Consider the following 57671-nt stretch of genomic DNA (forward strand, 5'->3'; position numbering starts at 1 on the left):
ACAAGAAATTTAATATTTAAAATCAATTAATTAAATTGATAGTTATAACGATAATTGTTGATAATTTTAATTTTACAATGGAAGGTTAAATAATTACTAAATATATACTTTGTCAATTTCATTGATGGGTTATATGGTATTTTTTTCTGAATTATTTCTATTAACTTAAACAAATCATCTTATTCAAAAAAATCAGATAATTCTGAACACTAAAAATCAACTATTCTCTCACAAACTTATCCACAGAATCTGTGGATAACACCAAGTCAAATCAAATATAATACATAAAAATCAATAACTTAAACACAAGTCAAGTATCTTTAATAAGAAAGTTAGCTGCAATTTAATACATCAAAAAAAAGATGGGGATTGAGTGTTCAATCAATGTTCGATTGGAAAGAAAAACAAATACGAAATTAGAATGCGCTATACAAATGAGAAAGGATTCTCTCTAACTGATAGTACTCAGTTAGAGAGAACATAAATTAGCAGCTGTGTGACATTAAGAATTGAATATCTTGACCCTGTTCATAATACACAGGCTCATTATCATAACTAAACAGCTTAAGTTTCTTACCATTTGCCGCATGATAGCTCAATTTACCATCAAGCAAATGCAGCCAAGTTCCTTCTGGAATACCAATAACTGGCTCATGTTGGTTAATTTCTAGAAACTCTTGAATACGCTCATCACGCGTTTCACCCATATGACCTTCAACACTCGCTTCTAGATAGTGAGGGTTAATCTGGAATGGGACAAAGTTTAGAGAAGAGAGTACAGCGGCTGTCACAATTGGCATGTCATTAGTGGTGCGAATTGTTGGACAACAAATATTGGTTCCAGCACTCCAACCGATATACGGCTTACCATCAAGCAAGACCGCTTTACGTAAAGGACCTACAAGCCCCAAATCATGCAATGTTTTGTTTAAAACCCAAGTGTTTCCGCCACTGACTAAAATACCATCAGCCTCTTCAATGGCTTTCACAGGATCTTGCGCTTGGTGTAAACCAATCACTTCACAATCAAGGCCAAAGCTATTAAAACTATCTTGAACTGCTGCTACACGATCATCGTGACTAGAACGAATCACCGCGTATGGGATAAGCACTAATTTTTTTGCCCCGGTACGTTTGATTTGTTCAATAACTGCAGATTGAGCAAATTCCATAATGTTTGTATTGCCAGCAATTTTGCCGTTACTTAACAATAAAATATCCATCTATAATTCCCATTTTGCTACGGTAATTTCACTATATGCTCAACAACATATAGTCATAACGTGAACCATCATCATGATATTTTGAGAAATTACTGCATCTTAGGTCACAAATTCTTACCTCTCGCTTTTTTATCAGATATTTTGACTGAAATTTCTGCAATCGCCTCTTATAAACTGCGCTTAAGAGTAACCTTACCCAAGAAGATATCGTTAACAACTTATCATTGTTGTTTGAATTATGTAAAAAACAGACAAAATAAGCGTAAGGATATGAGCAAATGACTCTGAATCATAAAAAACCCTACCCGAGAGGAGTTGTTATAACGGCCACAAAATCAGATAATATTCAGATCTTGATTTTAATATGTGTATAAGCCGGTATGACTGAATACCTTTTATTACTCGTGGGTACTGTGTTGGTTAACAACTTTGTACTCGTAAAATTCTTAGGCTTATGTCCATTTATGGGCGTATCTAAGAAATTAGAAACAGCAATCGGTATGGGGTTAGCGACAACATTTGTACTAACTCTTGCTTCAGTGTGTGCATATTTAGTGGAAACTTATCTACTAGAACCATTAGGTTTAGAATACCTTCGAACACTAAGCTTTATTTTAGTGATTGCGGTGGTGGTTCAGTTCACTGAAATGGTGGTACACAAAACTAGCCCTACTCTCTATCGTCTGCTTGGCATTTTCTTACCATTAATTACGACAAACTGTGCCGTTCTTGGCGTTGCATTGCTGAATGTAAATGAACACCACAACTTCATTGAGTCTGTTATTTATGGTTTTGGTGCTGCAGTTGGCTTCTCTCTTGTGCTGGTTCTGTTTGCTTCTATGCGTGAACGTATTGCCGCGGCTGATGTTCCTATGCCTTTCAAGGGTGCATCAATTGCTATGATTACCGCAGGTTTGATGTCTCTTGCCTTTATGGGCTTTACCGGATTGGTGAAATTGTAAGATGAGTGGAATTTTAATTGCCGTTATCGCTATTGCTATTCTTGCTGCCATCTTCGGCCTCATATTAGGCTTTGCTTCTATCCGCTTTAAAGTAGAAGCCGATCCTATCGTAGAACAGATTGATGCGATTTTACCGCAAACACAATGTGGTCAATGTGGTTATCCAGGTTGTCGCCCTTACGCAGAAGCCGTAGCTAACGGTGAAGCTATTAATAAGTGTACTCCTGGTGGTCAAGCAACCGTTGAAAAACTGGCTGACTTAATGGGAGTTGAAGCTGATGCTCCTGCACAAGAGGAAGAACCTCTAAAATCAGTTGCTTTTATCCATGAAGATATGTGTATCGGCTGTACTAAGTGCATTCAAGCCTGTCCTGTTGACGCTATCGTAGGTGGAACTAAAGCTATTCATACGGTTATTAAAGATGAGTGTACAGGCTGTAAACTTTGTGTCGCACCTTGCCCTACTGACTGTATTGAGATGATTACCGTTGAAGAAACACCCGATACTTGGAAATGGAACTTAAATCAGATCCCTGTGGTGAATATTCCCGTCGAATCCGAGGCAGACAAGGCTAACTGATCATGCAATCAATTATCGAACAAATAAAACATGGCAAGCTTTGGGATTTTCATGGTGGTATCCATCCTGCAGAAAATAAAGCGCAATCAAGCCAAGCTCCAATCGCCTTTGCTGGAATTCCCCACGAGATTGTTCTGCCATTAAAACAACATATTGGCACTAAAGGCGATATCATCGTCAATGTTGGTGATTATGTCTATAAAGGTCAACCACTCACACAAGGCGATATCGCAATGTGTGTGCCAATTCATGCTTCAACTTCAGGCACAATTACTGCCATTGAAGAGCGCACAACAGCACACCCATCAGGTCTGAGTGATCTCTGCATTGTAATCAAACCTGATGGTAAAGATACGTGGTTTGATTTACACCCTGTTGCGGATTATGAATTAGAAAACAGTGAAGATCTGATAAATATCATTCGCTTAAATGGTATTGCAGGTTTAGGTGGCGCAGGCTTCCCTACCGCTCGTAAGTTACAAGGTGGTTTAGGCCAAGTTGATATTCTAATTATTAATGCGGCCGAATGTGAGCCTTATATTACTGCAGATGATCGCTTGATGCAGGATTATGCGGAAGAGGTTATCGAAGGCGTTCGCATTCTTCGCCATATTGTTAAACCACAATTGACCATTATCGGAATTGAAGATAATAAACCTGACGCGATCAAAGCGCTCGAACAACACGTTCATGATGATGATAATATTCTTATTCGTGTTGTCCCAACTAAATATCCATCAGGCAGCTCTAAGCAATTAGTTAAAATTTTAACTGGCCGCGAAGTACCATCGGGTTCTCGTTCAACGTCTGTTGGCGTTATTATGCAGAATATCGGTACAGCCTTTGCTATTAAGCGCGCGATTGTCAATGGAGAACCCTTGATTGAACGTGTAGTCACACTCACTGGCGATGCTTTTAGTCAACGTGGTAACTATTTTACCCGCTTAGGTACCCCTGTTTCCTACTTACTTGATACTTATGGTTATAAAGCAGATAAGAAATATCCTCGTGTCATTATTGGTGGTTCTTTAATGGGCTTTACATTGCCTCACCCTGAAGTGCCAATAACTAAAATCACGAACTGTATTTTAACTCCTAGCCGTAAAGAACTGCCACTTCATACTCATGAAATGGCATGTATTCGCTGCTCATCATGTTCCGATGTCTGCCCTTCATCATTGCTACCTCAACAACTACAGTGGTATGCAAAAGATAAAGACTACGACAAGTGTGGAGAGTACAACCTATCTGATTGTATTGAATGTGGTGCTTGTGCTTATGTCTGTCCTAGTGAGATCCCTCTGGTTCAATATTATCGCCAAGCAAAAGCTGAGATTTGGGCTCGAAAACAAGACGAAATCAATGCAGAACGTGCACGCCAACGTTTTGAAGCCAAACAAGCTCGCATGGAACGAGATAAAGCAGAACGGGAAAATCGCTTTAAGAAAGCAGCGGACGATCGCCGCCAGGAGATGGCATCAACCGGTGGTAATGATGCAGTAGCCGCGGCTATAGCCCGAGTTAAAGCGAAACAAGCGGCTAAGAGTGAGGTTAATGAACCAAAACCAGCAGTCGCTGCCGCAATTGCTCGAGCAAAAGCGAAGCAAACGGCATCAGCACAAGCAGGAAACGAGACTCCTGATAATAGCGAAATGGCAAAACTTCGTGAAGAACGCAAACGTCAGGCAAGAGAGCGTAAAGCTGCGCAGGCTGAAAATAAGCAGACAGATGCTTCCACTGTAGATGAAAAACAATCTGCAGTTGCCGCAGCTGTAGCTCGAGCTAAAGCTCGGAAAGCAGCCCAGCAACAGACGCAAAATGAGAAAACGGAAGTAGATACTCACGCAACTAGTACTGAAAGCGATCCGAAAAAAGCTGCGGTTGCCGCAGCAGTAGCTCGCGCTAAAGCTCGGAAAGCCGCTCAGCAACAGGCGCAAAATGAGAAAACTGAAGTAGATACTCACGCAACTAGTACTGAAAGCGATCCCAAAAAAGCCGCGGTTGCCGCAGCAGTAGCTCGAGCTAAAGCTCGGAAAGCAGCCCAGCAACAGACGCAAAATGAGAAAACGGAAGTAGATACTCACGCAACTAGTACTGAAAGCGATCCCAAAAAAGCCGCGGTTGCCGCAGCAGTAGCTCGCGCTAAAGCTCGGAAAGCCGCTCAGCAACAGGCTCAAAATGAGACAACTGAAGTAGATACTCACACAGCTAGTACTGAAAGCGAACCGAAAAAAGCCGCAGTTGCCGCAGCAGTAGCTCGCGCTAAAGCACGAAAAGCTGCTCAGCAACAGGCGCAAAATGAGACAACTGAAGTAGATACTCACACAGCTAGTACTGAAAGCGATCCTAAAAAAGCCGCGGTTGCCGCAGCTGTGGCTCGCGCTAAAGCTCGTAAAGCTGCTCAACAAACAGCAAAAGAACAACAAAATGAGGAATGTTAGCCGTGTTTAATATTGCTAGCTCACCACACGCGCATAGTCGAAAAAGCACAAGTGCTATCATGCGAACCGTAATTCTTTGTGCTGCTTTTGGTATTGCAGCACAAACCTACTTCTTTGGTATCGGAACGCTCATTCAAGTACTGCTGGCCTCAACGGTTTCAGTACTTGCTGAAGCTTGTGTACTCAAACTTCGTAAGCGCCCTATTGTTCCTTATCTAAGAGATAATTCGGCACTACTTACTGGCGTATTAATTGGTATTTCGATTCCACCACTTGCACCATGGTGGTTAACGGTTATTGGGGTGATTTTTGCTATTGTCATCGCTAAGCATCTTTATGGCGGTTTAGGTCAAAACCTATTTAACCCAGCCATGGTTGCTTATGTGGTACTGCTAATTTCGTTCCCAGTACAAATGACGACTTGGTTGCCGCCCTCATCTCTGAGTGCGAATCCGACCTCAATGCTAGATAGTATCATGGCCATCTTTACTGGGTTTACACAAGATGGTTACAGTGTTCAACAACTTCGTCTATCGATCGATGGCGTAACGATGGCAACACCTCTTGATACTTTTAAAACTTCACTCACGACAGGTATGCATGCTGTCGATATTATGGCTAAACCTGTTTATGACTCTTTTGCAGGTATTGGTTGGGAGTGGGTAAACCTTGGATTCTTATTAGGTGGTCTTATTCTACTTAAGATGCGAATAATTCAATGGTATATCCCGGTTAGCATGCTGCTAGGTCTTTTTATTGCAAGTAGCATTGGCTATGTGGTTGATCCAGCCCAACATGCTTCACCACTGATTCATATGTTCTCTGGTGCAACCATGTTAGGAGCTTTCTTTATTGCGACTGACCCTATCACAGCATCGACAACAGTCAAAGGCCGCTTAATTTTTGGTGCATTCATTGGTGTTATGACATACCTCATTCGAACTCATGGTGGTTTCCCTGATGGTGTCGCATTCAGTGTACTGCTCGCAAATATGTGTGTTCCTCTGATCGACTATTACACTCGACCTCGTACTTACGGCCACACTCGATAGGAAGTAATATGTTTCAAGCAATGAAGAAAAATGGTGGCATCTTGGCACTCTTTGCCCTGCTTGCTACAGGTTTAGTGGCCATTACTCACCTTCTCACTGAAGGGCGTATCGCTAAACAACAAGAAATCGAACTCATGGATATCTTGAACCAAGTTGTTCCAGCTCAAAGCCATGATAATGTTCTTTATAAAAGCTGTACTTTGGTCAAAGATTTGCCTCGATTAGGTACGAATGATGCAGAGCCTGCTTATATTGCAACTAAGGATGGGAAACCTGTGGGTATTGCTATCCAAGCGATCGCACCTGATGGTTATAGTGGCGCAATTAAACTGATTGTAGGTTTAAATATGGATGGCGTCGTTACAGGTGTCCGTGTTCTACAGCAAAATGAAACACCTGGATTAGGCGATAAAATCGAAACGTCAGTCAGTAATTGGATCTACAGTTTTAACGGCAAAAAAGTAAAAGGTGAAAATGACCCTGCTTGGCACGTTCGTAAAGATGGTGGCGAGTTTGATCAGTTTACAGGAGCAACCATCACCCCACGAGCTGTGGTTAAATCGGTGAAGAATGTGTCGCTGTTTTGGGATCAAAATAAAGAAAAGATCCTTAACCAGCCACTAAATTGTTCAGGAGAGTAATAATGTCAACGAATACTGAACTGATGAAAAATGGCCTATGGTATAACAACCCAACTGTTGTTCAACTGCTGGGGTTGTGTCCATTATTAGCCGTTTCTGCAACCGTAACTAACGCGCTTGGTTTAGGCCTAGCAACCACTATGGTATTAGTCGGATCCAACCTTATTGTCTCTTTGATTCGTAACGTGGTTCCTTCCGAGATCCGTATTCCTGTCTTTGTGATGATCATTGCCGCATTAGTAACGTGTGTTCAGCTTCTTATGAATGCCTATACCTACGGATTGTATAAATCATTAGGTATTTTCATCGCTCTTATCGTTACCAACTGTATCATTATTGGTCGTGCAGAATCTTTTGCATCTAAGAATAAGCCTCTACCTGCAGTACTCGATGGCCTATGGATGGGTTTAGGTATGACATCTGCTCTTGTCATTCTAGGTGCCATGCGAGAATTGCTCAGTAAAGGTACATTATTTGATGGCGCAGATCGTCTACTGGGCAGTTGGGCATCATCGCTACGAATTGAAGTGTTTCACTACGACAATGGCTTTTTACTTGCGATGCTACCACCAGGGGCTTTCTTTGGTGTTGGCTTAATGATCGCGCTGAAGAACGTCATAGATAAAAAGCAGCAAGATAAAAAAAATGCGGTAGAGCAACAAGCTAAAGCCGTATCAACACCAGAATAAAGATAAAGGTGTCGCATTACGGCTAATAATAACCCGTAATAGCGACACCACCATTTCGCTTGGAAGCAAAGTCATGAATAATCAAAAGAGAGTTCAAATTCTCGAGCGTCTTCGCGCTGAAAATCCACATCCACAAACCGAACTTAACTGGTCAACACCTTTCGAGTTACTCATTGCCGTATTGCTCTCGGCACAAGCAACCGATGTGAGTGTCAATAAAGCAATCGATAAGCTTTATCCTATTGCGAATACTCCGCAAGCTATCTTTGATTTGGGTGTTGATGGCCTAAAAACCTACATTAAGACTATTGGGCTCTTTAATACGAAAGCCGAGAATGTGATAAAAACATGTCGCATTTTATTAGATCAACACAATGGTGAAGTACCCGAAGATCGCCAAGCTTTAGAGGCACTTCCTGGTGTCGGGCGAAAAACAGCTAACGTTGTCCTTAATACCGCTTTCGGTTGGCCAACCATTGCCGTTGATACGCATATTTTTCGAGTTTGTAATCGGACAAAGTTTGCCGAAGGTAAAAATGTTGATCAGGTAGAACAAAAACTCTTAAAAGTGGTGCCTGCCGAATTTAAAGTGGATGTCCACCACTGGCTGATTCTCCACGGCCGTTACACTTGTATCGCCCGTAAACCACGCTGTGGCAGCTGTATTATCGAAGATCTTTGTGAATATAAAGAGAAAGTTTATCCCGATGAAGGTAAATAATCCTTGATACTCAAAACGTTTCAATGCTAGACAATATCACGCAACACTTAAGTAAGCCCTTATTTATAAATCAAAAAGTAAGGGCTTTTTTACAAACTGCGTCCTAAAGAGATCACGACTCGGCGATTTAAATTACGGCCAATAGGTGTATTGTTGTCGGCTATTTCTCGTCTCTCACCAAAGGCTTGTACTTTAATTCGATCTGGTGGTAATCCTAAAGAAATAAAGTATTCATGAAGCTTATTCGCACGACGTTCAGATAAGTCTTGGTTTTCATTTTTGGTCCCAAAAGAGTCGGTATATGTTGCCACCAGCACCAAATCAACATCTTTTGCAGCACGGACAAAATCAGCAATTTGCATCAATCGCTTTCGTGATAGTTCATTCAGTTCTTCACTATCATTGTCATAGTGCAAAATAGTGAAGGATATGTCATCAAAACTATAAGGAAGGAGTTGATTTAAACACTGATTAAACTCTTGATAAGGCTTTTGAAATGCAACTGCAGATAAACCGACATCGATATAACGATTACTATGATACCAATCTCGATAACTGAAAGTAGGATTTCGCCCTCGTTCCAATTCAGATAGCATAGTCCACGCTGTTTTTCCGCCAACATAACCATTAAATTGCTTAAAGAATTTCAGCTTTAACATTCGTTGAGCAGCATCGCCAGGCATCCAACGAGCAGGCATTGAAACCAAATTCACATTGGCTGTTTTACCCGTTGAGCGAAACAAATCGATCTCAAAATCCAGATTAATTTTTTTCCCCGCTTTAGAGACAAATTGCGCCAAGCCATAGCCTGGAATTTGATGAACTAACTGGCATTCAAGTTGGGTATTGGTTTTTAACTGCCACTGAGACTGGGACGGTTTAGCCAAATACTGAGTTACGGCAAAACTTGGTAATGGTAAAAACAAGCCGCAGCATAAGAGACAACGACTTATTATTGTTAACTGTTTTTGATGCCAAGCCATAACGCTCACTGTATTTATTTACCGAGAATTCCCTACTCTTATCGGCCAAACAAATAAGAACTTTAATGATTAATATACACTCATACTTACCATTGATTTCATGCCGCCAATTCGCATCTTAGAGTAGTTTGGGTATAATCAGGGATCCATTTATCTACATAAATTGTGTCATGAGCCAAAATAACGAATTCAATAGCCTTAAAAGCCGCTTTCGTGGGTATTTCCCTGTTGTTATCGATGTTGAAACAGCAGGATTTAATGCTCAAACCGATGCCTTATTAGAGATTTGTGCTGTCACACTAAAAATGGATGACGATGGCTGGCTACATCCAGCAACCACACTCCATTTTCATGTAACGCCATTTGAAGGGGCAATTCTGCATAAAGAAGCGCTTGAATTTAATGGTATCCGTGACCCTTTTAGTCCTCTTCGTGGCGCTGTCTCAGAAGACACTGCGTTAAAAGAAATCTTTAAACAAATTCGTAAAGAGCAGAAAAATGCTGACTGTTCTCGTGCCATCATGGTTGCACATAATGCGAATTTCGATCACAGCTTTGTGATGGCCGCCGCAGAACGGGCAAAATTAAAACGCAATCCGTTTCATCCATTTGCCACTTTTGATACCGCAGCGTTAAGCGGCTTAGCCCTAGGTCAAACCGTATTAGCGAAAGCATGCCAGACAGCCAATATTCCTTTTGATAATAAAGAGGCTCATTCAGCATTATATGACACAGAACGTACTGCTGAACTATTTTGCAAAATTGTTAACAAATGGAAGGCGTTAGGCGGCTGGCCTCTTGTTGATGATGAAACAGAAGAAAATCAAAACGATTAAAATATCAACAATCTAGAATCTAATTCTATTTCTATTTCTAAGGCTCGAATTTATCGGGCTTTTTTTTCGTCAAAATATTAGAAAACTCCCATCAAACACACGTTTTAAACATAAAAACGAATAAAGCTTGTGCGAATAACATGAGCTTTATCAATATAAGGTTACAACAAGTTAACATTCCCTCTCGCAATACTTATACTAAGTAGATTAGGCAGATAACTAAAATTCTGGCTAAAAAAAACAATAATGATCTCTTCATGGAAGATCTAAACAAGAAGCTAAATAAATATAAGAGAGGCAGTTTCATGTCTATAAAAAAACGCTATATCAGCTTAGCGATTGCCAGTTTATTATCATCGCAATCCTATGCCGCAGGTTTTCAGGTATCAGAGCACTCGGCATCAGGATTAGGGCGTGCATTTGCTGGTGAAGCCGCTATCGCTGACGATGCTTCAGTGATCGGCCGAAACCCAGCTGCCATGACTCACTTTAAGCAAGCTGAATTTTCTGGCGCACTCAGTGTTATTAATCCTTCAATTGATATTTATGACCATACTTGGGATCAAGGCGCAGAAGATGTTGCACCTATCGCTTTTGTCCCTGCCGGTTATTATGTTCATCCAGTGAATGATCAACTCGCTGTAGGTTTAGCCATGTTCTCAAACTACGGCGTAACAACAGACTACCCAACTGACTTTAATGCTGGCTCACTAGCGGGAAAAACTTCTCTTCTCACTGTTAATCTAAACCCTAGTGTTGCCTATAAACTCACTCCACAATTAAGTATTGGTGGTGGTGTTAGCCTTGTTTATGGCAAAGCGGAACTCAATCGCCATCTAGGTAGTTTATCTATCGCCGTTCCAGATTCTAATCCAAGTGATAAGACAATTAGTATGGAAGGTGATACATGGGCTTGGGGTTGGAACATCGGTGCTTTCTACGAACTTAATGAGAATAACCGTTTTGGCCTAAGCTATCGTTCTCAAGTAGATTTAGATTTTGACGGTGATTTCACCGATTATCTAGGCGCCATTACAGGTAAACCTAATAATACCATTACCGGTAGCTTATCTGTTCCACTTCCAGCTATAGCTGAATTCTCAGGCTTCCATCAACTGAATAAACAGTGGGCTATTCATTACAGCTTACAATGGACTCAGTACAGTAAATTTAAAGAGTTGCGTGCAACCAGTTCTGAATGTAAACCTGGCTATAATGGCCAATCAGGCGTCTGTTTATTAAAAGAAGAAGACTACGACGATACATATCGTTGGGCAATTGGTACAACTTATACACTAAATCCATTATGGACTTTACGTGCTGGCTTTGCTTTTGATGAGCAGGCAGGTAAACCAACACTGAGTATTCCTGATACTGATCGCTACTGGTACTCAGCGGGTGCGACTTACCACTACAATCAACATCTGTCATTTGATGCTGGTTTCTCATTTATTTACAGCTCTAAAGCAACCTTTACCGAAGATAGCAGTACTTTCACGTCTAAAGGTAAAGCTTACCTTGCTGCCGTTCAAGCTAACTATAAGTTCTAAGTGAATTAATGAGGAATACTACAATGAAAAAACACTATTTAGCCTTAATTATCGCAGCAAGCTTAGGACTGACAGCGTGTGGTGGTGACAGTAAAACTACAGGAACACCAACAGTAAATCCGGACATTGCTGATAGCTTAAAAGCTGAAACCAAAGTTAATTTTGATATTATATCTAACCCAACAGCTCCTATCATTGTCATGCCAACTTATCTGGCAATGGATCAACAAGATGGTACCTTAAGTGTTGAAAGTAGTGCAGTCGATCCCACTAACTTAGGAGATCCTCTCGTTGCTATGGGTGAAACCGACGGTTGGAGTACCAGTCAACCAATTCAAATTAGCTTTACTGGTAACCCACTTGACCCAACAACGGGCAGTGACAGCTTCCATCTTATCAAATCAGGCGATCCAACCAATCTAGCCGATACAACACAACCAACAGAGCTGGTTGCAGATGTTGATTATAAGGTAATGATTTCAGGTGATACTTTAACAGCAATCTTACTTAAGCCGTTAGATCCTGCAAGTAACTATATGTTTGCAGTTACTAACGATCTACTTGATAGTAAAGGTAATCCTGTAGGTATGAGTAACTCTTATGCCGCAATAAAGGCAACAACACCACCGCCATCAAGTGCCTTGCTGCCAGCACAAGCGATTACTCATGCCACTGAAAATGAATTTGCTCAAGTTGGTGTTGATAAATCTAAGATCATATTTTCGTCATGGTTTACAACTGCATCGGTTGGTGATGTATTGTTTGCAGCAAAATCAGCTACCGCTCTTGCAATACAAAATGGTGCGGAGAGTGTTTGGAAAGGTACTGCAAAAGCAGAAGATATCACGCCATCACAGCTTAGCTCTCTGTTTAAAATAGGTTCACCAACTAAAGCTGGAAAAACTGTTGAAGGTAAAGGTGAAATTTATAAAGGTAATATAACCCTACCTTACTATCTTGATATTCGTCCGGATCATTTTTTAACCACACCTTGGCAAAGTGGTATGCCAAGCTTGGCTAAAATCCAATATGTACTGACTCATGGTAACGATGCTGATAAACAGGCCGTTCAACAACAATTAAATGATCTTGGTGTCGATCCTCAAGATCTGGCAGTTGTTGCAACCGATCCAAAAGCACAAGTTCGTGTGTTAAGCGCCTTAACTGGAGCAAAAATAACACTGGCAGACGGAAAACAACTGGATCCACAACGAATCATTACTCGTTACAGCCCAGTACCAGAGCTTAAATCTGTGCAAACATTTGAGTATACTCTGGTACTACCAACCAAAGCGGAATGCCAACAACCGCTCACAAATGCAGTTACTATTTATCAACATGGTGTAACAAGCAGCAAAGAAACGTTGACCAAATCCGCTCTTGCAGATCAATTAATTGGTGACCAATGTCGAGCAATTTTTGCCATCAATCACCCTCTGCATGGCGACCGTGGTGTTGCTGGTCAAAACGCAGCAACAAATCCATCCATGTATCTAAACCTTGCATCCCTAACCGTTGCTCGCGACAACTTGCGCCAAAGTGTAACGGATGTGATAAACCTTAGAGCATCCATTGGTAAAATCTTTGCTCAAATGGCCCAAGCTCCAGAGTCCATTGCAAGTTTAGGGGTGTTAAAGCGATTAAACCCTACTGTAGGCGTTAATTTTGTTGGTCACTCATTAGGGGCGATTACTGGTGTTGATGTAGCTAATATTGCAAACCGCTCTATTGGCAATGAAGTTGCAGATCAAACTTTCTTTAATATCGATGCCGTGGCTCTTGCAAACCCAGGTGCTGAAATTCCTTATCTGCTACTGAACTCACAAGGCTTTAGTCCTCTGATCAAAGGCAGCATTGTTGCAAGTGTCGATAAACAGTTTGCTGCGCAATGTGGTAACACTAATTTAGGCATTTGCTATGCGGTGTATCAAAATAAACTCATCAATGACGGGACTCCAGAATCACTAGCAACACTACAAGCACTTTATGCTTCATTTAATCAGTTTGCCTTTGCGGCACAGACGGTAATGGATACGGTTGACCCAATCAATCACTCTGCATTTGTACCTAAAGAGCTGCCGGTTTATTTAGCACAGGTGAAAAATGATCTGGTTATCCCTAACTACACACCGTTAGGACAAACGGTGGCAGGCACAGATATCCCAGTACCATACTCACCATTTACAGGCACCACTCCGCTATTAAAAACATTGGCACTCACTCCAACCACGGTATCCATTAAGGACTCGATTGTAAGAAATGCTGCTCTATTTAATGCAGGAGTCCACTCTTCACTCCTAGACCCTAAGCCGAGTGAAGCAGTTACTGCAGAAATGCAATCAGAGGTACATTCCTTTATCAGCAGCAATGGTAAAGAACTCACTATCAGCGATAACTCTGTTCTAGAGAGTCAACCATAAAGAGCTCTAGATAAAGCATCAAACAAAAAGGCTAGCACTCGCTAGCCTTTGTTTTATCTCAATATCAAACAATAACCGAAATATTATAGATCTTCGGTATGTTCCGACAGATACTTCGCTACCCCTTCAGGAGATGCGTTCATACCTTCTTTCCCCTTCTCCCATTGAGCTGGGCATACTTCACCATGTTTTTCATGGAATTGAAGCGCATCCACCATACGTAGCATTTCATCAATGTTACGACCAAGAGGCAGGTCATTAATTACCTGATGACGTACCACACCTTCTTTATCGATCAAGAAAGAACCGCGGAACGCCACACCCGCTTCTGGATGCTCAACATCATAAGCTTGGCAAATTTCATGTTTAGTATCAGCAATTAACGGGTACTGTACTGGGCCAATACCACCATCTTCTACTGCTGTATTACGCCAAGCGTTATGAGAAAATTGAGAGTCGATCGATACGCCAATAACTTCAACGCCTTTTTCTTTAAAATCGTTATAACGCTTATCAAAAGCAATAAGTTCGGATGGACAAACAAAAGTGAAATCGAGTGGATAGAAGAACACAACAGCAGGTTTACCCTGAATATGTTGAGCAAGATTAAAACTATCAACGATTTCGCCATTGCCTAAAACAGCAGCAGCGGTAAAGTCAGGGGCAGGACGACCTACTAAAACACCCATAGTTAACTCCATTAACTGAATTGATGATATTTACAACTAACTTATTGTTATAAAAAACAATACCACTTCAAAATAGTACAAAGAAATCACGATTACAAATAAACAAAGTCAATAAAACTCAGTTCAAAACATAATTTTTCCTCGACATCAGAAAAAATTTAAGCAAACTGGATTCATTGGCTGCATTTTGACTGCCATAAAATAAAAAATACCGTGATTATTGCCGCAATTTGGCATAGTCAATCGGGTATATATCACAAATGACCCAACACAACGGATGGATCGAATACTTATGAACCCAGTAGTTATTGCGGTCTGCGTCATGCTGGTGCTTGCATTATTGCGAGTCAATGTCGTAGTAGCGCTTACATTCAGTGCCATTGTGGGAGGCCTGATTGGCGGCTTGTCCCTCACTGATGCGGTTACTGCTTTCCAAAATGGACTTGGTGGCGGTGCAACAACAGCACTTAGTTATGCCATGCTTGGTACTTTTGCTGTTGCTATTTCACATTCTGGTATTACCGATGTTCTTGCGCAAAAAGTTATCAAACGTATCAGTGGTCATGAGAATGCCGCTGCTGCTACCGGAGTAAAATACAGCGTTTTAACCATTTTGCTTCTTTTAGCCATTTCTTCGCAGAATGCTATTCCGGTACATATCGCCTTTATTCCAATTGTTATCCCGCCGCTACTACACGTATTTGCGAAACTAAAATTGGATCGCCGCTTAATTGCTTGTGTATTAACGTTTGGCTTAGTAACTCCATATATGGTGCTGCCAATCGGCTTTGGTGGTATTTTTCTAAATAATATTCTGCTAAAAAACCTGCATGATAACGGCCTTGATGTGGCAGCAAACCAAGTGCCTATCGCGATGCTACTTCCAGCTATGGGTATGGTCACCGGTTTACTGATTGCGGTCTTTTTCAGTTACCGCAAACCTCGTGAATACTCTGAGGCCAAAATTTTAGCCAATGAGCCAGAACATAAAACGATCAATATGAAGCACGTTTATGTTGCTATAGCCGCTATTTTGGCTGCACTTGGCGCACAAATTTACAGCTCATCAATGATTATTGGTGGTCTAGTTGGCTTTATGGTCTTTACGGTAACCGGCGTAATTAAATACAAAGAGACCCATGATGTGTTCACTAAAGGTGTACATATGATGGCAATGATTGGCTTTATTATGATTGCCGCGGCAGGCTTTGCTTCTGTAATGAAAGCAACCGGAGGTGTGGAAAGCCTAGTAAACTCACTGGAAGCGATTATTGGTAATAACAAGCCGTTAGCATCTCTACTTATGCTTGTTGTTGGCTTACTGGTCACTATGGGAATTGGTTCTTCATTTTCTACGATTCCAATTCTAGCAACCATTTATGTGCCTTTATGCTTGTCTTTCGGTTTCTCACCAATGGCAACAATTGCGATCGTAGGTACTGCTGCCGCTCTTGGTGATGCAGGCTCTCCAGCCTCTGATTCCACATTAGGTCCAACATCAGGTCTTAATGCTGATGGTCAACACGAGCATATTTGGGAAACCGTAGTGCCAACCTTTATTCACTACAATCTACCACTGATTGCTGCCGGCTGGATTGCTTCGATGATCCTATAATCATCAAAAAATCCATCCATTTACCCTTGCTAAACCGCACCATTTTTGTTGCGGTTTTTTATTATCCCCTCTCTTGCTGGAAGGATTATTTAAGCGCATGATAATAAAGATAGAGCATCATTAAGGGTTATTGAACGTATGAAAGAGTATCAGCCGATTGCTTGTCAACGTTACGATTACATTGAAATTGCTTGTATGCATCACTATCAACTCACGGTTGAATTACTCGATGGGACGGTTATACAAGGGCAGGCAATCGATACAAAAATAGAGAATAAACAAGAATTTTTATTACTTGATGTGTCATCAAAAAAAGAAGATTCCATCATACAAGTACGATTGGATCACATCCATCAATTAACAGTGACAACACCTAACCCTCAGTTTACTCATGTCACTATTGTGGAAAAGAATGAGTAAAGAAAGCACGCTTAAAAAGAGTAAATACTGCTAAGTTCTATCTTATCCCCAATAAAAAATGCCGCTAAACAGCAAAGTTTAGCGGCATCGATTCTTCTAGCTAGATGCTACTTATTCTGCATCACGACGAGCAGCAGCTTCTTTAATTAATGGCTGAAGTTCGCCTTTTTGGAACATCTCAATGATGATGTCACAACCACCGATTAATTCACCTTCAACCCATAGTTGAGGGAATGTAGGCCATTGTGCATAAATTGGTAGCTCAGCACGAATGTCTGGGTTTTGTAGAATATCTACGTAAGCGAATTTTTCACCGCATGACATTAGAGCTTGTGCCGCTTGAGATGAAAAACCACAGCTTGGTAGCTTAGGTGAACCTTTCATGTATAGCAGGATTGAGTTTTCTGCGATTTGCTGCTTAATTTTGTCGATGGTTTCCATAGCTTCCTCTTACGACGTTTATTTCTTTTTAAACATCCATTCTACTTGCTATTTAGATAGAAAAAAACGCTTATTATTTTTATGGTTTTTATTTAAGCGATCTCTATCTATTTAAAGCCTCACCACAGACAACCTTGTACGAAGCATTATGCTCAATGCATCATACTAATTTAAAGAAATTTGTTCTCACCCCTTTTAATAAAGAAAAAACTTGCTAAAATAAAAACATCGATTACAGTCAGGTTGTTATCAACATAAGGAACTGAGAAAGAGTTGCTTATTTGGTGAAATAGTACTACAAGTAGTGAGGTCATCTGACTGAATACTTGGATGTACAAAAACTTGAGTGTTGTGCCTATCTAAACATCGATACCCTATTTTGTTATTAGTGTATTTTATTGTTTAAATAGGTATCGCAAGTCAGTATCAAAAGAATAACGTGAGCCTTGATGCTCATGTACAGCAATGTCCGAGGGACTACCCTCTTATAAAATGGAGAATTGAGCAATGGCATTCGAACTACCAGCTCTACCGTACGCTAAAGACGCACTAGAACCACACATCTCAGCAGAAACTATTGAGTATCACTACGGTAAGCACCACAACACTTATGTGGTTAAGCTAAACGGTCTAGTTGAAGGCACTGACCTTGCTGACAAATCTCTAGAAGAGATCATCAAATCTTCAGCTGGTGGCGTATTCAACAACGCAGCTCAAGTATGGAACCACACTTTCTACTGGCACTGTCTAAGCCCTAATGCTGGCGGTGAACCAACAGGTGAAGTTGCTGAAGCAATCAACAAAGCATTCGGCTCTTTCGAAGCATTTAAAGCTCAGTTTACAGATTCTGCAGTTAATAACTTCGGTTCTGGTTGGACTTGGCTAGTAAAAAATACAGATGGCACACTAGCTATCATGAACACGTCAAATGCAGGTTGCCCAATTGTAGAAGAAGGTATCACACCACTTCTTACTGTTGATGTATGGGAACACGCGTACTACATCGACTACCGCAACCTACGTCCAACATACATGGATGCGTTCTGGGCACTAGTTAACTGGGATTTCGTTGCTAAAAACCTAGCAGCATAATTACCCAGTACTGCCGAATAATGAGTTAAAATAATTGGCTCAAACGAAAAAATAACGCCAGAGTTTATGCTCTGGCGTTTTTTTGTTTCATTTACTATTCGGCATTAATAACTCTAGTATCACTAGCTGTTGGCTAGGTCGTTTTGACTAAGTTTTTTGAACGAAACGGCTTTAACCTAAGTATTTTCAAAACTAAGCTTTCTCAGCCAAGATAATTCGCAACGTACGACGAAGTGGTTCGGCAGCGCCCCATAACAATTGATCCCCCACAGTGAATGCATTTAAAAAATCATCCCCCATGGCAAGCTTACGCAAACGGCCAACAGGAACAGACAGTGTACCCGTCACTTTTGCTGGGCTTAACTCTTGAACGGTAGCCTCACGCTCATTTGGTATGACTTTAACCCAGTCATTATGAGAAGCAATAATTTGCTCAATTTCATCCAACGGTACATTTTGCTTTAACTTGATGGTAAGAGCTTGGCTATGGCAGCGCATTGCCCCGATACGAACACATGTACCATCAATTGGAATAGGGTTACTATCCAGACCTAAAATCTTATTGGTCTCAACCGAGCCTTTCCACTCTTCTTTGCTCTGTCCGTTATCTCGCTTAACATCAATCCAAGGAATCAAAGATCCAGCCAACGGCGCACCAAACTCTTGGGTTGGGAAATTATTAGAGCGCAATGTATCTGCAACTTTACGGTCAATATCTAAAATAGACGAAGCAGGATTAGCTAACTCACTAAGAACTGAATCATTCACAACCCCCATTTGAGCAATGAGCTCTCTCATATTTTTCGCACCAGCACCTGATGCCGCTTGGTACGTTTGTGATGTCATCCACTCAACAAGGCCTGCTTGATATAAACCACCAACAGCCATCAACATTAAGCTAACAGTACAGTTACCACCAACAAAGGTATTAGTGCCAGAATGAATTCCTTGCTTAATCTGTTCAAAGTTCACAGGATCTAAACTGATAATTGAATCAGATTGCATTCGAAGCGTAGAGGCTGCATCAATCCAATACCCTTTCCACCCAGCTTGGCGCAATGCTGGGTATACTTTTTCAGTGTAGCTACCACCTTGACAAGTAATAATCGCATCAAGCTGTTTTAAACTATCTATATTGAAAGCATCTTGTAGAAGTCCAGCCTCTTTGCCCAAATTGGGAGCGGGAATACCCACTTGTGAAGTCGAATAGAAAACGGGCTCAATATGAGCAAAATCGCCTTCTTCAACCATACGTTGCATCAGCACAGATCCCACCATGCCACGCCAACCCACTAAACCTACTTTCATCATTCTTTTGGCTCTCCCTGCTTTTTACACAAATATTGTCCATCTATAGAGATTTAATAGAAGAAAAACAAGAATTTTTTTATTAACATTCACCAGTAGTGCAACACAGTAGCACATCAATTACACCAAAAAACACAATTTTAATTAACATTTCTCTTTTTAATGCCTTGTGTGACAAATACACAAGTTACGTGCTATAGCAAAATATTTACAACCAAAAACAGCCAAAAAACCACAACAAACCATTAAATTTAACATACAAGATCAAAGTAATTACTTAAGTAATGTTCTATTAAACAAATAGTGAATTTTGAAAAATAACTTTGACCCTGTTAATCTCCCCTGCCGCTCAAATGTAGCGGATATATTTTTCTTTACTACCCTGTATGGTTTTACTCTCTAAAAATGGGTTCCTATTCAGGATTTGTAACAGAAAAAAACCTTTATATAAAAAGTATAAATGACCAATAAAAAAGCCATTTATGCCGATAAATTAGCCATTAAGTTTGGCTTTTATAAGCAATTTGATCGCGGAGCAGATTAAGCTCACAGAAAGTGACACTCTTTATTTCATGAACAGTTTCATTTGATACAGTAGCGCCACATTAAGAATTGCTCACACTTTTTTACATAATCGATTTATTTTTGATTAGACACACTTTGGGACATCTCCCTTGTAAACAGGTTTGAAGAACAAGGTAATACGCATGGATAAAAAACAAGTAAGGCTACCATCACTGTTACAAGTGACCATTGCTCTGGGTATCTTCCTAGCGCTGGCATTTTCTTTTACTGCAAAGTTAAACCTACCGATTCAGCTCGCCCTTTATATCGGTTGGTTTGTCATCATGGCGCTGGGCTTAAAGCTAGGTCATGACTACAAATCATTAGAAAAAGCAGCAACAAAAGGTATCTCAAATGGTTTAGGGGCCGTACTTATTCTACTGGCAGTGGGTGCACTTGTGGGCACTTGGATTGCTGGTGGTATCGTTCCAACCATTATCTACTACGGCTTAAAAGCAATTCACCCGTCAATTTTCCTATTAGCGACTATGATTATCTGTTCGCTAACTGCATTGGCAACCGGCACATCTTGGGGTGCAGCAGGTACAGCTGGTATTGCAATGATGGGTATTGGTCAAGGCTTAGGTATTCCACCAGCGATGACTGCAGGTGCGGTTCTTTCAGGTTGTTACTTTGGCGATAAGATGTCTCCACTGTCTGACTCTGTTATTCTGGCCTCTTCTATGTCCAATGTTGAAATCGTTGAACACATTAAAGGCATGCTACCTATTGCGCTTATCAGTTACATCATTACCGGTGTTTTATTTACCTTAGTGGGCTATCACTACTCAGGTAATGTTGATATGTCACAAGTACAATCTGTTATTGAAGCAATGGATAAGCAATTTGTTATTACCCCATTGTCCTTTGTTCCTGTAGTGATCGTTCTTGTACTGCTTGCGATGCGTTTGCCATCTTTTCCTGTGATCTCATTGGGCTCACTATTGGGTATCGTATGGGCAATCATGGTGCAAGATATGGATCCATTGGCAGCATTCAATACCGCTTGGGCCCCATTCTCTATCCAGTCAGGTGTTGAGTTTATTGATTCGATTCTAAACCGCGGTGGTATGGAATCTATGCTAGGCTCAGTCGCGGTTATCGTATTTGGTCTTGGCTTTGGTGGTTTGCTTGATAAAGTGGGCGTACTGCAAACTATCGCTCATTTGTTTGAGAAACGTGTTAACTCAGCAGGTAGCCTATCCGTATCAACCATTGCAACCGCATTTTTAGGTAACGTATTTGGCTCTGCTATGTATGTGTCTCTAATTCTTACCCCAAAAATCTGTGCGAAAAACTACGACCGCTTAGGTTATCAACGTAAGAACCTATCTCGTAACGCTGAATTTGGTGGCACACTAACTTCAGGTATGGTGCCTTGGAGTGATAACGGTATCTACATGGCGAGTATTTTAGGTGTCGCAACCTTCTCGTACGCACCATTTATGTGGTTAAGCTTTGTTTGTATCATTGTGACCATTGTCTCATCTTATATGGGCTGGTTTGTTGATCGCTGTCCACCAGCCTCAGCAGAGCAACTAGCAAAAGACGATGAAGAAGAAATGCTAGCAGTTGAAAAGCTAACTTCTTAATGGTGACGATCTGATATCCCAATATAGTAAGAGCACTCCTGTGAGTGCTCTTTTTTTATCTGGAATTTACTTTTCCCATCGTATGACTTATTACGTTATCCATCCTCTAACCGTAACACTCCATATTTTGATTTATTCCAAATTAAAATAATTTACTGCTAGATATCCGCAGTATCATTGCACCCCACCCTTGAACGGGAAAAAACAATTCCTCAACAGTTAGCAAATCAGCCCGTAACAAATAAATAAGCCATTGATTTTTAATAACTAAAACCAAGCAGATAAAATCGGTTAAATATTTAGTTTTTTATTCAAATATGAACAACAAAGAAAGATCTGGTTCACAAATAAAAATATAAATTCCATTTTTGCCACTCTCAAGTAGCACACTTTGACCCCAGTCAATTTTTTCCCGCCATTTTTAATGACAATGCATTTATTTCCCAAAGCCGATAAAACTTTCCATCTCTGGCTGTTAACAACATTTCATATGGCATCGGCACCGTTTTTACTATTTTATTTTTTGATTCCCAAGGAGTTATTCCTATGAGCAATACCACGGAGCAAGGACGCAAAGTGACGATTGGCAGCTACATTGCCCTCGCCTTTGCTGTGATTTTCTTTTCTGGCTTTATGCAATCAAACCAATGGTACGGTGTATTTGACTTCACTACGCTAAATGGTTCTTTCGGCAGTGTTGTTTACTCAGTAAATGAAACCGCTGATGGTATTCAAACAGCCACAACATCACTGCGTGGTAAAGGTGGTAGCGGTGCTCGTGATGGCTTCCTATTTGCCCTAACGCTTATCCCTACCGTAATGTTTGCTCTTGGTATGATTAACGTTCTAGAGCACTACGGCGCATTGGATGCTGCTCGTAAACTGCTTACACCACTGCTTCGTCCTCTAATGGGAATCCCAGGTAACTCAGGTCTGGCTCTTATCGCCTCGCTTCAAAGTACCGATGCAGGTGCTGCAATGACGCGTCAGCTTAAAGATGAAGGTCACCTAACCAAACGTGAAACCGATGTCTTTACTATGTTCCAGTTCTCAGCCGGTGCCACTATCGTAAACTTCTTCTCTTCAGGTGCTGTGCTATTTACTCTGACTTACGCCTCTGGTGAGTTAGCCGTAACCTCTTCGATTGGCCTAGCGGTTGCCGTTATGTTTGTGTTTAAGTTTGTTGGTGCCAACCTTTTCCGCATCTACCTAAACATCACAGAAGGCAAAGAAGATAAATCAAACAGCAACACACCAGCACCAAAAGAGGAGACTGCATAATGACTACTGCTAAAAAACCTATGGTTACCGACATTTTTGTTGAAGGTGCAAAAAAAGGCTGGGTTATCGCAACAACCTCAACGGTGCCAAACGTTCTTATGGCCTTCGTTATCATCAAAGCGCTACAAATTACCGGAGCTCTTGATGCAATGGGCGCAATTTTCTCACCTGTAATGGCAATTTTTGGCCTACCAGGTGAAGCCGCCGCTGTTCTTATCGGTGCCTGGATGTCAATGGGTGGTGCTGTAGGTGTGGTTATTACCCTATTTGACCAAGGGATCCTCAACGGTCAACACATTGCTATCTTGGCTCCTGCTATCTACCTAATGGGCTCTCAGGTGCAGTACATGGGTCGAATCATGGGTCCAATTGGAACAGAAGGTCGTTATATTCCAGTGATGATTGCAATCTCTGTTCTAAACGCCTTTGCCGCCATGTTTGTAATGAACATTCTGGTTTAAAACCAAGCTTTCCCCCTTGCAGGCTATAGCAGCAAATATAGCCTGCTCATTGGTTCACAATTTCTGATTTAATGGAGCTTTCAATGAGCTTTTCTCTTGAACAATATTTAGAAGAACTACGCCCTCTTATCAATGTTGATTGCGGAACATTAACGAAAGAAGGTATTGAAGTCATTGCCAATCAAATGGCAGAGAAATACCAAACCCTTGGTTGGAACGTAAAACGTGTAGATTGTGGTGCCGCAGGTACAGGTTTGGAAGTTCGTAACAAGCCAGAAGCCGATCACATTGATGTAATGCTCATAGGTCACATGGATACTGTTTTCCCTGTTGGTACAGCAGCAGCGCGTCCAATGACTACAGATGCAGAAAAAGCGTATGGTCCTGGTGTTTCTGATATGAAATCTGGCCTACTTAATATTGTTTACGCTATTCGTACTTTAGATCCAACAGTGCTAGAGAAGCTGTCTATCTGTGTGTGCATGAACCCAGATGAAGAGATCGGTTCTTTGCATTCAGAGACGTGGCTAAAAAGTGTTGCCGCCTCTGCAAAACATGTTTTGGTTGCTGAAGCCGCTCGCGCTGATGGATCACTGGTTAAAGCCCGTAAAGGTATGGCGCGCTACCGTTTAACGTTCAATGGTAAAGCCGCACACGCAGGTAATGAGCCAGAAAAAGGCCGCAGTGCAATTACTGAAATGGCAAACTGGATTTTAGCGATCAACCAGCTAACAAACTTTGAAACTGGTACTACATTCAACGTGGGTATCGTAAAAGGCGGTGCTGGTGCGAACATCGTGCCTGACCTTGCTGAAGCAGTTGTTGATGTCCGTTTCTGGGATAACGAAGAATACGCACAAGCTGATAGCCATATTCGCGCTTTAGCGGATACACCATTTGTTGATGGCGTTAGCATTACTTTAGATCGTGAAGCGCACAAACCGTCAATGGTGCCATCAACTCAAACAGAAGCTCTTATGACATTGGTTGAGCAATCAGGTCAGGAAGAAGGCATTAATATTACATGGCAAGCTGTTGGTGGTGGCTCAGACGCTAACCTAACAGCAGTTCTTGGTATCCCAACTCTGGATGGCCTAGGCCCAATTGGTGCAGGCTTCCACAGTGCTGATGAGTACCTAGTTTTAGATTCTATTGAGCCTCGTATTCGCCTACTACAGAATGTTCTTGGTAAGATTGCCAAGCAGTAATGAGTGTTAACAAATACTGATTAACATGTCATAAAAAAAGCGAGTTGATACACAGTGTCAGCTCGTTTTTCTTTATCTAGCCTATGACTTTCCTTTCCCTCATTGTTATCAAAAACAGCACTTCTACTCCTAAAAGATTAAATTGCAGATAAAATACCACTTTAATTTCTCGAAATTGATCGGGATCAATGTGTTTGACCATACAGTGTCGTTATCCTTAACGAATATTAATATGCATTATAAATACAAGTTAAGGAATGCAAGCAATGTCGAACCTAGCAATGTTCTGCCATCAGTGCTCAATGGCACAAACAGGTGGTTGTGGTAGTACCGGAAAAACTCAAGGTACTTGTGGTAAAGATGAAAACCTATCTCGCTTACAAGATATTATGATCTTCGGCCTAAAAGGACTGTCTGCTTACCGTACTCATGCCAATGATCTGGGTGCTAATACAAAATCTGTCGATGATGTAATTGCAGAAACTCTGTACTTTACCCTAACTAATGTTAACTTCAGCTTTGACCAACACATTGCTCAGTTAATGAAAATTGGTGGTGCAGGTAGCGAAATGATGTCGATCTTAGGTGAAGCGCATCATGCTCGTCTGGGTGTGCCAACGCCGGTTTGTGTGCCACAAAACCAAGCCGAAGGTAAAGGTATTCTGGTGACAGGTCATGATCTGGATCTACTAGAACGTCTACTTATCGCAACCGAAGGTACTGGCATTAATGTGTACACGCACTCAGAGATGCTACCCGCTCACGGTTACCCAGAACTGCGTAAATACAGCCATTTAAAAGGTAACGTAGGTAAAGCTTGGTTCGATCAAAAGCAACTTTTCCAAAAGTGGAATGGCACCATTATTGTAACGACAAACTGTATTGTCCCACCAACAGGTCGTGCTGATTATGCTGATCGCCTTTATAGCTACGGTATTGTCGGTATTGACGGATGTCGTGAACTTGCTGACGACTTTGCGCCATTGATCGAGCATACCTTAAGTTTGCCTGATATTGATGGTTTTGAGAGCACTGAAACCTTAATGACAGGTCACAACTATAAGACCATTTTAGGTTTAGCTCCGCAGATTTTAGAAGCGGTTAACGCAGGTAAAATCAAGCAGTTCTTTGTTGTTGCTGGCTGTGACAAACCAGGTAAACCGAATGATTACTTCCGCGAATTAGCGCTTTCAATTCCAGAAGATTGCATTATTTTAACGTCGTCATGCGGCAAGTTCCGCTTTAATGACCACGACTTTGGTGTTGTTCCAGGAACTGAAATTCCACGTTATCTCGACCTTGGCCAGTGTAATGACAGTTATGGTGCAGTCATGATTGCTCTTGCTTTAGGTGATGCTATGGGTGTACCTGTAAATGAACTGCCTGTGAATATTGTGCTGTCTTGGATGGAACAAAAAGCAGTATTGATTCTGTTGGCTCTGTTTAACTTAGGTATTCAAAATATCTACCTAGGTCCAAACCCACCAGAATTTGTTAATGAAGCTATTTTTGAGTTTTTACAACAGAACTTCAATCTTCATCTAACCGGTGATGCGAAAACAGATCTGGCAACCATGCTAAACGGCCAAATCGAGACCGCGGCAGTTTAATCGCGCTAATCATCAATCTAGTCTGAATCTAGATCATAAATAGGCAGTATGACTCAATACTGCCTAATCGACTCAAACGGTTCAATCTAATCAACAGGGTTAAATCGTTTGAGCCATATCCTTTTTTCTCTTCAACAGTGCATGTTCGCTGGGGTTGATTATGTCTATACAAATCCAACAACACACCTCTACTCAATATCACACCATGGACGGAAATGAAGCGGTTGCTCATGTGGCTTACCGCTGTAATGAAGTGATTGGGATCTATCCAATTACCCCATCTTCACCAATGTCGGAACAGTGTGAAGTATGGGAAAGCCAAGGAAAAACCAATCTTTGGGGACAAGTACCCACCGTTATTGAAATGCAGTCTGAAGCCGGCGCAGCAGGTGCCGTTCATGGCGCATTGATGGCAGGCTCACTTGCGACAACGTTTACTTCATCACAAGGGTTATTACTTAAAATTCCTAACATGTACAAAATTGCAGGTGAGCTAACACCTTTTGTTATGCATGTTGCTGCCCGAACCCTTGCTACTCATGCCCTTTCGATCTTTGGCGATCACTCTGATGTGATGGCCGTTCGACAAACTGGCTTTGCTATGTTGAGCTCAGAGTCGGTACAACAAGCGCACGACTTTGCCCTAATTAGCCAAGCCGCTACCTTGAAAAGTCGAATTCCTTTTGTCCACTTTTTTGATGGTTTCCGCACCTCTCACGAGATCAATAAGATCGTAACGATTGATGATGCGATCATCGACCAGATGATTGATCAACAAGAGGTCGATGCGTTCCACCAGAGAGGATTAACTCCTGATAATCCAACCATTCGAGGAACGGCACAAAATCCTGACACCTTTTTCCAAGCACGAGAAGCCAGTAATCTCTTTTATGATGCGTGCCCTAATATTGTGGCAGATACAATGGCTCAATTTGCTCAATTAACGGGCCGTAGCTACAAACTGTTTGATTATTACGGTCATCCAGATGCAACAGATATTACCGTTGTGATGGGATCGGCAAATGCAACCTTGACCCAAGCGGTTGATGAACTGCTAGCTCTTGGAAAAAAAGTTGGTGTGATTTCCGTCCATCTTTATCGCCCATTCTCTCTTGAACATTTTGTCGATGTATTACCACAAAGTGTTACGCGTATTGCGGTATTAGATCGAACAAAAGAGCCTGGAGCAATTGGTGATCCGCTTTATCTTGATGTGGTCGCAACCTTACAACAAGCCTTGCAACAACAAAAAATCGCACAAATGCCGATGATTGTGGGTGGTCGTTACGGCTTATCATCTAAAGAATTTACCCCAAATCATGCCAAAGGGATTTATCAAGCTCTTGCAGAAAATCAGCTTATACCATCCTTTACCATTGGTATTTGTGATGATGTGACTCATCGTTCTATTTCCTATCCAAGCCAAGCGATTTCAGAACCCAAGACACGTATTCGTGCTCTATTTTATGGTTTAGGCTCAGATGGAACCGTTAGTGCTAATAAAAATACTTTAAAGATTATTGGTGAAAATACAGAGTTACATTCTCAAGGCTACTTTGTCTACGATTCAAAAAAATCTGGCGGAGTAACGATTTCGCACCTGCGCTTTGATCACCAGCCGATTGAAGCACCGTATTTAATTGATCAAGCTGAATTTATTGCCTGCCATCAGTTCGAATTTATTCAGAAGTTGGATATGGTTGAACAGGCTGCACATGGGGCAACAGTGCTGATCAATAGCCCTTATGATAATGAACAGATTTGGGATCATCTCCCACAAGAAGTTCAACAGATCATCATAGAACGACAACTTAAACTTTATGTAATTAATGCCGTCACTATTGCACGTCAAGCGGGATTGAATAATCGTCTTAATACGGTAATGCAAACCGCCTTTTTTGCCCTTAGCCAATTGATGCCTGTTAATGACGCCATTGAACACCTTAAACAAGCAATAGAAAAGAGCTACAGCAAACGAGGTCCAAGTATTGTTGCAGCTAACCATAATGCGGTTGATGCAACTTTAGCGAACTTACAGCAGGTATGTATTCCAGATCAGGTAACCAGTACGACAACGCGTCCAGCGATTGTCTCTGAGCATGCTCCTGACTTAGTTCAAAAAGTAACAGCCGTTATGCTGGCAGGTAAAGGGGATCAATTGCCAGTTAGCGCATTTCCTGTCGATGGACATTGGCCTACCGCAACCAGTCAATGGGAAAAACGTAATATTGCCCATGAAATTCCAGTATGGGAGCAAGACCTCTGTACTCAATGTAATATCTGTACCTTAGTGTGCCCTCACTCTGCCATTCGCGCTAAAGCTGTGGATGAAGCTGAACTGATTAACGCACCTTGTGATTTTAAAACAGTTGATTACAAACAGCGTGACTTCAAAGGTAAGCAATACACATTACAAGTCTCCCCTCAAGATTGTACGGGTTGTAATCTCTGCACCACAGCATGTCCAGCCGTTGACCCCAACAACAGCGAACGCAAAGCCATTAATATGATGGCAAAAGCAGAAGTATTAGCAGCACAAACAGAAAATTACGAGTTCTTCAATCAGCTACCAGAGCTTGAGCGTATTGATATTAAACGTATTGATGCCCGTAGCAGTCAGTTATTGCAGCCTCTATTTGAATATTCTGGTGCTTGTTCTGGTTGTGGAGAAACCTCTTATATCAAGCTACTAACCCAGCTATTTGGCGATCGAATGCTAATAGCAAACGCAACTGGCTGTTCATCCATCTATGGTGGTAACTTACCGACAACCCCATATACCACGGATGGACATGGCCGAGGACCTGCATGGGCAAACTCTCTATTTGAAGATAATGCTGAATTTGGTCTGGGTATGCGTCTTGCGGTTAACAGTCGCCGAGATCATGCGCTTTACCTCCTAGAACAAGCCAAAGACATGTTACCAACCGATCTGGTCGATGCTTTACAAACCAACGCCATGTTAGGTGATGAAAACTCAGTTGTTCGTCAGCGTGAACATATTGCCGATCTCCGCTCTCGTCTTGATTACTCACATCAAGCCTTAATTGAATGTGCTGATGATTTAGTCGCGAAAAGCACTTGGATTGTCGGCGGAGATGGCTGGGCTTATGACATTGGTTTTGGCGGATTAGAGCATGTTCTTGCCACCAACAACAATGTCAATGTCTTGGTGATGGACACTCAAGGCTATTCCAACACGGGTGGTCAGCAATCCAAAGCAACCCCAACAGGAGCGGTAGCCAAATTTGCCACAAATGGTAAAAGCGCAAACAGTAAAGATATCGCAATTAATATCATGATGCTGGGTAATGTGTATGTCGCCAAAATTGCACTTGGCGCCAATATGAACCAGGCACTTAAAGCGATCCAAGAAGCAGAAGCCTATCCTGGTCCATCTTTAGTGATTGCTTACTCACCTTGTATTACTCATGGCTTTGATATGTCTCAAGGGGTAACCCATCAACAGTTAATGGTAGAAACAGGATTGTGGCCACTATTTCGTTTTGACCCTCGCCGCTGTGATAAAGGACGAGCCGCGCTACAACTTGATAGCAAAGCACCAAAACGTGATGTGAGAGAACTGATCGATAGAGAGAGCCGCTTTACCCAAATTAAGCGTAAAAATCCTGCGCAATATGAAGCAAATCTAGAACAACTTCGTCAACAGGTGAGTCATAAACACACCTTGTTACAGCAACTATTAGAGTGGAAATAAGGACACAATATATGAATATCGGTATTTTCTTTGGTAGTGATTCAGGTCAAACAGAAGCAGTTGCAAACCTTATTGCCAATAAACTCAACCTAACCGCACAAGATATCCAAGATTGTGATGACACCAGTTTCGATGACTATGATCTACTGATTCTAGGTACACCTACTGTTAACTATGGCGAAATGCAGCCCGATTGGGATTACTTTGTTCCAACACTAGAAGATATGGATTTAGCGGGTAAGAAAGTTGCACTATTTGGTCTAGGCGATCAAGTGGATTATCCTGACAGTTTCCAAGATGCCATGGGCGATTTAGCCGAATTGATCGAACAAGCAGGCGGTGAGTTAGTTGGCTTTACCTCAACTGAAAGCTATCAGTTCAATGATTCTCGCGCCCAACGCGGTGAGCAGTTTGTTGGGTTAGCCCTTGATACCGATCGCCAATCAGAGCTTACAGAAGCGCGTATTGATGCATGGTTAAAGCAATTACAGCTAGCATAAACAATTAAAAAAGGTCGGTATAAAGCAGATTCAGATTACCGACACTTTAAATACACAAAAGGCCACCTGGTTTAATAATCATTAAATCTAGGTAGCCTTTGTGCCTTTCTGAATCTTAAACAAAATAACTCAGTAAAAAATGTCTAATAAAACGCGCTAAGTTATTTTGGCTGTTTCGTTGCGGCCGTCGCATAAATGCGAACCACGACTACAATCGATTTTATAACGAACAGCACGTAGCGGATGACGCCACAGAAAACGTGGATATGACCATTTGATCACATGCAGCATCTGTAACCTTTTAGCTGGTTGATAGCAGGGACTAATACACTGCGCACAACTTGGCTTTTCACCTCCTAACCGGCATCCAGCAACTCGGTTTTCTACATACTCGATAAGACTTTCACATTCAGGACAAACAATTGCCCCGCGATGCAACGTTTTACAATATAGGCGAATCATCGCTTTCACTGTGTTCAGTTCACGTTGCGAACGAACTGAATGATTATTGAGAACTATCATAGTGCGGGCTATTATCCGCCGCTTAAGCTTAAAAAACTTGATTAAAGTCAATTTTCACCAATCGATATAGCTTTGTGCTATAAATAACCAACACTACCCAATGAAAACACCAGTCAAAATAAATTAAAGCGGCAATAACAGATTAAAAATCCAATTTTATATCTAACATACGATTTTACGCCTATTTTCAAGTTAACTTTGAATATATAACTCCAACTTAGTGGCAAATAAACGATACAAAAAAAGCCACTTGGCGTTAAACCAAATGGCTTCAATAAGTTAGAGCAAAAAGAAAAGCTTAGTTGTCGTTATTTAGACGTCGATTTAGCTGATCTTTTAAGTTTGGAGGCGTACCTTTAATCGTTAAAGTATCGGTTTCTGGATCGTAGAAAATACGCTCACCCAGTAACATCGCATCAAAGTTAATGGTTAAACCACCGCCAGAACCAACAAACTTGGTTAATTTACGCATCGAAGTACGATCAGCTGGGAAGCTCTCTTCTAGCTCATAACCTTGTTGTGAAGTAAACGAGTAGAAATCAGTTCCTTCATCTGTTGTTGGTAGCTCACCAGAAAGTTCTTTAATCGTGACCTCATCGCCCGATTGGAGTTGACCATTACAATAGTCATAAACTTGTTTACGATATTGCTGCTTCTCTTCTTTATCTAAGCGAGAATCGTTACAAAAATCTTCTACCGCTTGCATTAAGACTTGGTTTTGTTCTTTAACATCCAAACCCACTTCAGCTTGCATAAAGTCTAAAAAGAAATCGGCAATCTTACGTCCGACACGACCTTTAATAAATGTTAAGTAACGCTTAGATTCAGGGTCACTTGCTAAGGCAGAGAGGTCAATACGTGCCACAATATCCATCTTGCTCACATCTAGATAATCGGTCGAGCTAATATCTAATTGCTCTGTGACTTTCATACTGTGAACTGTCGGTAGAAGACCAATAAACAGATATTCTGTAGCCAATGATTGATATTGCGTCATCACCAAAGTACCCGCTTCAGCAAATGGGTATTTGATTAATTCGTTTTTAAGACGCTCAGCAGATTGGTTAGAAAATGTAAGAAAGTTCATCTCACCATTGCGATACTGTTTTAGCCAATGGGAAAATTCACTATCATCAGCAAAATGAGCAAAACCTTTTGCCCCTTTGCTACTGTATACACGGTGTAATTCTGCAACAAAATCTTGAGTTGCAGGAGTGTCATCAAGTGCTTGATCTCTAAGGTGAACAACCAATTCATCTTGATCATTTTTCGCTAATTGATGCAGGATAACGTTAGAAAGAGTTAGGCTCATAATGCAAAAGATTTTCAGTAATACCGAACTCTAGGGTATCATAAGTCGTTTTCTTTCACATTAAACAAGACACACTATGCCAATTACTTCAAAATACAGCACTAAACAAGTTGAAAAAATCATCGATGAAGTATTCGATGTACTTGAAAAAAATCAGGTATCACCAGAGCTTGCTCTTATGATCGTTGGTGATGTTGCAACAAACGTTATCAATTCAAATGTTCCAGCGGGCCAACGCCAAGCCATCGCTGAAAAGTTTGCACTTGCTTTGCAATCAACAATTAAGAAAGACTAATTCACGTTGTGATAACAACGTCTGAAGACTGAGAAGAACTGACATTTATGGTCACCAGTGGAACACAATACAAAGACAAAGTCTCACAGCTAATTAGCTGGGGGCACTGGTTCAGCTTTTTTAATATTATCGCGGCAATGCTACTTGGTACCCGCTATATTATTCATTCTGAATGGCCAGAAACCATTTTGGGTCAACTTTACCTAGTATTAAGCTGGGTTGGTCACTTTGGTTTTCTTGTTTTTGCTATTTATATTCTGATCTTATTTCCAGCAAGCTTTATTATCCCTTCTCAGCGGGTAATGCGCTTTTTTGGAGTATCGATCGCAACAGTAGGCTTTACGGCTTTACTGTTGGATACGCACGCCTATCAAACCGTTGATCTCCACTTAAGTCCTTTAGTTTGGGATTTATTGCTTAGTGGTGAAAAAACCGATTTAAATACCAGTTGGCAGTATCTATTTGTCGTTGTTCCAGTCTTCTTCTTATTTGAACTTGTTCTATCTGAAACAATCTGGCGAAAACTACGCAAACTCAGCCGAAAACGTGTTGGTGGTCCTATTGCACTGATTTTTGGCCTAAGCTTTTTATCAAGCCACCTACTCTATATTTGGGCTGATGCTAATTTGTACCATCCCATCACAATGCAGCGTTCGAATTTCCCACTTTCTTACCCTATGACAGCAAAAAGCTTCATGGAGAAACATGGCTTACTCGATCGCCAAGAATATAAAAAACGCCAAGAAAAACAAGGCGTTGATGAAAGCGACCAAATTCGTTATCCAATAGAAAAGCTTAACTATAGCGATCAGGGTACGAATCAAAATATTCTATTTATCATGATCGATGGCTTGCGCAGCGACATGGTAAACGCAGAAACGATGCCTTACTTATCTCGCTTTGCGCAAAATAACCTAGATTACACTAACCACTACAGCACAGGTAACAATAACCGTAATGGTATCTTCGGCTTATTTTATGGCTTACCTGGTAGCTACAGTAACAGTATGCAATTAGCGAAAAAGCAGCCCATTTTGCTAAATACTCTCGCTGATCGCGGTTACGATTTTGGTCTATTTAGTGGTGATGATTTTAATTCACCAATCTATCAAGACTTGCTCTTTACGCCACAAGAAATCGATGCAAGTACGACAGCCAAAGAACGCTCAGAAAAGCCTAGTGATCATCTTGCTATTGCAGAATGGGATCAGTGGCTAACAACCGAAACAGATAAGCCATGGTTTAGCTATATTGAACTGACTGCTGTACAAGATTTTGAAGAAGGTGGTAGCTATGTTGCAAAATTTAGCCCATCTATTGGTAGCAAACTTAAGCATAACCAAAATGTAGATTCCACATTACTCTTGCGTAACAGCTATCGTAATGCTGCATTTCATGTTGATCAGCAGCTTGAAAAGATTCTAACTCAGCTCAAAGAGAAAGAGTTGCTCAATAATACCATCGTTATTATCACTGCTAACCATGGTACTGAGTTTAATGAAACAGGTAGTAATACTTGGGGAGCAGATACTAACTTCAGTCAATATCAGATCAAAGTACCTTTGATCATACATTGGCCAGAACATAGTGCTCAGCAGATCTCCCGTATTACGAGCCATTTAGATATTGTACCAACGATTATGGAGTCGGTACTGCATGTTGCTTCAACACCAAGTAACTACAGCAGTGGAGTAAGCTTATTTGAAAGCGATCCGAGTCGACGCTGGATTCTTGCTGGCGATGATAAGAATATCGTTGTAGTTCGACAAAATAATACAACAGTGGTAGATAAATATGGCAATTACCGGGTATATGACCCTAACTACCAGCTAAAAGAAGAAGGTAAACCTAAGCTTTCTACGCTAATGCAAGTAATGCATGAACTAAAACGCTTCTACCAGCCAAATAACAATTAATCTATACATCAAGGCAGCAATCATCCTATTGCTGCCTTGATTAATAATAGCTTACATCAGCATCATCACACTGTTCAAAACCGTCATTCCAACCTTGCGCATACCGTAACTTTCGATACATTCTTTCAGGATCTTGGCGATATCCATCATGATATGTTTGGCCATTTGTCCTTTGGCTGTGACAACCATCTTGATATCCATCTAAATAATGGCGAGTGAATCCCAAATTGGACAACTGCTCATGGCGTGTTGCGGTACATCCAGTCAAAATCAAGCATGTCATTATGATAAATCTTTTCATGGTATTGCTTCCTGCTACTGCCATTTATCTAAGCGAAATCAGTACTTAACCATCATCTTTAGCGCACTTTCTAATTTCATATCTATGCATGAATTTCTAAGTGGATGAGAGCACTATCACAACCTGATAAATATGTAATGAATTTCACATCAGAACGCTATCATTAAGCGATTTTTGTGCCAAGAATATGAGTTTAAGGTCTTGATTAGTTTTATAGTTAGTACAATCTGGAGTTATAAAATTAAAGAATATGGAACATCCTGAAACTTTTTATGCCGAGATCATTAAGCAATGGGGACATGCTCACAGTCTTCGCACCTTATGTGAATTAACTTGCCGAAACTTAGAACAAAGTTTTGGAGTATTAGCATGTGAGTTAGTGGTGTCATATAAAAACAGTTGGACCTCCTTAGTTGTTATGGACGAAACTGGCATTCACTATCATTTTCCACCACAAGATCTCCAAAATGATGGTGCCATCCCTTTTTACAGAATTAACAAATCACTACGCCAAAATACGCCTGTACGTCATGTTCAAGATAACGAACTGTATATTTCTTTACCGCTAGAACGCCGTTCTCGTATCATTGGCTGCTTTATTATGAAATTTGATTTAGCAAAGTCATCAGCTCTAGAAGCCAGCTCCTTTGCCCCTCTTGCTGCACTACTATCGGCAGAAGTTCATGCCAGTTTTGTTAGTGAAAGTATGATTGATGAACTTTGGGGGAGAAGAACGGCCGAACGAGAGTTACAAATTACTCAAGATGAGCAAAAAGAGCTGATGGAGCAACTTCAAGCGCTTCATGATCTCTCTTACATGTTATGGCGAGCAGAAAGTATGGACGCCATGCTATTTACCGCTGTTGAACAATCAAAAAAACTGCTGCATATTGATCGGCTGGCTATTTTTCTCTTCGATGATAATTACCGCATGCATGGTACTTATGGTTCTGATTTACAGGGAAAAACTGTCGATGAACACTATTTTGAGTCAGAAATACCAGACCTATGGTTTGCCAGCCACACATTAGCAAAGCGTGAATACACGGCCATCCAAGAACATACTGAGTTGTATCACGATCTTAAACAAGTTGGTTATGGTTGGAGTGGCTATATTGCACTTTGGGATGATGACACCCCAGTAGGTTGGATAGCTTGTGATAATCTGGTTACAGGTAGTCCCCTTCGCCAATATCATAATCATATTTTTCAACAACTTGGTTTTATTATTTCGCAACATATCGTCAGACGCCAAGCAGAAGAAGAGTTAATGAAACTCAACAAAGAGCTTGAACAACGGGTACATGAGAGAACCACTGAATTAGAACAAGTGAATCAGCAGCTCGAAAAAATGTCACGTCAAGATCCATTGACTCAAGTAGCCAACCGTCGTGTTTTTGATAACACATTTGATGAAGAGTGGCGACGAGCTGAGCGCCATCAGTTACCTATTTCGTTATTGATTATTGATGTTGACCATTTCAAGCATTATAACGACTGTTTTGGTCATGCAGCAGGTGATGCGTGTCTTCGAAAAATCGCTAAGGCATTAAATACGATCGAACGACGAGCTGGGGCTCTGTTTGCCCGTTATGGCGGTGAAGAGTTCGTTTTGTTACTACCTGGACAAGAATTATCAGCAGCAACTTATACCGCAAAACGCGTAATACATGAGGTTCATAAATTGGCCTTACCTACAAATAAAACAGCTGAATATGGTGATATTAAAGACGTGGTTACCGTGAGTATTGGAGTTCATTGTCAGATCCCTCATGCCGCTACATCGATGGAAGAGTTTTTCCGCCAGACAGATATCGCCCTCTATGAAGCTAAATCAAGAGGACGAGATCAGTACTTTGTTATTTAACGCAGAAAGAAAAAATCTCAATTGCGTCGAGACCTTTCTTTTTACTTTGAAGCACGGCGCGTTGAACGCTGTTTAGTTACACCACTCTTACTGGTTTGCGCGCCTGATTTACGCGAGTAGTTACGCTTTTTACCAACCCCTTTTTTGGGCTCAGGCGAAGTTAACGAACGTAAACTCTCTGGCACCTCGCAGGTTTTGACTTTCTCCATAAGCTGCGTCACTTGAGTGGTCAATGCTGCCATAAAGGGCTGATAAGCATAGTTTCTCTCTGCCATATCTTGTAACTGGTGCTCCCAATGGGCAGTCATATCTGGATACGTAGACTCATCTGGTAAAGCATAAATTAACCCTCTACCGGCATCGGTTGCATGAATAGCCTTACCCTGACGATGTAATAACTGCCTTTTAAACAAAATATCCAAAATGCCGGCTCGGGTTGCTTCAGTTCCTAACCCATCAGTATCACGTAAAATTTTCTTTAATGAGGCATCAGAAACAAAACGAGCAATTCCCGTCATCGCTTGCAGTAAGGTCGCTTCGGTAAACGCTTTAGGAGGCTCTGTCATCTTGTCTTTTATTTCCCCATCACGACAAGTTAAAACGGTGCCTTTATCCAACGGCGGAACTTTATCTGCTAACCCAGCATCGTCGCTGTCTGTGGCATCATCGCGTCCTAACAAAGTTCGCCATCCACCAGACATTAACTGACGTCCTTTAGCAATAAAGTGACCATTGGCGATATCAAACACCAGCTTAGCTTCTGCATAAATAGCCGCAGGGTAAAACTGCATCAAATATTGTCGCGCAATCAATTGATAAATCTTCTCCTCATAACCGTTTAAGCTTTGAGGATTCACAGATTTTGGGGTCGGAATAATCGCATGGTGAGCATCGACTTTTTTATCATTCCACGCTTTTGATTTTAAGCTCAGATTAGCCTGTGCAACGCCATTCGCTAATGCAGGACACGTAGTTCCTATCGCTTGAGTGACACTGCTGGCTTGCTTGTAGTGATCTAACGGTAGATGACGACAATCAGAACGAGGGTAAGTGATCGCTTTATGTTTTTCATATAAAGATTGGCAGGTTGATAATACATCTGCCGCACTCATGTTGTAACGTTTTGCCGCATCAATTTGAAGCGCTGACAATGAATACGGTAACGGCGGCGCTTGTTTGGTTTCTTTACGCTCAGATTCTATTACCGTTGCTGGTTGGCCCTTAATGCGTTTCACCACATTTTCGCACAAAGGACGACTCAGTATTCGGCCATCTTCATCTTGATATGGCTCACAAGCTTTACTTGGTTGCCACTTAGCTCGAATCTCTTGCTCTTGATAAGGGATCAGAGCAAATACCTCAAAAAAAGGTTTAGGGATAAAATTTGCAATCTCATCATCTCGTCGCGTCACTAAGCCTAAAACAGGTGTTTGTACCCGCCCTACCGACAATACGCCACGATAGCCTCCTTTCTGCCCCAATAGCGTATACGCACGAGTCATGTTCATACCATAAAGCCAATCAGCACGAGAGCGCGCTAAGGCCGATACAGACAATGGTATAAACTCTTTATTACTCCGCATAGATGCCAGCGCTTTTTTAACTGCGGCGGGGTTTAAATCAGAAATAAGCAGACGTTGTGCTGCATTTTTTTTACTTTGTGAAACCTTAACATAGTCAATCACTTCATCGACTAACAGCTGCCCTTCACGATCTGGGTCGCCAGCGTGGACAATCTCAGTAGCACTTTTAGCTAATTTCTTGATCACGGCAAGCTGTTGTTTTGCCGCCTTACGAGGAATCAACTGCCATTTTTCAGGGACTATAGGTAAATCAGCCAGATTCCATTTTTTGTAACGTTCATCGTAAGCATCAGGTTCTACTTGCTCTAGTAAATGACCAATACACCAAGTCACAATATCGCCATTTCCGACCTCAATATAGCCATTATTGTTTTTATGAGGCTTAGGTAAAACAGTAGCAATAGCGCGACCTAAACTGGGTTTTTCTGCGATATATAAACGTGACATAAGATAATGAGAGCTAAACTAATATTTGTGTACTGTAGCGAAATATCTAAATGAGAGCAATAAAACACTGGATGAAAACACAGTATATTCAACACAAGAACTTGCAGCTTGTTACCGATAAGCGTAAGGTATCGCGAAAATTGTATTAGAAACCCTTTTTCATATGACAAGAATCACGACAGTAGGCGTTATTACATTAGTGGCAGCAGTCAGTGCCGCCGCTATTTATAAAGCCAAGGTGCGCAACGATCATCAAGTGGATCTCGCACCTTCACCTATCATGATGGAACAGATTCTCAATAACAAACCCAACTTTGCCGTTATTGATAGTGAAGCTGATAAGAAAAAAGCCTTTTTCCAGTACCTCACCCCAGATATCGTTAGAGAGAACAACGCGATTCTTAAAGACCGTGAGAATTTATTAGCTCTAATGAAAAAACCAGAGAAGATGACTGAGAAAAATGCTTTTCTGATCCGACTTTCCAATCATTATGCATGGCCAATGCCAGCTCATGATGAAAAGACATCGGAGCCAATTTCACAACAATGGTTAACCGGGTTACTCGACAGGGTTGATATTTTACCCGTACCATTGGTATTGAGCCAGGCCGCTATTGAATCGGGTTGGGGAACATCTCGCTTTGCTGTTGAGGGTGATAACTACTTTGGTCTGTGGTGTTACAGCCCAGGTTGTGGCCTTGCACCATTAGAAGAGAAAGACAGTAAAAATTATCATGAAGTGGCTCGATTTAATTCATTGCAACACGCGGTTGATGCCTATTTCTTAAATATGAATACCAACCCAGAATTCCAACCGCTACGCGACAAACGAGCGCAACTTCGAGCTGAGGGGCTGCCATTAACAGCTACAGCTCTAGCACCAGAGTTAATTCATTACTCACAAATTGGCCAGCGCTATATCGAAGAAATTAATACGATATTACACCAAGATGGTCATTTTATGTTAATTCCTGAAGTGCCGAAAAAAGAGCCTACGCCATAGAATAACCCTTAAAAACAAAAAGACCTCGTTACTCATAACAATAAAAATGAGTAACAAGGTCTTTAGTATTTCAACTATAAAACGCGATTACGATTACTTAGCTTGCGCTGCTAACCACTCTTTCACGGTTTGGTAATCACCACGGAACACAATACGCTCCGCTTTTTTCTCTAATTGATAGGTATACATTGGGTCGTAGTACTGCTCAAGTAGCGGTTGTAACCATGCATAGTGCCCATCAACAGAACCCGTTGCTCGCATCTGAGCCACTGCTTGTTTTTGTGCTTCAACCAGTTGTTCATAGCGCTCATGACCAAGGCGACGATGAATTCCCATCATGCTATGTGATAAGTATTCAGAGAATTCAAACCATCCTTCTTCTTCGCCATGTAATGCGACAAAATCACGTTGCATGCGAATGACATAATCATCCATCAAGCGCTCTAAACGGACATCCATAGGATCTTGGACCACCGCAACTTTCGCTTGTTTCATCTGTTCGTGCAGTGAAACAGGAAGATTTACTGAACCAATATGACGACCTTCATCTTCATACACAAAACTGGTCATGCCGTGGTCTAACTTCTTGAGCATCTGCACCGCAAGATTGTTCTCAAACGCAATTTGAGTATGTTGCTCAGTAGCAAAACGACCAAACGATGAACCTCGGTGATGAGCTGCACCCTCAAGATCAATACCATTTGCCAGCTCATTAACCATAATCGTTTTACCGCTACCTGTATTACCACCAACAATCAACATTGGCATTTCAGCCACTTGATCAATAGTGTCAATCAGAAAACGGCGCAACGCTTTGTAACCACCAACAACATAAGGGTAATCAATGCCAGCTTCTTTTAACCAAAGTTGCGTGATTTGCGAACGTTGGCCACCGCGGAAACAGTATAGATAACCATTTGGATTAGCTTCACAAAATGCTTTCCATTGAGCAACACGCTGCGCTTTAACATCACCACAAACTAATTCATGGCCTAATGCAATTGCAGCGTCTTGTCCTTGCTCTTTATAACAAGTCCCTACCGCTTCTCGCTCACTGTTTGTCATTAATGGAAGATTGGTTGACATCGGGAATGCCCCTTGTTCAAACTCAATCGGAGCTCGCATGTCCATTAAAGGTACATCGTTGACAAATAGTTGACGAAAATCTTCACAGTTTGGACGTGACATTAGCAAACCTCAATTAGTGCAGAGCCATCTTGCTCAAACAGTTCACCAATCGCTTGAAGCTCAATATTGTGATGTTTTGCGATTTCCGCAATTTCATCTTCAGAGCCAGGTGCAACCGCTAGTAGTAAACCGCCTGATGTTTGAGGATCGCAAAGTAGCGCTTTTTGCTCTGCGGTCATTGGTGCAATTTTATCGCCATAACTTGCGAAATTACGCTCAGTACCACCAGGAACACAGCCTTGTTCGATATAATCAAATACACCAGGAAGATGAGGTACTTGATCAAACCATACTTTTGCTTTTACGCCACTGCCTTCACAGATCTCACTTAAGTGACCAAGCAGACCAAAACCTGTGACATCAGTTAGTGCTTTCACACCAGAAACATCAGCAAAATCAGCACCTGGTTTATTCAGCTTACACATCCAGTCACGAGCCAGACCTTTATGCTCTTCTGCTAACTTAGACTTTTTCTCAGCCGTAGTTAATACACCAATGCCAAGAGGTTTGGTTAAGAACAATTTACAGCCCGCTTCAGCCTTGTCATTACGCTTAATGCGATCGGTATCAACAATACCTGTTACAGCTAAACCGAAAATAGGCTCTGGAGCATCAATTGAGTGACCACCAGCAAGAGAGATACCAGCATCACGGCAAACGGCACGGCCACCTTCAATCACTTTTTGTGCAATTTCAGGAGCAAGAACATTGACAGGCCAACCCAAGATTGCAATTGCCATAATCGGCTTGCCACCCATCGCATAGATATCGCTGATTGCGTTTGTTGCCGCGATACGACCAAAATCATATGGGTCATCAACAATCGGCATAAAGAAGTCAGTCGTACTGATCACTGCAGTACCGTTACCAAGATCGTAAACGGCTGCGTCATCTTTGCTTTCATTGCCAACAAGTAGATTTGGATCAGCAAATGGGGCAATTTGAGTACGAAGGATGGTATCAAGTACCTGAGGAGAAATTTTACAACCACATCCAGCACCGTGGCTGTATTGGGTTAGGCGAACATTTTCCATGCAGCGCTCCAGATAAATTTTACAGAGCGGAAGATTCTACTCCTGCCAACAAGATCTGTCACCTTTACATGGGAATCAAGTAAGTTGAATAGTTTGATAAATCTCAAAGAGAGATAAATTACGCGGCATAAATAATAAAACCGCCAATTTTCAGGACAAATTTACCCGAAAATTGGCGATAAGACTCACTTCGACAGACGTTATAGGTATTCAACAAACTTAGCTAAGTCTTGTTCATGCACTTTGGCTTCTCGGCATGAAGGGGTACCTAGATACAAAAAGCCCACGATCATATCTTCACCTTGAACACCTAATGCTTCACGCACCACTGGATGATAAGCCCAAGAGCCAGTACGCCAAAAACCAGAAAAACCTTGCGCCACTGCCGCCATTTGCATCGCTTGAGTAGCACACCCAGCAGATAGATGCTGTTCAAAGACTGGTACTTTATGACCCGAGGTAACTTTTGCGACCACAGTAATCACCATTGGAGCTCTAAACGGTGCATTTGACGCTTTTTCAACGACAAAATCGTCTAATTCATCGGCCTTAGCAGCAGAAACCAAAATATCCGCCAATTTTTGCAGTCCATCCCCTTGAGAGACAATAAAGCGCCATGGAGTTAAACCGCCATGATCGGGGGCGCGCAAACCTGCTCGAAGGATATTCTCCAACGCCTCACCAGATGGTGCTGGTTCAGCCAAACGTGGCAACGAACGACGATTTAAAAGTAGTGTTAGCGCATCCATAACAACCTCGAATGAAAATGATTCTATTTATCTTGCTTAAGATATCACAAGCTCACTAAGATGCACTACAACTTAGCCGCTAACTCAACCCCTTGGCGAATCACACGTTTGGCATCAACCTCACCGGCATGATCAGCCCCGCCTATCACATGCACATTCACCCCAAGCTCCTGCAAAGGTTGAACTAAACCATCGACAGAGCGCTGCCCGGCACAAATAATAATATTATCGACAGCTAAAATTCGTTGCTGGCCCTCAACAGTAATATGCAAACCTTGATCATCAATAAGGTCATAACTAACACCACCTAATAGCTCAACCCCGCGCTTTTCTAATGTCCGACGATGAATCCAGCCTGTTGTTCGCCCAGGGCCTTTGCCTACCTTGCCCTTTTTCCGCTGCATTAACCAAACTTGGCGCTGACTGACATAATCATCATAGGGAAATAAACCACCTGGGTGCTCAATACTCTGCTCAATGCCCCAATCTTTTAACCATGCTTCTAAGGTTTGATTTTCTGGCTCAGTTAAAAACGTTGCAACATCGACCCCAATACCACCCGCACCAATCACCGCAACTCTTTGCCCAACAGAGACCTTATCTCGAATGAAACTTTGATAATCAATCACGCTCGAATGATCAATTCCAGGGATAGGAGGCATTCGAGGCTGTACTCCTGTTGCAATAATCACTTCGTCATACGCTTTTAATCCATCCAGAGTGGCTTCCTGACCCAGTTTTACCTTCACGCCCATTTGTTCTAATCGACGAGAAAAATATCGAATGGTTTCTTTAAACTCTTCTTTACCAGGGATCTGCATAGCAAGATTAAATTGCCCACCAACAAACTCATTTTTCTCAAGTAAATCGACAGAAAATCCCCTCTCAGCCAAAGCGATCGCACATGCCATACCAGCAGGACCTGCCCCAACAATGGCAACATTTCGCTTTTTCTCTGTTGGCGATAGGATTAATTCAGTCTCATAACACGCTTGAGGATTCACTAAGCAGCTGGCGCGTTTCCCCGCAAACACATGGTCAAGACATGCTTGATTACAGGCAATGCAGGTATTGATATCTTCAGCTTGGTTTTGCTCGGCTTTATTAACAAAGTCAGGATCGGCAAGAAAAGGTCTCGCCATAGACACCATATCAGCTTGACCGTGACTGAGAATATTTTCAGCCACTTGTGGTGTATTGATTCGGTTACAAGTCACCAGAGGAATCGAAACATACTGTTTGAGTTTTTCGGTGACCCAAGCAAAAGCGGCACGAGGAACTTGAGTTGCGATGGTGGGAATTCGCGCTTCATGCCAACCAATTCCCGTATTGATAATTGTCACGCCCGCTTGCTCCAAAGCTTGAGCTAACTCGATAACTTCTTGATGGGTGCTGCCTTGCTCAACCAAATCCAACATCGACAGACGAAAAATAATAATAAAGTCAGGGCCAACCCGCTCTCTTACTGCTTTCACTAACTCGATAGGAAAACGAATACGGTTAGTAAATTCGCCCCCCCAATTATCATAACGAGTATTGGAACGCGCACAAATAAACTGATTAATGAGATACCCTTCAGATCCCATCAATTCGACACCATCATAACCAGCTTCTCGTGCCAACTCCGAGCTCTTGGCAAAAGCATCAATGGTTTTCAGAATCTGACGCTCACTCATTTTTGAAGGAGTAAATTTAGAAATAGGCGCTCGAATAGCCGATGCACTTTGCGCAAAAGGATGCATTGCATAACGTCCAGCATGCAATAATTGAAGCGCAATCTTACCGCCATTTTCATGTACTGCATCGGTTATTGTCTTATGAGCACGAGCCGCCCGAGCAGAACTAAACTCGGCACTTAATGGGTGTAATCGGCCTCGAAAATTAGGAGAAAAACCTCCTGTAACAATTAATCCTACTCCCCCCTTAGCGCGAGCAGCATAAAAAGCAGCCAATTTTTTAAATCCATCATGAGCCTCTTCCAGCCCGGTGTGCATTGAGCCCATTAAGACTCTGTTTTTTAGTACCGTAAAACCAAGATCCAACGGTGCTAATAGATGAGGGTATGCTTTATCGTCCATGGCTTCCGCTTCTCTTTATAGCATTGGTCTGACCAGTGTAGACCAAAATAAGAACAAATTTCAAACATTTGTTTACATTTAAGAAACATTTTAAAGTAATCTATGAAGAGAGACTTATATCGAGCTCACAACTTAGCAAGTGTTCAATCAAACCATCAATAAATTGCAATTGATTTGTAATACTTAAAAAAACTGTAATTCGCTAGGGAGTAAGTTAGGATATAACAAAATATTAGAGTAATAGAGTTAACATCAGTATTGGGATCATTCATGAAAACCATCTTCAAAGGAATTGGTCGAGTTTGTAAAGCGATATGGAATCTTCTGAGCTTTACTCGTCAGCTTGTTCTAAACCTGATCTTTTTAATTCTGGTTGGCGCACTATTTTTTGCGTTTTACCAAGGTGATAAAGACACAGAGACACAGCCACAACCTGGCGCTCTTGTTCTTGACTTGTCAGGCCCTATTGTGGAGCAAAAAGATCCAGTCAATCCGGTCGATAGCTTATTAAGTGAAGCGATGGGTAAAGAGCCACAACAAGAAAATGTTCTATTTGATATTGTTGAAGCGATTCGTGCAGCTTCCGGTGATAACGACATTAAAGGGTTAGTGCTGAACCTGCAAAATATGCCAGAGACCAGCCTCACAAAACTTCGTTACATCGCAAAAGCCATCACAGACTTTAAACAATCAGGCAAACCGGTTTATGCATACGGCGATAACTTTTCTCAAAGCCAATATTATCTAGCCAGTTATGCAGATAAAGTCTTTATGTCTCCAGATGGGGCAATTCTCTTAACCGGTTATGGTAGCTATACCTTGTACTATAAGAGCCTTCTTGAGAAGTTAGACGTCACAACTCATGTCTTCCGAGTGGGTACTTATAAATCAGCAATTGAGCCTTATATTCGTGACAACATGTCGGATGCGGCAAAAGAAGCAAACACAGTATGGCTTAACCAGTTATGGCAAGCTTATACCAGTGATGTCGCTAAAAACCGTAATATTGATGCCGCTGAGCTTACACCAAAACTGCCTGAATTTATTGCTGCATTAAAATCAGTTGATGGTGATTTTGCCAAATTGAGCGTTAAGCTGGGATTAGTCGATAGCTTAATGACTCATCCTGAAATGACACAAGAATTTGAAAAAACATTTGGTACTGACCAAGACCATAACTTTAATCAAATTAGTTACTACGATTACTTAGCAAGTTTGACCGACATTAACGTACCGTCGAAAAACAAAATTGCTGTAGTAATCGCAAGTGGCGCAATCATTGATGGCCCTCAACGTCCGGGCACCACAGGCGGTGATACAACCGCAGAATTATTACGAGAAGCTCGATTTGATAACAATGTAAAAGCAGTAATTCTTCGCGTAGATAGTCCAGGAGGCAGTGCATTTGCTTCAGAGTTAATTCGTAATGAAGTAGACGCATTACAAAAAGCAGGAAAACCTGTTGTGGTCTCTATGTCGAGTGTCGCCGCTTCTGGTGGTTATTGGATCTCATCAAGTGCCGATAAAATCATTGCCAACCCAACCACAATAACAGGTTCTATTGGTATCTTTGCCGTGATGACGACATTTGAAAAAGGCCTCAATAAGCTAGGGATTTATAATGATGGTGTGGGTACTACACCGTTTGCTGGTGTCGGTGTGACTCGCGCACTACCTCAAGGTGTTGGAGAGATCTTCCAATTAGGGGTTGATCACGGTTACCAACGCTTTATCGGTCTGGTTAGCAAATACCGTCATATGTCACTGGCTCAAGTGGATAAGATTGCTCAAGGTCGAGTTTGGACTGGTGCCGATGCGAAGCGCTTAGGGCTCGTTGATGAGTTAGGTGATTTTGACACAGCAATCAGTGCGGCAGTCGATCTTGCTAAAATCAATGACTATCAAATTGAATGGATGCAACAACCATTAAGCCCAATGGAAATGTTCTTGCAGCAATTTACTACTGAAGCAAGAACACAGCTATTGACCATGGTTTTGGGTGATATGCCAAAAGCGATTACTCCCGTTACTGAAAAAATCAGTGCCGATCTAACCTCGTTAGCAAACTTTAACGATCCAAAAGGTCAATATGCGTTCTGCTTAAACTGTGGCACGTTCAATTAATGATGCGTTATCCCTAACCCTAAGTAACATCAAAGCGTTAGCTTGAATTAGAACCACACTTAGGAAATACACATCACTAAGAACCCAGCATTATGTCTGGGTTCTTTCGCTTCAGATCAAAGATAAATATCGTATTTGAACACAAATACAGCGTTGTCATCTTCGATCACATTTCCCATCTTCTATTGAGCTAGCGCAAACAACTTCCCTCGCATCTTCATTCTGTTTCAGTATAATGCGCCCATCTAATCTCAATAATTCTGTACACGATAATGGAAAGAAAACATATCTACATTGCTTACACTGGTGGCACCATCGGCATGCAAAAGTCAGATCACGGCTATATCCCTGTGGCTGGTTTTATGGAAAAACAGCTTGCCAGCATGCCAGAATTCCATCGTGCAGAAATGCCAGAATTTACGATTCATGAATACGCGCCATTGATCGATTCATCTGATATGACGCCTTCTGATTGGCAACGCATTGCTGACGATATCAAAGCAAATTATGACAAGTATGACGGTTTTGTCATTCTTCACGGTACCGATACCATGGCGTATACGGCATCAGCTCTGTCATTTATGTTTGAGAACCTAGATAAGCCCGTTATTGTTACAGGCTCTCAAATTCCTCTTGCTGAACTACGCTCTGATGGTCAAAGTAACTTGCTCAATGCACTGCATATTGCGGCAAACTACCCAATTAATGAAGTTACTGTATTCTTTAACAACAAGTTAATTCGCGGTAACCGCAGTACCAAAGCTCACGCAGACGGTTTTGGGGCATTTATTTCCCCTAATCTACCGCCATTACTTGAGGCTGGTATTAACATTTCTGTTAGTAATATTGCAGAGATCAATAAAAAACCAGAAGGTCCATTTAAAGTACATAATATTATTCCCCAACCTATCGGTGTAATTACTATGTATCCAGGGATCTCACCTGAGGTGATCAAAAACACACTGCGTCAGCCAGTCAATGCGATGATTTTATTAACCTTCGGTGTTGGTAATGCACCACAAAACCCAGAACTTCTTGAGCAACTAAAAGAAGCCAGCGATCGCGGTGTCATTGTAATGAACTTAACCCAATGTCTATCGGGTAAAGTGAATATGGGTGGATACGCAACGGGCTGTGCTCTTGCCGATGCAGGTGTACTCAGTGGCTATGATATGACTCCTGAAGCCGCTCTTGCTAAATTACATTTTTTACTTAGCCAAGATCTTCCGGTCGAAAGCATGCGAACGTTAATGCAACAAGATCTACGTGGTGAGTTAACGCACTAATTGATCAATTAGCAATTTCAAAATTGAGCCGAGTCAACACACTCGGCTTTTTTCTACCAGAAATATAACCTCATTATCACTTAAGCTTCGTTCTGAAAATCTCATTAGATCTAGCTAATTCTTTTATCTCTTGTTGAAAGTCAGTTTTGGTTTTTATGTTAAGTTCGCCACCTTGGGCAACTGTCATATGTTGAGCTTCTTGATTAAATCGAGATTGATAAATCATCATGGCCTGCATCGCATTAGATCGTTGTTCATCGGTAAGTTGAACCCCATTCGCCCACTTTCCAGTTTCAACCGCACGGCTAAGCTGCTCATAAATAGCAGGGGTCATCGCATCAAGTAAACTGTCCATATTCATATTTTAGTCATTCTCTATTGTGATCCTTGTTGCAGCCTATCCCACCTTTATAAAAGATCAATGCTCACCACCTAAACTGCCACTTAACTCACAACTCTGGTATCAAGATCTAAAAAAAATTTGTTTTACACCAATCACTATTAGGCATTGATGAAAAATAACGGCATAGTATTACTGATTATCTTATAAATACGTTTTATCCTATGCGCCTCTCAATTGATCGTTATTCACTCTATCAAATTACCGCTATTTGTTTATGCATTCTTCCACTACAAGGCTGTTTTGAACGCCATAAAACAACCGATCGACTCTGTCAGGAAAAGCCGCAACTCTGTCACGATCTCAATATTGATGATGGACAGTGCCGGATCCAGCGAACCAATCTTATTTGGCAACGAAATCGCATACTATCAGCACCCACTGATATTGAACGCTTACAAGAACTCAAAGATATGAAGAAATATCAGCTTTGTTTGGAGTTTGCAGCTCAAATAGAGCCAATTGATATGAAAGAGCGGAAAACATACCGTATTGATAAATTGCACCAAGTTTACCAATCAGAACAAAAACTCATGGAGCAACTCTTAAACTCCTATGATCCTAATGTTCTTTACTATCGCTGGACCCAAGGAAGCCAAGATGCGCTAGAGCAATTTTTAAAACAAGAAGACAGTGAACAAGTAAAAACCACAACCCTACAATTTGGCTACGCTGCGTACTATTCACAGCAAAAAAATTCAAACAAAGCCAAACAACACTTACTCGCAGCACTGAGCTATTTAGAGCCAAACGAAGCCATTCAACCACAACTGATTCAAGGCTTAGCCACTTATGCATTTCAAGAAAATAATCTGATTCAAGCTTATATTTGGACCCGAACAGGACAGCAACTTAAATTATTTGATGTGTCTGATCAGCGAATGGAACAACACTTCTCTTTTAGCTCTAAGGAAATATCAACATTAGATAAAGTTGTAGATAAAGTTGTTAATAGCTTATTAGATGGAAACTTTGAACCTGCATTATTGATAGTGCCTACGTTTAAAAACTCATAGACACTTTTTTTGAATATTTACGTAATTTTTTTAATTATCAACACAAATAAAAATAGTTAGAACACTAACTATTTTTATTCATCAGATTGAGTATTGAATTTTAGGGAAACAGAATTAACACAGTAGCGCTCCCCTGTTGTATTAGGTCCATCAGGAAATACATGGCCTAAATGACTATCACAACTAGCACATCGAATTTCAATCCGCTGCATTCCATGGCTAAAATCGTCTAAATAGCGAATCGCTTGAGCATCAACGGGAGCATCAAAGCTCGGCCATCCACAACCAGAGTCGTACTTATTTACCGACGAAAACAGTGGGCTACGGCAGCATGTACAAAAATAGATACCGCTTTCTCTATTATGAAGAAGAGCTCCACTAAAAGGAGTTTCGGTACCTTGTTCTCGACAAACTCGATACTCCTCATCACTGAGAATTGTTTTCCATTCAGCCTGACTTTTATTGTTCATATAGTAACCTTCTGCATGACCATTTCTTATTAAGCAGTAAATAAAGTTGGCATTTCATCATTATGTAGCACATACTTTCTGCTCGAAGGATTTTTCTTAGTGTCAAACACAGTTTACTGTTTTTGATCTTGATATTAAAAGATAGCAACGGTTGCGATGGATATTTACACAATATTTGTATAAATTAACGTCGTTGTAGTAGGAATGTAAAAAAAATCCGAATATTTTTTTGACCTCAAGCAATTTAAATTGTTTTTTTGCTTGCAGGCTCACGAATGATTCTGTAATTTTACTACCAGTTATCTTTCATTAGAAATTAAGTTGTGGAGCAACTGTAATGACAATTAAAGTAGGTATTAACGGTTTCGGCCGTATCGGTCGTTTTGTTTTCCGTGCAGCGCAAGAGCGCAACGACATTGAAGTTGTTGGTATCAACGACCTTATCGATGTTGAGTACATGGCATACATGCTTAAGTACGATTCAACTCACGGCCGTTTCAACGGTACTGTTGAAGTTGAAGGCGGTAACCTAATCGTTAACGGCAAAACTGTACGTGTAACTGCAGAGCGTAACCCTGCTGACCTTAAGTGGGATGCTATCAACGTTGACGTAGTAGCTGAAGCAACTGGTCTATTCCTAACTGACGAGACGGCACGTAAGCACATCGAAGCTGGTGCTAAGAAAGTTGTTCTTACTGGTCCATCTAAAGACGCAACTCCAATGTTCGTTATGGGTGTAAACCACGAGACTTACACTGGTCAAGACATCGTTTCTAACGCTTCTTGTACTACTAACTGTCTAGCACCTATCGCTAAAGTTCTTAACGATAACTTCGGCATCGAATCTGGTCTTATGACTACAGTTCACGCAACTACAGCAACTCAAAAAACTGTAGATGGTCCTTCTGCTAAAGACTGGCGTGGTGGTCGTGGTGCTTCTCAGAACATCATCCCATCATCAACTGGTGCTGCTAAAGCTGTAGGCGTTGTACTTCCAGAAGTAAACGGCAAACTAACTGGTATGGCTTTCCGCGTACCAACTGCTAACGTTTCTGTAGTTGACCTAACTGTTAACCTTAAGAACGGTGCTTCTTACGAAACTATCTGTAAAGCAATGAAAGATGCTTCAGAAGGTTCTCTAAAAGGTATCCTAGGTTACACTGAAGATGCAGTAGTTTCTACTGACTTCAACGGTGACACTCGTACTTCTATCTTCGACGCAGCTGCAGGTATCGCACTATCTGACAACTTCGTTAAAGTTGTATCTTGGTACGACAACGAAATCGGTTACTCAAACAAAGTTCTAGACCTAATCGCTCACATCTCTAAGTAATTTGTGAAGTCATTAGACTAGAGTTAAGGCGACGCTTCGGTGTCGCCTTTTTTGTATGTAAGTTTTAGGTTTAATATTTTAACCGTGGCTAATACCCCCAAAATCATCAAGCTTTAGACAAATCATGTAAGAGACTAACGAGAAAGCAAGAACGCTTCCTTCACATATTTAACAAATAAATCTTAATATTAAGATATAATTTTCAACAAAAAATAAGTAATTATTGTATTGATGTTTTTCTACGAAAGAGTCCATTTTTATTTAATCTAAGGTCTTAAAGAGATAAACATAAATCCAATATTTGTTTATTAGGGAATAAACCAATGAATCTGCGAAATTTACCTGTTATCAATGCCCTATCAGATGCTGTAACCATCTGCGATTACCAAGGCATTCATATTGTACGAATTAACCATCCAATGGTAGAAGCTGGTATCTCACTGCATGGCGGTCACCTAATTTGGTTTAAACCTGCCGCTGAAAAAGATGTTATTTGGCTAAGCGAAAAAGCAGAGTTTGATCCAGCAAAAGCAATTCGTGGTGGTATTCCAGTTTGTTGGCCTTGGTTTGGCAAAGCAGGTACACCTTCTCATGGTTTTGCCCGTAATAGCCAGTGGACGTTAGAGCAACACCGTGAAAATGATCAGGGTGTTATCGTTAGCTTAACTCTAGAAGACAACGAACAAACTCAAGCGATTTGGCCTCATAAGTTCCATAACCGTTTGATCTTTGAAATGGGCAGTGAGCTAAAAGTTCACCTAACCACCACAAATACAGACAATCAAACTTGGTCATACGGTGGCGCGCTTCATACCTATTTTGATATTGCGAATATTAAGCAAATTGCAATTACTGGTATGGGGGAAGAATATCAAGATAGCACTCAAGGTGGCGCTATCTGCCATGGTGAAAGTGAACTAACCTTCCACGCAGAAACTGACCGCGTTTACACACAACCAAATAACATTATTACCATTGATGATAAAGCTAACCAACGCCAGATTAACGTTGAAAACCAAGGTCATAATGCTGCTGTAATTTGGAATCCTTGGCAAGAATTGTCCATCAGTATGGGCGATATGGCTGACGATAGCTATGAGACTATGGTCTGTGTTGAATCCGCTATTCATGGACAAGGTGTAACCCTAGAGCCTAATCAAGCTCATACCCTAAGTACGATCATCTCTGTTGTAAAATAATTACTTCAGAAAAGAGTAAGCCCCTAAGAATATTTATTATTTTTAGGGGCTTATTATCACTAACTGAGCCATATTAATATTCATGGTCTTAAGCCATCATAGTCGACAGCGGTTCAATAAGAACCCAACCATTACCATCAGGATCTGAAAAGGTCGCAAACCGCCCTCCCATAATCGTAATAATTTCTGATAATGCAACGCCTCGCTGACTCAATTCTTTGTGAGTAGACAGTAAATCATCTGTTTGCACAACCAGGCCTTGTACAGAGCCTGCTGCCATACCACCAAAAGGAGGAACCAAACTGATTGTGGTTTCAGCACCTTTAGGCGCCAACTGAACCCAGCGTTTATGTACGTTAGATTGATGATCTCGAATTAATTCAAACCCAAGAGCATCACGATAAAAAGCCAAAGCAATACTCTGATCAGTAACAGGAATTGAGACAGTATCTACTCGAGAAATGGCCATTACACTCTCCTTGCACATTCAATATCGCGCCAATAAAAATGCGTAATTACCTAATTAGCTTAAGACACTTAATGTGATTTTTCTCACAAAATAAGGCCAGTCTTAAATTTGATTAAACAAAATAATCTGTGATGAAATTAAGCCATTTTCTATTTATCTGAATTGTTATTATAAAATCAACACCATTTACATTCTTGTAACCCAATATTTTTACCTTCCATTAATATGACTTAAATTTTTTTGTTTTCAGCTCAATGACAAAAAAATAAAAAAACATGATCTATCTATTAAAACCATAAAGCATAGAGAGATAATGCTAGAAAATAACCAACTAATTTAGCAAATCATCCATTTTAATGCTTATCACTGTGATTTTTGACCATTTATCTAATAACAAAAAAATTAAAATTATCTACACTAAAAAGTACCTACATTTTTTTAACAATCAACTTGCATAAGGCATTTTTTAAGAGGATAGTAGGTTTGTGTATAAATTTTGCACAACAGTAAATGTCACAAAGAGATACGAACAATGAATTAAACGATCTTTCACTTAGTAAATCACATTGATCCGAACAGTTTAGGCTTAGAGATAAAGGATGAAATAACTATCGACTTCGCACTTATTCATTGATCAATGAAACGATTCAGGGGGCAGCCATGAGTATTTTTGACCACTATCGTCAGCGCTATGAAGAAGCCAAGGATGAAGAACTGTCATTGCAAGAATTTCTTGATATTTGTCGAGAAGATAGAAGTGCCTATGTGAACGCAGCTGAGCGCCTATTAATGGCAATTGGTGAGCCAGAAATGATTGATACGGCACTAGATCCACGCTTAAGTCGACTCTTTTCTAACCGAGTTATCGCTCGATATAAGACGTTTGAAGAATTTTATGGCATGGAAGAAGCCATCGAGCAAATTGTCTCTTACCTTAAACACGCCGCACAAGGGCTTGAAGAGCGCAAACAGATTCTTTACTTATTGGGGCCTGTTGGTGGTGGTAAGTCATCACTTGCGGAAAAACTCAAAAGTCTAATGCAGAAAGTACCCATTTATATTTTGACAGCAAATGGCGAGCGAAGCCCAGTTAATGATCACCCTTTTTGTTTATTTGATAAAAATGAAGACGGTGATTTGCTAAAAAATGAATACGGTATTCCTAAACGTTATCTTAACTCCATTATGTCACCATGGGCAGCAAAACGTCTGCACGAGTTTGGTGGTGATATTACTAAGTTTAAGGTAGTCAAAGTTCGCCCATCGATTCTTGATCAAGTTGGGGTGGCAAAAACAGAACCTGGAGATGAAAATAACCAAGATATTTCATCCCTTGTTGGTAAGGTTGATATCCGCCAACTTGAACATTTCTCACAAGATGACCCTGACGCATACAGTTATAGTGGTGCCCTCTGTAAAGCCAACCAAGGCCTTATGGAGTTTGTTGAGATGTTTAAAGCGCCACTTAAAGTTCTGCATCCTTTACTGACTGCGACTCAGGAAGGTAACTATAACGGTACTGAAGGACTCTCCGCCCTACCGTTTGATGGGATGATCCTCGCTCACTCAAACGAATCCGAGTGGCAATCTTTCCGTAATAACAAAACCAATGAGGCATTCCTAGACCGAGTCTATATTGTTAAAGTTCCTTACTGTTTACGTATTTCGGAAGAGATGAAGATTTACGAAAAATTACTGCAAAACAGTCAGCTATCAACGGCACCGTGTTCACCAAGCACCTTAGATATTCTCGCCCGATTCTCTGTTCTCTCTCGCTTAAAAGAACCTGAGAACTCAAGTGTTTATTCAAAGATGCGCGTCTACGATGGTGAAACGTTAAAAGATACCGATCCAAAAGCAAAATCGTATCAAGAGTATCGTGACTATGCTGGGGTTGATGAAGGAATGAATGGCCTATCCACACGATTTGCCTTCAAGATTTTATCCCGTGTCTTTAACTTTGATCACTCAGAAGTTGCGGCAAACCCAGTACACCTCTTCTACGTACTTGAACAACAAATTGAACGAGAGCAGTTCCCGCAAGATTTGGCAGATAAATATCTGGAGCACTTAAAAGGGTATCTCATTCCGAAATATGTTGAATTTATCGGTAAAGAGATTCAAACCGCTTATCTTGAGTCGTACTCAGAGTATGGCCAGAATATTTTTGACCGCTATGTCAGTTATGCCGATTTCTGGATTCAAGATCAGGAGTATCGAGATCCAGAAACAGGCCAACTATTTGACCGCGCAGCTCTTAATAACGAACTGGAAAAAATCGAAAAACCAGCGGGCATTAGCAATCCAAAAGACTTCCGAAATGAAATTGTGAACTTTGTGCTTCGTGCACGAGCCAATCATTCAGGAAAGAATCCAAACTGGACCAGCTATGAGAAGCTCCGTACTGTGATTGAGAAGAAAATGTTCTCAAATACAGAAGAGTTACTACCGGTTATTTCGTTTAATGCGAAAACCTCATCAGAAGAGCAGAAAAAACACGATGATTTTGTCGCTCGTATGATGGAAAAAGGCTATACCCGCAAACAAGTCCGCCTCCTATCTGAATGGTATTTACGAGTTCGTAAGTCTTCATAAGTAACAACAGATAGGTAGATGGTTTTCAGGATGAAATAAGGGGGAAGCTTATGGCGCATTTTATTGACCGCCGATTAAACGGTAAGAATAAAAGCACCGTCAATCGACAACGCTTTCTACGTCGTCACAAGCAACAGATAAAAGAGTCTATTGCAGACGCTGTAAATAAGCGCTCGATTACTGATGTCGATAGTGGTGAAGATATTAGTATCCCATCACGCGATATTAGTGAACCAAGCTTTCACCAAGGACGTGGTGGGCAACGTGATGTTGTCCACCCAGGTAACGACCAATTTATCCCTGGCGATCGTATCGATCGCCCACAGGGAGGCGCTGGGCAAGGTGGCTCAGGCGAAGGGCAAGCCAGTCCAGACGGTGAAGGACAAGACGAATTTGTATTCCAGATCTCCAAAGATGAATATCTTGACCTGCTTTTTGAAGATCTCGAACTACCAAATTTACAAAAGAACCAAATGAACCAAATCGTAGAATGGAAAACATTCCGTTCAGGCTATAAGTCACAAGGGGTTCCATCTAATATCGCCATTGTAAAATCCTTACAAAACTCACTGGCTCGTCGAACCGCAATGAGTGCAGGAAAACGACGTCAGCTGCGAGAATTAGAACAAGCACTGGATCTTCTCTTTACCACAGAACCGGCTCAGCCATTAGAAGAGGCTCGAATCAAAGAAGAGATAGAAGTGCTGCGTAAAAAAATTCGTAGTGTGCCTTTTATTGATACGTTTGATTTACGTTACAAAAACTATGAACGTCGACCTCAACCGTCCAGTCAAGCTGTTATGTTTTGCTTGATGGATGTATCAGGTTCAATGGATCAGGCAACCAAAGATATCGCTAAACGTTTTTATATCTTGCTCTACCTCTTTTTAAATCGAACCTATAAAAACGTTGATGTTGTGTTTATTCGTCACCACACCCAAGCAAAAGAAGTCGACGAACATGAATTTTTCTACTCGCAAGAAACGGGGGGAACCATAGTCTCAAGTGCATTACGTTTGATGGATGAAATTGTCAAAAAACGTTACTCACCGGATGAATGGAATATTTACGCAGCACAAGCTTCAGATGGTGATAACTGGGCAGATGACTCACCAGGATGCCGAGAGCTACTTAATAAAGAAATTTTGCCTGTGACTCGATATTACTCATACATTGAAATTACTCGTCGTGCACATCAAACCTTGTGGCGCGAATATGAAGCACTACAAGCAAGTCACGACAACTTTACGATGCAAAACATTCGTGGTGTTGATGATATCTTCCCTGTCTTCCGAGAACTTTTCAAAAAACAGGTAAGTTAATGACAAATACCAATCTTGCAAAATAGATTGGTATTACCAATACACCCAAACACATGGATGTCACTTTACGTTAAGGGGAATGTATTATGGCCACCAGCACTAAATCAAAAATGCTCAGTGATGGACCAGACTGGACTTTCAATCTGCTTGAGCAATACCATCAAGAAATTAAACGTATCGCTAAGCACTACCGGTTAGATACTTACCCTAACCAAATTGAAGTTATTACAGCCGAACAGATGATGGATGCTTATTCCAGTATCGGTATGCCTATCAACTATCACCACTGGTCTTTCGGTAAACGATTTATTGAAACCGAGCGTGGTTATAAGCATGGTCAAATGGGGCTTGCTTATGAGATTGTTATTAACTCAGACCCTTGTATTGCTTATTTAATGGAAGAGAACACCATTACAATGCAGGCTCTTGTTATGGCGCATGCTTGTTACGGCCACAACTCATTCTTTAAAGGCAACTACCTATTTAAAACCTGGACCGATGCCAGCTCCATTATTGACTACCTCCTTTTTGCTCGTAACTATATTACCGATTGCGAAGAAAAATA

48 protein-coding genes (1 of these 48 running past the window's edge) are annotated in these 57671 nt (G+C 41.2%); 32 read left to right on the forward strand and 16 right to left on the reverse strand.

Annotation, left to right across the window (positions count from 1 at the left end):
• Positions 1-485: 485 nt before the first annotated feature.
• The gene (gene pepE / locus CTN07_RS12055) at positions 486-1223 is read right to left on the reverse strand and encodes a dipeptidase PepE (RefSeq protein WP_005298390.1); all 738 of its coding nucleotides are present in this window, start codon (positions 1221-1223) and stop codon (positions 486-488) included.
• Positions 1224-1603: 380 nt separating this feature from the next.
• Between pepE and rsxA the strand changes: the two genes are divergently transcribed.
• From rsxA to nth, 7 genes are all read left to right on the forward strand, one after another.
• Positions 1604-2185, forward strand: coding sequence for an electron transport complex subunit RsxA (rsxA, locus tag CTN07_RS12060; RefSeq protein ID WP_005298387.1), 582 nt, complete (start codon positions 1604-1606; stop codon positions 2183-2185).
• Between the two features lies 1 nt (position 2186).
• Positions 2187-2765, forward strand: a complete 579-nt coding sequence (gene rsxB / locus CTN07_RS12065; RefSeq protein ID WP_005298386.1) for an electron transport complex subunit RsxB — start codon at positions 2187-2189, stop codon at positions 2763-2765.
• Between the two features lie 2 nt (positions 2766-2767).
• The gene (gene rsxC, locus CTN07_RS12070; RefSeq protein WP_036763470.1) at positions 2768-5206 is read left to right on the forward strand and encodes an electron transport complex subunit RsxC; all 2439 of its coding nucleotides are present in this window, start codon (positions 2768-2770) and stop codon (positions 5204-5206) included.
• Positions 5200-6258, forward strand: coding sequence for an electron transport complex subunit RsxD (gene rsxD, locus CTN07_RS12075; RefSeq protein ID WP_036763468.1), 1059 nt, complete (start codon positions 5200-5202; stop codon positions 6256-6258). Before rsxC ends, rsxD begins: the two co-directional genes overlap by 7 nt.
• Positions 6259-6266: 8 nt before the next feature.
• Entirely contained in the window at positions 6267-6899 is a 633-nt protein-coding gene (rsxG, locus tag CTN07_RS12080; RefSeq protein WP_005298383.1) for an electron transport complex subunit RsxG, read from the forward strand.
• Between the two features lie 2 nt (positions 6900-6901).
• A complete protein-coding gene (locus CTN07_RS12085) occupies positions 6902-7588 on the forward strand; it encodes an electron transport complex subunit E (protein ID WP_005298382.1) in 687 nt (228 codons plus the stop codon).
• A gap of 73 nt (positions 7589-7661) precedes the next feature.
• Positions 7662-8309: an endonuclease III gene (gene nth / locus CTN07_RS12090; RefSeq protein ID WP_005298380.1), complete on the forward strand. Its 648-nt coding sequence runs from the start codon at positions 7662-7664 to the stop codon at positions 8307-8309.
• 89 nt (positions 8310-8398) lie between these two features.
• On the opposite strand, the gene motY is transcribed toward nth, so the two are convergent.
• Positions 8399-9292, reverse strand: a complete 894-nt coding sequence (motY, locus tag CTN07_RS12095; protein WP_005298379.1) for a flagellar protein MotY — start codon at positions 9290-9292, stop codon at positions 8399-8401.
• 170 nt (positions 9293-9462) lie between these two features.
• Between motY and rnt the strand changes: the two genes are divergently transcribed.
• From rnt to CTN07_RS12110, 3 genes are all read left to right on the forward strand, one after another.
• The gene (gene rnt / locus CTN07_RS12100) at positions 9463-10128 is read left to right on the forward strand and encodes a ribonuclease T (RefSeq protein WP_005298377.1); all 666 of its coding nucleotides are present in this window, start codon (positions 9463-9465) and stop codon (positions 10126-10128) included.
• A 305-nt stretch (positions 10129-10433) separates the two neighbouring features.
• Complete coding sequence (locus CTN07_RS12105) at positions 10434-11678, forward strand: outer membrane protein transport protein (protein WP_036764883.1); 1245 nt, start codon at positions 10434-10436, stop codon at positions 11676-11678.
• A 23-nt stretch (positions 11679-11701) separates the two neighbouring features.
• On the forward strand, positions 11702-14098 hold the full coding sequence (locus CTN07_RS12110; RefSeq protein ID WP_005298373.1) for a VolA/Pla-1 family phospholipase: 2397 nt from the start codon (positions 11702-11704) through the stop codon (positions 14096-14098).
• A gap of 83 nt (positions 14099-14181) precedes the next feature.
• Here the strand turns inward: CTN07_RS12110 and CTN07_RS12115 are convergent, their stop codons facing one another.
• Positions 14182-14787, reverse strand: a complete 606-nt coding sequence (locus CTN07_RS12115; RefSeq protein WP_005298372.1) for a peroxiredoxin C — start codon at positions 14785-14787, stop codon at positions 14182-14184.
• 292 nt (positions 14788-15079) lie between these two features.
• Here CTN07_RS12115 and CTN07_RS12120 point away from each other — a divergent pair, with 292 nt between their 5' ends.
• The gene (locus CTN07_RS12120; RefSeq protein WP_005298370.1) at positions 15080-16402 is read left to right on the forward strand and encodes a Na+/H+ antiporter family protein; all 1323 of its coding nucleotides are present in this window, start codon (positions 15080-15082) and stop codon (positions 16400-16402) included.
• A 138-nt stretch (positions 16403-16540) separates the two neighbouring features.
• Positions 16541-16822 carry a Rho-binding antiterminator gene (locus CTN07_RS12125; RefSeq protein WP_036763465.1) on the forward strand — a complete coding sequence of 94 codons (282 nt, stop codon included), beginning with the start codon at positions 16541-16543 and terminating at the stop codon, positions 16820-16822.
• A 111-nt stretch (positions 16823-16933) separates the two neighbouring features.
• Here CTN07_RS12125 and CTN07_RS12130 read toward each other — a convergent pair whose 3' ends face one another.
• A complete protein-coding gene (locus tag CTN07_RS12130) occupies positions 16934-17263 on the reverse strand; it encodes a Grx4 family monothiol glutaredoxin (protein WP_005298369.1) in 330 nt (109 codons plus the stop codon).
• Between the two features lie 507 nt (positions 17264-17770).
• Here CTN07_RS12130 and sodB point away from each other — a divergent pair.
• Positions 17771-18355: a superoxide dismutase [Fe] gene (gene sodB / locus CTN07_RS12135; RefSeq protein ID WP_005298367.1), complete on the forward strand. Its 585-nt coding sequence runs from the start codon at positions 17771-17773 to the stop codon at positions 18353-18355.
• A gap of 192 nt (positions 18356-18547) precedes the next feature.
• On the opposite strand, the gene asd is transcribed toward sodB, so the two are convergent.
• Positions 18548-19663, reverse strand: a complete 1116-nt coding sequence (gene asd, locus CTN07_RS12140) for an aspartate-semialdehyde dehydrogenase (protein WP_085999133.1) — start codon at positions 19661-19663, stop codon at positions 18548-18550.
• 707 nt (positions 19664-20370) lie between these two features.
• Between asd and nhaC the strand changes: the two genes are divergently transcribed.
• The 7 genes from nhaC to fldA all read left to right on the forward strand — a co-directional run bounded on the left by nhaC (position 20371) and on the right by fldA (position 30597).
• Entirely contained in the window at positions 20371-21819 is a 1449-nt protein-coding gene (gene nhaC, locus CTN07_RS12145) for a Na+/H+ antiporter NhaC (protein ID WP_036763463.1), read from the forward strand.
• A gap of 546 nt (positions 21820-22365) precedes the next feature.
• Positions 22366-23100, forward strand: a complete 735-nt coding sequence (locus CTN07_RS12150) for a nucleoside recognition domain-containing protein (protein ID WP_036763461.1) — start codon at positions 22366-22368, stop codon at positions 23098-23100.
• Positions 23100-23561: a YjiG family protein gene (locus CTN07_RS12155; RefSeq protein ID WP_005298359.1), complete on the forward strand. Its 462-nt coding sequence runs from the start codon at positions 23100-23102 to the stop codon at positions 23559-23561. The genes CTN07_RS12150 and CTN07_RS12155 overlap by 1 nt, the downstream gene beginning before the upstream one ends.
• A gap of 83 nt (positions 23562-23644) precedes the next feature.
• Positions 23645-24769 carry a M20 family metallopeptidase gene (locus CTN07_RS12160; protein WP_005298357.1) on the forward strand — a complete coding sequence of 375 codons (1125 nt, stop codon included), beginning with the start codon at positions 23645-23647 and terminating at the stop codon, positions 24767-24769.
• Positions 24770-25035: 266 nt separating this feature from the next.
• Positions 25036-26379: a hydroxylamine reductase gene (gene hcp, locus CTN07_RS12165; protein ID WP_005298355.1), complete on the forward strand. Its 1344-nt coding sequence runs from the start codon at positions 25036-25038 to the stop codon at positions 26377-26379.
• A gap of 160 nt (positions 26380-26539) precedes the next feature.
• Complete coding sequence (gene nifJ / locus CTN07_RS12170) at positions 26540-30097, forward strand: pyruvate:ferredoxin (flavodoxin) oxidoreductase (RefSeq protein WP_005298354.1); 3558 nt, start codon at positions 26540-26542, stop codon at positions 30095-30097.
• Between the two features lie 11 nt (positions 30098-30108).
• Positions 30109-30597: a flavodoxin FldA gene (gene fldA / locus CTN07_RS12175; RefSeq protein ID WP_005298352.1), complete on the forward strand. Its 489-nt coding sequence runs from the start codon at positions 30109-30111 to the stop codon at positions 30595-30597.
• A 156-nt stretch (positions 30598-30753) separates the two neighbouring features.
• Here the strand turns inward: fldA and CTN07_RS12180 are convergent, their stop codons facing one another.
• Together CTN07_RS12180 and yejK are read right to left on the reverse strand one after the other, a co-directional pair.
• Positions 30754-31119, reverse strand: coding sequence for a nitrous oxide-stimulated promoter family protein (locus CTN07_RS12180; RefSeq protein ID WP_080551711.1), 366 nt, complete (start codon positions 31117-31119; stop codon positions 30754-30756).
• A gap of 298 nt (positions 31120-31417) precedes the next feature.
• The gene (yejK, locus tag CTN07_RS12185) at positions 31418-32431 is read right to left on the reverse strand and encodes a nucleoid-associated protein YejK (protein ID WP_005298350.1); all 1014 of its coding nucleotides are present in this window, start codon (positions 32429-32431) and stop codon (positions 31418-31420) included.
• A 76-nt stretch (positions 32432-32507) separates the two neighbouring features.
• Between yejK and CTN07_RS12190 the strand changes: the two genes are divergently transcribed.
• Both CTN07_RS12190 and CTN07_RS12195 read left to right on the forward strand, forming a co-directional pair.
• Positions 32508-32726: a YejL family protein gene (locus tag CTN07_RS12190; RefSeq protein ID WP_005298347.1), complete on the forward strand. Its 219-nt coding sequence runs from the start codon at positions 32508-32510 to the stop codon at positions 32724-32726.
• A 47-nt stretch (positions 32727-32773) separates the two neighbouring features.
• Complete coding sequence (locus CTN07_RS12195) at positions 32774-34642, forward strand: DUF3413 domain-containing protein (RefSeq protein ID WP_005298345.1); 1869 nt, start codon at positions 32774-32776, stop codon at positions 34640-34642.
• 40 nt (positions 34643-34682) lie between these two features.
• Here CTN07_RS12195 and CTN07_RS12200 read toward each other — a convergent pair whose 3' ends face one another.
• Complete coding sequence (locus CTN07_RS12200; protein ID WP_080551710.1) at positions 34683-34943, reverse strand: hypothetical protein; 261 nt, start codon at positions 34941-34943, stop codon at positions 34683-34685.
• 250 nt (positions 34944-35193) lie between these two features.
• Between CTN07_RS12200 and CTN07_RS12205 the strand changes: the two genes are divergently transcribed.
• Entirely contained in the window at positions 35194-36810 is a 1617-nt protein-coding gene (locus CTN07_RS12205; RefSeq protein WP_005298340.1) for a GGDEF domain-containing protein, read from the forward strand.
• 41 nt (positions 36811-36851) lie between these two features.
• Here the strand turns inward: CTN07_RS12205 and CTN07_RS12210 are convergent, their stop codons facing one another.
• On the reverse strand, positions 36852-38840 hold the full coding sequence (locus CTN07_RS12210; RefSeq protein ID WP_005298337.1) for a DNA topoisomerase III: 1989 nt from the start codon (positions 38838-38840) through the stop codon (positions 36852-36854).
• 163 nt (positions 38841-39003) lie between these two features.
• On the opposite strand from CTN07_RS12210, the gene CTN07_RS12215 reads away from it, so the two are divergent.
• A complete protein-coding gene (locus CTN07_RS12215; protein WP_005298335.1) occupies positions 39004-39843 on the forward strand; it encodes a glucosaminidase domain-containing protein in 840 nt (279 codons plus the stop codon).
• 93 nt (positions 39844-39936) lie between these two features.
• On the opposite strand, the gene mnmH is transcribed toward CTN07_RS12215, so the two are convergent.
• The 4 genes from mnmH to CTN07_RS12235 form a co-directional block, all read right to left on the reverse strand.
• Positions 39937-41031 carry a tRNA 2-selenouridine(34) synthase MnmH gene (gene mnmH, locus CTN07_RS12220; protein WP_005298334.1) on the reverse strand — a complete coding sequence of 365 codons (1095 nt, stop codon included), beginning with the start codon at positions 41029-41031 and terminating at the stop codon, positions 39937-39939.
• A complete protein-coding gene (gene selD, locus CTN07_RS12225) occupies positions 41031-42065 on the reverse strand; it encodes a selenide, water dikinase SelD (protein ID WP_005298333.1) in 1035 nt (344 codons plus the stop codon). Before selD ends, mnmH begins: the two co-directional genes overlap by 1 nt.
• A gap of 200 nt (positions 42066-42265) precedes the next feature.
• Complete coding sequence (locus tag CTN07_RS12230) at positions 42266-42814, reverse strand: NAD(P)H nitroreductase (RefSeq protein WP_005298332.1); 549 nt, start codon at positions 42812-42814, stop codon at positions 42266-42268.
• A 65-nt stretch (positions 42815-42879) separates the two neighbouring features.
• The gene (locus CTN07_RS12235) at positions 42880-44892 is read right to left on the reverse strand and encodes an NADPH-dependent 2,4-dienoyl-CoA reductase (RefSeq protein WP_036763457.1); all 2013 of its coding nucleotides are present in this window, start codon (positions 44890-44892) and stop codon (positions 42880-42882) included.
• Positions 44893-45162: 270 nt separating this feature from the next.
• Between CTN07_RS12235 and sppA the strand changes: the two genes are divergently transcribed.
• Both sppA and ansA read left to right on the forward strand, forming a co-directional pair.
• Positions 45163-47016 (forward strand): signal peptide peptidase SppA, encoded by a 1854-nt coding sequence (gene sppA / locus CTN07_RS12240; protein WP_005298331.1) that lies wholly within the window; start codon positions 45163-45165, stop codon positions 47014-47016.
• A gap of 272 nt (positions 47017-47288) precedes the next feature.
• Entirely contained in the window at positions 47289-48302 is a 1014-nt protein-coding gene (gene ansA / locus CTN07_RS12245) for an asparaginase (RefSeq protein WP_036763455.1), read from the forward strand.
• 76 nt (positions 48303-48378) lie between these two features.
• Here ansA and CTN07_RS12250 read toward each other — a convergent pair whose 3' ends face one another.
• Positions 48379-48663 carry a YeaC family protein gene (locus CTN07_RS12250; protein ID WP_036763453.1) on the reverse strand — a complete coding sequence of 95 codons (285 nt, stop codon included), beginning with the start codon at positions 48661-48663 and terminating at the stop codon, positions 48379-48381.
• A 203-nt stretch (positions 48664-48866) separates the two neighbouring features.
• Between CTN07_RS12250 and CTN07_RS12255 the strand changes: the two genes are divergently transcribed.
• Positions 48867-49718, forward strand: a complete 852-nt coding sequence (locus CTN07_RS12255) for a DUF2989 domain-containing protein (protein ID WP_005298327.1) — start codon at positions 48867-48869, stop codon at positions 49716-49718.
• Positions 49719-49792: 74 nt separating this feature from the next.
• On the opposite strand, the gene msrB is transcribed toward CTN07_RS12255, so the two are convergent.
• The gene (gene msrB, locus CTN07_RS12260; protein WP_036763451.1) at positions 49793-50188 is read right to left on the reverse strand and encodes a peptide-methionine (R)-S-oxide reductase MsrB; all 396 of its coding nucleotides are present in this window, start codon (positions 50186-50188) and stop codon (positions 49793-49795) included.
• Positions 50189-50525: 337 nt separating this feature from the next.
• On the opposite strand from msrB, the gene gap reads away from it, so the two are divergent.
• Positions 50526-51521 carry a type I glyceraldehyde-3-phosphate dehydrogenase gene (gene gap / locus CTN07_RS12265; RefSeq protein WP_005298326.1) on the forward strand — a complete coding sequence of 332 codons (996 nt, stop codon included), beginning with the start codon at positions 50526-50528 and terminating at the stop codon, positions 51519-51521.
• A 323-nt stretch (positions 51522-51844) separates the two neighbouring features.
• Positions 51845-52720: a D-hexose-6-phosphate mutarotase gene (locus tag CTN07_RS12270; RefSeq protein WP_036763450.1), complete on the forward strand. Its 876-nt coding sequence runs from the start codon at positions 51845-51847 to the stop codon at positions 52718-52720.
• Between the two features lie 88 nt (positions 52721-52808).
• On the opposite strand, the gene CTN07_RS12275 is transcribed toward CTN07_RS12270, so the two are convergent.
• Positions 52809-53189, reverse strand: coding sequence for a VOC family protein (locus CTN07_RS12275; protein WP_036763448.1), 381 nt, complete (start codon positions 53187-53189; stop codon positions 52809-52811).
• Between the two features lie 660 nt (positions 53190-53849).
• Between CTN07_RS12275 and CTN07_RS12280 the strand changes: the two genes are divergently transcribed.
• From CTN07_RS12280 to CTN07_RS12290, 3 genes are all read left to right on the forward strand, one after another.
• Entirely contained in the window at positions 53850-55784 is a 1935-nt protein-coding gene (locus tag CTN07_RS12280; protein ID WP_005298321.1) for a PrkA family serine protein kinase, read from the forward strand.
• A 50-nt stretch (positions 55785-55834) separates the two neighbouring features.
• Positions 55835-57106 (forward strand): YeaH/YhbH family protein, encoded by a 1272-nt coding sequence (locus tag CTN07_RS12285; protein ID WP_005298319.1) that lies wholly within the window; start codon positions 55835-55837, stop codon positions 57104-57106.
• A gap of 86 nt (positions 57107-57192) precedes the next feature.
• Positions 57193-57671, forward strand: the start of a protein-coding gene (locus tag CTN07_RS12290) for a SpoVR family protein (protein ID WP_005298316.1). It continues 1051 nt past the right edge of the window; only the first 479 of its 1530 coding nucleotides appear in the window; its start codon is at positions 57193-57195; its stop codon lies beyond the right edge, outside the window.

The organism is Photobacterium damselae, from assembly GCF_003026815.1.
GTDB lineage: Bacteria > Pseudomonadota > Gammaproteobacteria > Enterobacterales > Vibrionaceae > Photobacterium > Photobacterium damselae.

Coding starts and splice junctions, on each gene's coding strand:
- pepE (WP_005298390.1), bottom strand. CDS start 1,223: ATGGATATTTTATTGTTAAGTAACGGCAAAATTGCTGGCAATACAAAC.
- rsxA (WP_005298387.1), top strand. CDS start 1,604: ATGACTGAATACCTTTTATTACTCGTGGGTACTGTGTTGGTTAACAAC.
- rsxB (WP_005298386.1), top strand. CDS start 2,187: ATGAGTGGAATTTTAATTGCCGTTATCGCTATTGCTATTCTTGCTGCC.
- rsxC (WP_036763470.1), top strand. CDS start 2,768: ATGCAATCAATTATCGAACAAATAAAACATGGCAAGCTTTGGGATTTT.
- rsxD (WP_036763468.1), top strand. CDS start 5,200: ATGTTAGCCGTGTTTAATATTGCTAGCTCACCACACGCGCATAGTCGA.
- rsxG (WP_005298383.1), top strand. CDS start 6,267: ATGTTTCAAGCAATGAAGAAAAATGGTGGCATCTTGGCACTCTTTGCC.
- CTN07_RS12085 (WP_005298382.1), top strand. CDS start 6,902: ATGTCAACGAATACTGAACTGATGAAAAATGGCCTATGGTATAACAAC.
- nth (WP_005298380.1), top strand. CDS start 7,662: ATGAATAATCAAAAGAGAGTTCAAATTCTCGAGCGTCTTCGCGCTGAA.
- motY (WP_005298379.1), bottom strand. CDS start 9,292: ATGGCTTGGCATCAAAAACAGTTAACAATAATAAGTCGTTGTCTCTTA.
- rnt (WP_005298377.1), top strand. CDS start 9,463: ATGAGCCAAAATAACGAATTCAATAGCCTTAAAAGCCGCTTTCGTGGG.
- CTN07_RS12105 (WP_036764883.1), top strand. CDS start 10,434: ATGTCTATAAAAAAACGCTATATCAGCTTAGCGATTGCCAGTTTATTA.
- CTN07_RS12110 (WP_005298373.1), top strand. CDS start 11,702: ATGAAAAAACACTATTTAGCCTTAATTATCGCAGCAAGCTTAGGACTG.
- CTN07_RS12115 (WP_005298372.1), bottom strand. CDS start 14,787: ATGGGTGTTTTAGTAGGTCGTCCTGCCCCTGACTTTACCGCTGCTGCT.
- CTN07_RS12120 (WP_005298370.1), top strand. CDS start 15,080: ATGAACCCAGTAGTTATTGCGGTCTGCGTCATGCTGGTGCTTGCATTA.
- CTN07_RS12125 (WP_036763465.1), top strand. CDS start 16,541: ATGAAAGAGTATCAGCCGATTGCTTGTCAACGTTACGATTACATTGAA.
- CTN07_RS12130 (WP_005298369.1), bottom strand. CDS start 17,263: ATGGAAACCATCGACAAAATTAAGCAGCAAATCGCAGAAAACTCAATC.
- sodB (WP_005298367.1), top strand. CDS start 17,771: ATGGCATTCGAACTACCAGCTCTACCGTACGCTAAAGACGCACTAGAA.
- asd (WP_085999133.1), bottom strand. CDS start 19,663: ATGAAAGTAGGTTTAGTGGGTTGGCGTGGCATGGTGGGATCTGTGCTG.
- nhaC (WP_036763463.1), top strand. CDS start 20,371: ATGGATAAAAAACAAGTAAGGCTACCATCACTGTTACAAGTGACCATT.
- CTN07_RS12150 (WP_036763461.1), top strand. CDS start 22,366: ATGAGCAATACCACGGAGCAAGGACGCAAAGTGACGATTGGCAGCTAC.
- CTN07_RS12155 (WP_005298359.1), top strand. CDS start 23,100: ATGACTACTGCTAAAAAACCTATGGTTACCGACATTTTTGTTGAAGGT.
- CTN07_RS12160 (WP_005298357.1), top strand. CDS start 23,645: ATGAGCTTTTCTCTTGAACAATATTTAGAAGAACTACGCCCTCTTATC.
- hcp (WP_005298355.1), top strand. CDS start 25,036: ATGTCGAACCTAGCAATGTTCTGCCATCAGTGCTCAATGGCACAAACA.
- nifJ (WP_005298354.1), top strand. CDS start 26,540: ATGTCTATACAAATCCAACAACACACCTCTACTCAATATCACACCATG.
- fldA (WP_005298352.1), top strand. CDS start 30,109: ATGAATATCGGTATTTTCTTTGGTAGTGATTCAGGTCAAACAGAAGCA.
- CTN07_RS12180 (WP_080551711.1), bottom strand. CDS start 31,119: ATGATAGTTCTCAATAATCATTCAGTTCGTTCGCAACGTGAACTGAAC.
- yejK (WP_005298350.1), bottom strand. CDS start 32,431: ATGAGCCTAACTCTTTCTAACGTTATCCTGCATCAATTAGCGAAAAAT.
- CTN07_RS12190 (WP_005298347.1), top strand. CDS start 32,508: ATGCCAATTACTTCAAAATACAGCACTAAACAAGTTGAAAAAATCATC.
- CTN07_RS12195 (WP_005298345.1), top strand. CDS start 32,774: ATGGTCACCAGTGGAACACAATACAAAGACAAAGTCTCACAGCTAATT.
- CTN07_RS12200 (WP_080551710.1), bottom strand. CDS start 34,943: ATGAAAAGATTTATCATAATGACATGCTTGATTTTGACTGGATGTACC.
- CTN07_RS12205 (WP_005298340.1), top strand. CDS start 35,194: ATGGAACATCCTGAAACTTTTTATGCCGAGATCATTAAGCAATGGGGA.
- CTN07_RS12210 (WP_005298337.1), bottom strand. CDS start 38,840: ATGTCACGTTTATATATCGCAGAAAAACCCAGTTTAGGTCGCGCTATT.
- CTN07_RS12215 (WP_005298335.1), top strand. CDS start 39,004: ATGACAAGAATCACGACAGTAGGCGTTATTACATTAGTGGCAGCAGTC.
- mnmH (WP_005298334.1), bottom strand. CDS start 41,031: ATGTCACGTCCAAACTGTGAAGATTTTCGTCAACTATTTGTCAACGAT.
- selD (WP_005298333.1), bottom strand. CDS start 42,065: ATGGAAAATGTTCGCCTAACCCAATACAGCCACGGTGCTGGATGTGGT.
- CTN07_RS12230 (WP_005298332.1), bottom strand. CDS start 42,814: ATGGATGCGCTAACACTACTTTTAAATCGTCGTTCGTTGCCACGTTTG.
- CTN07_RS12235 (WP_036763457.1), bottom strand. CDS start 44,892: ATGGACGATAAAGCATACCCTCATCTATTAGCACCGTTGGATCTTGGT.
- sppA (WP_005298331.1), top strand. CDS start 45,163: ATGAAAACCATCTTCAAAGGAATTGGTCGAGTTTGTAAAGCGATATGG.
- ansA (WP_036763455.1), top strand. CDS start 47,289: ATGGAAAGAAAACATATCTACATTGCTTACACTGGTGGCACCATCGGC.
- CTN07_RS12250 (WP_036763453.1), bottom strand. CDS start 48,663: ATGAATATGGACAGTTTACTTGATGCGATGACCCCTGCTATTTATGAG.
- CTN07_RS12255 (WP_005298327.1), top strand. CDS start 48,867: ATGCGCCTCTCAATTGATCGTTATTCACTCTATCAAATTACCGCTATT.
- msrB (WP_036763451.1), bottom strand. CDS start 50,188: ATGAACAATAAAAGTCAGGCTGAATGGAAAACAATTCTCAGTGATGAG.
- gap (WP_005298326.1), top strand. CDS start 50,526: ATGACAATTAAAGTAGGTATTAACGGTTTCGGCCGTATCGGTCGTTTT.
- CTN07_RS12270 (WP_036763450.1), top strand. CDS start 51,845: ATGAATCTGCGAAATTTACCTGTTATCAATGCCCTATCAGATGCTGTA.
- CTN07_RS12275 (WP_036763448.1), bottom strand. CDS start 53,189: ATGGCCATTTCTCGAGTAGATACTGTCTCAATTCCTGTTACTGATCAG.
- CTN07_RS12280 (WP_005298321.1), top strand. CDS start 53,850: ATGAGTATTTTTGACCACTATCGTCAGCGCTATGAAGAAGCCAAGGAT.
- CTN07_RS12285 (WP_005298319.1), top strand. CDS start 55,835: ATGGCGCATTTTATTGACCGCCGATTAAACGGTAAGAATAAAAGCACC.